The following is a 55,659-nucleotide window of genomic DNA, read 5'->3' on the forward strand; positions in this document are numbered from 1 at the left end:
TTCAACCGTTCTTAGTGTCAACCTAATTCAGGACGGGTCACTGCGTATTCACTCAGCTCTTCAAGGCCAGCACCGGCCGCATGGCCATGGCCTGCAAGCCATGGTGCAGGCTGGCGATCAAGCTCACCAAGAGCAGGCCCAGCAGCGCCAGGGCTTGCGGCCACAAGCCCATGGCTGCCCGGTCAGCAAACTGGCTCAGATAGCTCTGGCCCAGGAACCAGGACAGCGGCAGGGCCAGCAGGGCTGCGATCAGCAGCAGGCCGGCGAACTCGCGCAGCAGCCGGGTCAGGGCCTGGCGCGGCGAGGCGCCGTAGAGCTTGCGCAGCACCAGCTCGCGCGCATGGCGCTGCACCAGATAGGCCGCCAGCGCATAGACGCCGAAGCCCGCCAGGGCCAGGGCCAGCACGCTGCTGGCCGTGACCAGCTCGGCCAGGCGCAGGTCGGCGCGGTAGGGCTCCTGCATGGCCTCTTCCACCGCTTCCAGCTGCAAGGGTTGATCCGGCACATAGCGCTTCCAGATCGGCGCGATGAAGGCCTCGGCCCGCGCCAGGCTGGTGGCTTCACCATCGCGCAGGCGCAGATTGAGCACCCAGGCACCGCGCCCTGTGGCCAGCACCTGCTCGCTGGTCTTGAGTGCGAAGGCATGGGGCTGGCTGGGCTGGCGCGTGCTTTCCAGCAGCTGCTTCGGCACCACGGCGGCGATGCGCCAACTCTGCTGACGCTGGGCCAGGCCGGTGTAGGCGAAGCGCAGTTCCTGCCCCAAGGCCTCAGCGGCCTGGCTCCAGCCCATGGCGCGCAGTGCCGGCTGGTCCAGCACCACGGTGTCCTGCGTGCCCGCACGCAGCTCGCCGCTCAGCAGGGGGATGCGGTAGAGCACAAAGAAGTCGGCATCGACATGGACGATACGCAGCTTGCTGGCTTCTCCGGTTTGCCCATCGCGCAGAAAGCCGCCCTCGCGCTCGATCCGGCCGCTGCCGGGCACGCTGTCGCTCCAGGCAAGGGCCTGCACCTCGGGGCGCTGAGCCAGGGCCTGGCGCAGGTCTTCCGCCAGCGCCGGGCTGGCGCCGTCGGGCATGCGCAGGGCCAGCACGCCATGGGGATCAAAGCCCAGCTCACGCGCCAGCACATGGCGGTTCTGCAAGCTCAGGACCAAGGCCAGGCTGCTGGCCAGCAAGGCCACGCCGAACTGCAGCACCGTCAGCGTGCGGCGCAGCCAGCGGCCCGAGGCGCCTTCGCTGGCCTGCCGGCCCTGCAGGGCGGCGGCCGCATTCTGCCGCCAGGCCAGCCAGGCCGGGTAGAGGCAGACCAGCAAGCCCAGCAGGGCGCAGCCCGCCGCCAGGCCCAGCAGAGGCAAGGCTTGCAGGAGGCTGTCCGGCACCGGCAGCTGCAGCACGCCGGCCAGCCAGGGCACCATCAGCCAGGCCAGCAGCACCGCCAGCGCGGCCGCCAGCGCGATGCTCAGCTGCGCCTCCGCCGCGAACTGCAGCAGCAGGCGCAGCGGGCCCAGGCCCAGACTTTTGCGCACGGCGATCTCGCGCTGGCGCTGCACCGTGCGTACGCTGCTGAGGTTGATGAAATTGAGCAGGGCCAGGCTCAGCAGCAAGGCCGCCACCCCGCCCAGGGCCAGCAAGGCCTGCACGCGCAGGCGGCCCTCGCGGCCCTCGAAGGGCAGGTGGGTGATGGGCAGGGCGCGCATGAAGGCGGCCTTGCGGCCTTCGGCCGTCCAGTCCGGCGGCAGCATCTTCATGATGGGGCTGGCGTCGAGCAGGGCTTGCGCTAGCGTGCCGATCTGCTCGGCGCTGGCGCCTGGTGCCAGGCGGCCGTAGATCCGCCCGGTGATCTGGAACCAGGCGCTGCGCATCTCCTCGTCCAGCTCGGCGGCGGGCGAGTTGAAGCCGACGAAAGCCGGCTCGCGCAGCGTGCTCTGCGAGCCGGCATCGGGCAGCAGGGCGCAGACGCTGAGCGGGTGCTTGCCGGCACGAAGCACGCGGCCCAGGGCACGCTGCTCGCCGAAGAGCTGGCGGGCCAGGCTCTGGCGCAGGGCGATGGTGTCGGGCCGGGCCAGGCAGGCCCGCAGATCGCCCTGCAGGCTGCGCAGGCCGAACAGCTCGACGGCGCTGGCGTCCAGGGCCAGCACGGCGCTGCGCTGCTGGCGCTCGCCCACGCGCAAGGTCAGCCAGTCGCTGCTGCTGCGGCTCAAATGCTGCAGCGGCGCGCCGGATTTCTGCAGCGCCTCGTGCAGCGCAAAAGGCGCGCCCAGAAACCAGTCCTCCTGGCGGCCCGGCATATTGCCGTGGAAATCGAGCATCACGATGCGCTCGGGTTCCTGCAGCGCCGGGTCGGGCCGGAAGCGCTCGCCCAGCATCACCGCCAGCAGATAGCTCGCGGCCAGGGCCAGGGCCAGGCCCAGGATCAGCACCGAGGCATTGAAAGGGTCGGCCCGCAGCTGACGGGCCGCCACACGAAGGTCCAGAAAGCGCATGGTGCGGCGGCCCCCTTCAGTCAGTCAGTCGCGCAAGGCCAGGATGGGCCGCATGGACATGGCCGCCAGGGCATGGCGCAGGCCTGCCAGGCCACTCATCAGCAAGGTGACCAGCAAGGCTGCCAGCAGCGGCCAGCCGCCCATCTGCGCGCGCTCGATGAAGCCGCTCAGGTACTGCTGGGCGATCCACCAGATCAGCGGCAGGCTGATCAGGGCGGCCAGGCCCAGCAGGGGCGCGAACTCCTTGACCAAGAGCGCGGCGATGTGGCGGTGGCCGGCACCGTGCAGCTTGCGGATGACGATCTCCAGCGCCGCGCGTCGCACCGTGTAGGCCGCCAGCGCATAGACGCCGAAAGCGGCCAGCAGCAGGGCCAGCAGGCTGGAGGCCGCGATCAGGCGGCCGATATTGCGGTCCAGGCGGTAGCGCTGGGCGAGTTCATCGGCCACGCCGTTCATGACCAGCACATCGTCCGGCATATAGCGCGGCCAGAGCTCGCTGACGGCCGCGCGCAGGGCCGCCATATCGCTGCCGTTCAGGGTCAGCGTGCTGTGGCCGTTCTGGCGCAAGGCGAACAGCTGCGGCTGGCGCAGATGGCGCGCCGTTTCCTGCTTGACCGGGCCGACGATGGCCACCACCTTGACCGGCTCCCCGTCGTCGAGAAGCACCTGGCCCAGGGCGTCCTGGGTGCGCGCGAAGCCCATGGCCTGAACCGCAGTGCTGTCGATCACCACCGGGTTCACCGCCTTGGGTCCATCAGGTTTCGGCGCTTGCTCCGGAATGCTCACACCTTGCAGCGAACCATGCAGAAGCGGGATCTCATAGGTCGCGAAAAAATGCTCGTCCACGGCATTGAAACGGGTCGCAGCGCGGGTCTCGCCACGGCTCAGCGTGGTCACGCTGCCGATGCCGTTGCGGCCCGGCACGTCCTCGGCCATGCTGGCCGAACGCACCGCCGGATGCTGCTGCAAGGCCTCGAACAGGGCGCGTTTGGCTTCGAGCTTGGCGCTGTCGGGCAGCTCGACGGCGAGCAGGCCGGCGGTCTTGAAGCCCAAGTCCAGGCGGGCCATGAACTCGCTCTGCCAGACCACCACCACGGCCGCGCCCGACAGGGTCAGCGCCGCGCTGAATTGCAGCACCGTCATGGCGCGGCGCAGGCGCCGGCCGGCCGCGCCTTCGCTCTGCTTGCGGCCCTGCAGGGCCGGAGCGCAATGCACGCCCAGGGCCACGCGCGCCGGGTAGAGCCCGGTCAGCGCACCCAGGGCCAGGCAGCCCAACACCAGGCTGAGCAGCTGGGCCGGTGCAAACAGCTTGGAAGCGAACTTGACGTCGAGCAGATCGGCAAAGCTCGGTGCCAGCAACCAGGCCAAGAGCAGGCCCACGCCGCCGGCCAGCAAGGCCACCAGGCTGGACTCCAGCACGAACTGCAGACCCAGGCGTGCCGGGCTGGCGCCCAAGCTCTTGCGCACGGCGATCTCGCGCTGGCGGCGCAGGGTGCGCACGCTGCTGAGGTTGACGTAGTTGATGGCCGCCAGGGCCAGCATGGTCAGGGCCATGACGCTGAGTGCGCTGTACAGCACCAGCCGGGTCTGGCTGCCGCCGCCTTCAAACGGAATGCGGGTCAGGGGCACGGCGCGCACAAAGGCGCTCTTGCGGCCGCCGGCCCGCCACTCGGGCGGCGCCTGGGTCGTGCCCGGGCTGCGGTCGAAGATGGACTGCATCAGGGTGCCGAGCTGGGCCGCGTTGGCACCATCGGCCAGGCGCGCGTAGACATTGCCGTTGATGTAGTACCAGGCGCTGTGTATCCAGGGCAGCAGACCGGCGGCGGGAGACTCGAAACTGGCCAGCACATCGAACTCCAGCTCGCTGTTGGCGGCCTGGCGCGGCAGCACGGCGGCCACGGTCATGTCGTGGCCGCGCATGCGCAGGCGCTGCCCCAGCACATCGCTGCTGCGGCCGAACAGGCGTTCGGCGGCGCTGGTGGTCAGCGCCACCGTGTCCGGCTTGCTGAGAGCTGCCAGCACATCGCCGCTCACGGCCTTGAGGCCGAAGATGGCCACCAGATCAGGGTCGGTGAACATGACGCGGTTCTTGCTGACTTGTTCGCCCACGCGCAGACCCAGATCGCTCTCTGTGGTGCGCGCTGCGTGGCTGATCGGGGCTTTCGCCTCCTGCAAGGCTTTGCGAAAGACATAGGGGATGGAGCTGAACCAGTCGTCGTTGCGCCCGGGGATATTGCCCTTGAATTCCAGGCGCACGACCCGGTCGGGGCGCGGCACGCTGGGATCGGGCAGCCAGCGGTCATTGAGCAGCAGGGCGATCAGGTAGGCGGCGGCGATGGCCACAGCCAGGCCCAGCACCACCACCAGGGAATAGGCGGGTTCGGCGATCAGCTGGCGCCAGCTGACGCGCAGGTCTTTGAGTTTCATGGACGTGCTTTCGGGTTCAGGCCGCCAGAGCGTCCACGAGGACGCGGCCATCGAGCAAGCGCAAGCAGCGCGAGGCTTGAGCGGCATGAGCCGGCGAGTGAGTCACCATCACCAGGGTCGTGCCTTCCTCGTTGAGCTCGCGCAGGATGCGCATCACCTCGTCGCCTTGAGCGCTGTCGAGGTTGCCGGTCGGCTCGTCGGCCAGCAGCAGGGCCGGGCGCGAGACGATGGCGCGCGCAATCGCCACGCGCTGCTGCTGGCCGCCCGAGAGCTGTGAAGGCCGGTGATTGGCGCGGTGGTCAATGCCCAGGCGCTGCATGGCGGCATCCACTCGGCCGGCGTGTTCGCTGCGCGGCACATCGCCGTACTCCAGGGCCAGCTCGATGTTCTCGCGCACGCTCAGGTCGTCGATCAAGTTGAAGCTCTGGAACACAAAGCCGATGCGGCCGCGGCGCAGGGCGCTGAGCTGGCGCTCGTTCCAGCCGGTGACGTTCTGGCCCTCGAACCAGTACTCGCCGCTGCTCGGTGCGTCCAGCAAGCCCAGGATGGACAGCAGGCTCGATTTTCCGCAGCCCGAGGGCCCCGTGATGGCCAGGTATTCGCCGGCCTCGATCTGCAGATCAATCTGGTTCAGGGCGGTGGTTTCGACTTCGCTGTTGCGGTGCAGCTTGCTGAGGTTTTTCAGTTGGATCATGGCGTTCTCTGTCCTCTTGGGGTGTTCTTAGAAACGATGGGGGTCAGGTCTTGAGCTTGAGCAGCGGCGCGTCGCCGTAGGCGCGCACCTTGGAAACGATCACGCGTTCGCCGGGCTGCAGGCCGTCCAGCACCTCGATGCGGCCGGCCGCGCGCCGGCCCAGGCGCACCGGGCGGCGCTCGGCGGCCGTGCCCTCGGCATTCAGCACGTAGACCCAGGCGCCGCCGCTGTCGCCGTAGAAGGCGCCGTCGGCTATCAGGCGGGCGCGGCTGGGCTGGCCCAGCACGATGCGCGCGTCCAGGCTCTGGCCGGCTTGCAGGGCCGGCGGCATGCCCTGGCTGAACTCCAGCTCGACGCCAAAGCGGCCGTCTTTCACCTGCGGCAGGCGCTGGCTGACGGTCAGGGGCCAGGTCTTGCCTGCGGCCTCTAGCGTGGCCTGCAGGCCTTTTTGCACGCGCGCCAGGTAGAACTCATCGACATTGCCGGCCAGCTTGAAGCTGGCGATGTCGTCGATGCGGCCGAGGCGGTCGCCCGGCTTGACGCTGCTGCCCACCTGCAGGCTGAAGCCGCTGAGCTGGCCATCGCGCGGCGCCCGGGCGGAGAGGCCGGCGGCGGCCTGGCGCACCACGGCCAGGCCTTCGCTGAGGCCTTTGACCGCACGCTCCATCTCGGCCACGGCCTGCTCACGGGTGCGGATCTCGGCGGCGCCGTCTTCGCGCGCCTGGGCCAGCAGGCGCTGCTGCTGCTCGCGTTTGAGCTGCGCATCTTCCAGCACCGATTTGGAGACAAAGCCCTGCGCGGCCAGGCTTTGCTGGCGGGCCAGGTCGTTCTCGGCCCGGGTCAGCTCGTGCTGCAGGCTGCTGAGGTCGCGGCGCAGCATGCTCTGCGCATTGGCCAGGGCCGTGCGCTGCATGGCCAAGTTGGCCTGCTGCTGGGCCACCTCGGCCGAGCGCTGCAGCACCTCCTGCTCGCGCTGCGGGTTGGACAGGCGGTAGAGCAGGGCGCCGGCCTTGAGCATGTCGCCGTCGCGCACCAGCACCGCGTCGACGCGGCCGGCGTCGGTCGCATCGAGCAGCACCTGGTGGGCCGGCACGACCTGGGCGCGCAGGGTCAGCTCATCGCGGAACTCGCCGTCGGCCACGGTGGACAGGCTCAGCTCGCTCAGCGGAACCGACAGGCCGCGCGGCACGCTGAGGTAGAGCGCGGAGGCCACCGCCAGCGCGGCCAGGCTGAAACCGGCCCAACGCAGGGCGCGGGCGTACTTCTTCTTCGGCAAGGGGCGGTCCATGGCGGCGCCGGTGACGGGGGGCAGGCGGTGCAAATTCGCATTCATGTCGCCTCTGTACGCAAAGCGCGTGCCAGGCTGTACTGCCTGGTTTTCGGTCGCAATGGCATCGGGCCTGTCCGGGAGCGGACACCCGGCTGACGCTTCGCCTGAACACCTGTCCGGAATCGGACAGCTGGCCGGCCCGGCGCGCTGCTAACCTCGCGCCATGGCGATTTTGATTCTGGACGACGACCCCGATGTGGCCCTGGCGGCGCGCTTGCTGCTGCAGCGCCGCTTTGGCCCGGTGCGTCTGCTTCAGCAGCCCGAGGACCTGGCCCCGGCCCTGGACTCGGGTGATGTGGAACTGCTGCTGCTGGACATGAATTTTCTGCCCGGCCGCACCGATGGAGCTCAGGGTTTGGAACTGCTGCAGCGCGCTCTGGCGCACAGCCCGGAGCTGCCGGTGATCGTGATGACGGCCTACGCCGAAGTGAACCTGGCCGTGGCCGCGCTCAAGGCCGGCGCTTTCGACTTCGTCACCAAGCCCTGGGACAACGCCAAGCTCTGCGCCACCGTGGCCGCGGCCCTGGCCCGGCGTGCGCCGCAGGGTGGAGCCGGCCAGCCTTCGACCCTGCTCGGCGAAGCGCCGGCCATGCGCGAGCTGCGGGCCTTGATCCAGAGCGTGGCGCCGACCGAGGCCAATGTGCTGGTGCTGGGCGAGATGGGCTCGGGCAAGGAGCTGGTGGCACGCGAGATCCATGCCTGGAGCAAACGCAGCGGCGAGACTTTCCTGGCCGTGGATCTGGGCGCCCTGTCCGAGACCACGCTGGAGAGCGAGCTCTTCGGCCACAAGCGCGGCAGCTTCACCGATGCGCGCCAGGAGCGGCCCGGCCGTTTTCAGGCGGCCGCCGGAGGCACCCTGTTCCTCGACGAGGTGGCCAATCTGCCCCTGGCCGGTCAAGCCAAGCTGCTGACCGTGCTGGAGCGGCGCGAGGTGACGCCGCTGGGCGCCGACCGGGCGCTGCCGGTCGATGTGCGCATCGTCAGCGCCACCAATCTCGACGAAGCGGCGCTGTTCGACCCGCAGCGCTTCCGCCCCGATTTGCTTTACCGCCTCAACACCATCGTGCTGCGCGTGCCGCCGCTGCGCGAGCGCCGCGAAGACATCCCGCTGCTCGCCCGTCACTACCTGGCCGCCTATGCCCAGCAGTACGGCAAGCCCCTGCGCGACTGCAGTGCCGCAGCTTGGCAGGCCTTGCAGGCGAACGACTGGCCGGGCAATGTGCGCGCGCTGCGCCATGCCTGCGAGCGGGCCGTGATCCTGGGGCAGGGCGCGCAGCTGGAAGCGGCAGACTTTGGCTTGAGCGCCGCCACCATGCTCGCCCCAGCGGCTGCGGCGACATCGAGCGCCGGCCCGAGCCTCAGCCTGCACGAGCGCGAGCGCGAGGCCCTGGACGAAGCCCTGCGCCAGGCCGAGGGCAATATCAGCCAGGCCGCGCGCCTGCTGGGTCTGAGCCGCGCAGCACTCTACCGGCGCATGGAAAAGCATGGGCTCTGAGCGCGCGTCGCTGTCGCCGGCACAGCTTCAGCAGCAGCGCAGCCAGCGCCTGCGCGGCCGCGTGCTGCTCGCCGCCTTGCTGCTGGCGCTGGGCGCCGCGGGCTTGGTCTGGCAGCAAGGCTCGCCGCGCTGGCAGGTGCTGATCCTGCTGGCCCAGCTGGCCGTGGCGCGTTGGGGCTGGCTGGCTTTGGGGCGTTTGCAGCTGCCCGCGCTCGCCCTCGATCAGCCGCAGGGCAATCCGGCGCTGCAGGCCGATCTGCAGCAAAAGCTGAGCCTGCTGGAGGGCGAGCTCGAGCATGTGCCGGTGGCCTTGCTGCGCATCAGCGGCGAGCAGGTGACGGCGCTCAATGTGCGCGCGCGCCGCCTGCTGGCGCCGGGTGGGGCGCTGGAGCGCGAGGCCTTGCTGGCGCAGTTGCGCGAAGCTCGCGGCGAGGCCGGGCGCGAGCTGCTCAGCATCGCCACCGAGCGCGGCCAGGAGCGCTGGCTGCTGGCCGGCAGCCGCCTGAGCCTGGGCGGTGTCGATGCGCGCCTGCTGGCCTTGCTGCCGCTGGAGTCGGAGCTGGAGGCCGAGACCCTCAAGGCCTGGCGCCAGCTGGTCCATGTGCTGACGCACGAGATCATGAATTCGCTGACCCCCATCGCCTCGCTCTCGCGCACCGCGCGCGAGATGTTGGGCGACCCCGAGGCCGGCCCCGATCTCAACCTGGCCTTGGACACCATCGCCCGCCGTGCAGCCTCCCTGGCAGCCTTCGTCGGCCATTACCGCAGCATCAGCGAGCTGCCCGCGCCCCAGCCCGAGGTGCTGCAGCTGTCCGAGCTGTTTGCGCGTTTGGAACAGCTGGTGGCCGCCGACTGGCGCGCCCGTGGCGGCGAGGCCAGCTTCACCGTCGAGCCCGAGAGCCTGAGTCTGCGCGCCGACCCGGGCCAGTTGGAACAGGCCTTGCTCAACCTGATCAAGAACGCCGCCCAGGCCACCGCCGGCCTGGCCCAGCCGCGCCTGCAGGTGCGCGCCCGCCTGGTGCGCGGCGGCCGCTTGGCCCTGGAGGTGCGCGACAACGGCCCCGGCGTGCCGGCCGGTCTGGAGAACGACATCTTCCTGCCCTTCTTCAGCACCCGCAGCGCCCCCCAGGCTCGCGAAGACGGCAGCCATGGCATCGGCCTGGCCTTGGTGCGCAAGCTGATCCACGGCATGGGCGGCACGGTGCGTTACGTCAAGCCGGTGGCGGGCGGGGCGTGTTTTGTTTTGAGCTTTTGAGTTCGTGTCGCTTGGGCGTCGAGACGGGCAAGCTCAGAGCATCGCCTTGCCGAGTCGCGGGTTCAGCCACCGCTCCATGGCTGGCACCGTGGCACGGCCATCCTCGCCGCCCAGCTGATTGGCTATCACGGCCGCGCTGAGAAGTCCTCGCTTCATGCCCTCCCTGGTTTGAGCGTCGGGCTCGGCGCTTTGGTTTCGTCAATGGTGACGCGGCTTCTCTGTGCCTGTATTTTGAAAATTATGTTGGGAACTTGGGCGCCGTTGGGTGGCAAGGGACTGCCGCGCGGGCGAAGCCTCAGCCGGGTGCGAACCGGTGCACGACGCGGAAGTGCTCGCAAGCCACCAGCAGGTCGTCACTGAAGCTATGGCCGGCACGCGCGCACTCGCGCTGGAAGTAGTCGCGGTGCGCCTGTTGCCAGAAGGCGAGCGAACCGTCGCCTTCACCCTCCGCCGCCGCGAACTCGGCCGTGACCTGATCAAAGGGCAGTAGGTCCACTTGCAGCGTCTCGATGATGCAGAGTGGCCGGTCCTGGGCGTCGGTGACGATGCTGAGCAGGCCGGCCTGCGGCAGGCCCAGGCCCGAGGCTTGATAAGACCAGACCGCGCCGGCCGTCGCGCGCTTGCGGCCGGCCATCACCAAGCCGGCCAGCTCGTCCATCAGCTCGGGCGTGTCGCCGAACTGGCAGACCTCGTAGAAGTGGTCCTCGGACAGGCCGCCGACGCTGTCGGCGTAGGCCTGCCACAGCGGGCGCAGGGCTTCTGGAACTCGCATGGGCGTCTGCCTTGTGAAAGCGCCGGTTCGGTCGCGGCCTCATTGTGGCGGAGGCCCCAGCGCGCCCGACACGCACGGCCGCGGGGGGGGGGCTCACTCGCCTTTGAATGCCATCGGGTAGCGACGCACATACCAATCCCGCACCTGCTCATGATCCAGACGCAGAAAGCCGCGCAGTTCAGGAATGAGCAGCAAACCCAGGCCGTTGCACAGAAATCCGCCGGCCATGATCAGGTAGATCGCCGGCAGCGATGCGTCCAGCAACAGCAGCAAAAAGCCGGCCAGCGCCGGTGCCAGGCTGGCGGCGAGCTGGGCCGTGCCCAGCTGTGCCGCAGCCATGCGGGAGCGGAAGGCGTCGGGCACGGCCAGGGCGCGATGGGTCTGGCCGACCAGCTGGGTGACCGACATGCAAATGCCGATCAACGCGAACAAGAGCAGCAAGCCCGGCGCCTGCTCGCACAGGCCCAAGCCGCCTAGGGCCAGACCACAGAGCGCCACCGCCAAGGCGATCGCTCGCACGCGGTCCAGGCGCAGGATCAGCGCATCGGCCAAGCCGGCAAGGCCGATCAGCAGGCCGGCTGACAGCGCGGCCCCGCAGGCGCCAAACCAGCCGGCGGACAGCCCGAGTGCCTGCAGGCGCAAGGGCAGCAACATGCCGGTGGCGGGCTGGAAGAACACCATCATCAAGGCGCCGCACAGCGTCCACCAGCGGTCCAGCTCGATGCCCCATTTGGCGCGCAGGCCGGCGCGCAGCTCCGCCGACCAGGGCCGCCGTGATCTTGGTGGCAGTGCCCGGCATGGCGTGGCCGAAGCGGACATGCGCCACGCGGCTGCGGCGGCTGCGACGGCCAGCCCGCAGCTCAGCAGCAGGCTGGCGCTGCTGCCCCGGAGGCCGAGCGCCGCGCCGGCCAGTGCCGGGCCCAGCAGGCTGCCCAGCGCCTGTGCCCTGCGCCGCAGCCGTATGGCCTGGGGCAGCTGCGCGGCCGGAACCAGCTCAGGCAGCAGGCTGGCCTGTGCCGGCAGCAAGGCGGCGTTGGCCAGGCAGGAGGCGAGGCCGCAAAGGCAGATCCAGTGGAATGCGTAATGGCCGAAGTGCGCCAGACCGGCCAGCAGCAGGGCTTCCAACACGAGGCCGAGGCGCGCGCCGCAGACCACGCGCGCCTTGCACAGGCGGTCACCCAGGGGCGACAGCAGCGGCATGGCCAGCACACTGCACAAGGCCATGGCACTGCCGTATATCGCCAGGTCGGCGGCGCCACCGTGGCTGGCCATCCACCAACTCAGGCTGGTCTGTGAGGCGCTGCTGGCGAGCAGGCCCAGCCACTCACCGAGCAGCAGGCGGCGCAAGGCCGGCACTGATCGGTCTGCGAGCATCGTTCCATCGTCCTGCATAGGGCGTTCCTTCTTGGGCTGTGGGTAGGCGGCGGATTCTGCTCAGACCCAGTCGCGGCCAACAGGCACAGCTGCAGGTCTGGCGCATGGGTACAGAAGAGGCCGGCGCTGTATCGATGCATCGCGATCGGCTGTGACTCCATGCGGCGCGGTAACAGCCGCTAAGCTGCTCGGCTTTGGCTGCCCTTCGGATCGTGAGTTCTGCCCCTACCTCGCTGTACCGCGCCCTGGCTGCTGAGCTGCGGCTTGCCCTGCAGTCGGGCGCCTTTCCGGCCGGCAGTCGCCTGCCTTCGGTGCGTCAGCTCTGTGCCAGCCATGGCCTGAGCCTGGCCACCGTGACCCATGCGCTGCATGAGCTGGAGGACGCAGGCCTGATCGAAGCGCGTGCGCGGCGTGGCTATTTCGCTTGCGCGCCCGTTGCCAGGCCGGCCCCCGTGCTGTCGGCGGCCACGGCCCTGGCGCTCGATGAACGCCGCCAGCGCCTGATGAGCCTGGCCGCCTCCCAGGCCGGCGTGCTGTCCCTGGGACATCTCGGCCTGGCGCCCTCTTGGCTGCCTTTGGCCGCCCTGCAGCGTCTGCTGGCCCGGCAGCTACGGCGCCATCCGGCACTGCTGGCGCAAGGACTGGTTCACGGATCGCTGGCCTTGCGCGAGCAGCTGGCCCTGCGTGCGTCGCGACTGGCCTGCGATTACAGCGCCGAGGACATCGTGGTCACGCAGGGCGAGGGCGAGTCTTTGCAGCTCTGCCTGCGTTTGCTGAGCCAGCCCGGCGATGCGGTGGTGGTGTCCGGCCCGACCTCCTTGCGTACGCTGGAATTGATCGTCAGCATGGGGCGGCGCGTGCTGGAGTTGCCGCCAGGTTTGACGGGCTCGCAGACGGTCCAGGCACTGGACGAGCTCATGCAGACCCAGGCGCCGGCGGCCTGCATTCTGGAACCGGTGTTGGATCGCGTCACGGGCGCCAGCTGGGCCGATGCCGACAAACAGGCCTTGGCAGCGCTCCTGGCCCACCACCGGCTGCCGCTGCTTGAGTGCGATCTTCTGGGTGATCTGCATCACGGGGCCTACCGGCCGCGCCCGGTCAAGGCCTTCGACCGCGATGACCGGGTGCTGTACTGCGGCAGCTTCGCCTGCAGCACCGGCCCGGGTTTCAATGTCGGCTTCATCGCCAGCCACCGCCACCACCTGAGGCTGCGGGCAGAGCGAGCGGTGCATGGCGAGTTGTTGCCTGCGCTGATGGATCAGGTCTTGGCCGCGTTCCTCGCAGAGGGCGGCTTTGATGCGCATCTGCGCCGGCTGCGCAGACGCCTGAAGCTGGAATTGCAGCGGCTCATCCAGGCGGTGCTCCATCACTTTCCAGTCGGCAGTCGGGTGAGCGGCAGCGAAGGTGGCTATGTGCTCTGGGTGGAACTGCCCGAGGGTCTCGATGCCTGTGCGCTGTTGGAGCAGGCGCGCGCACGCGGCTGCAACTTTCTGCCGGGCGCGGTCTTCAGCCAGGGCCGGCAGTTCGACCACTGCCTGCGCCTGACGGCCAGCCAGCCCTGGGACGCGGAACGCGAAACGGCGGTCCGCATGTTGGGCCAGCTGGCTTGCGCCATGCAACAGGACCGGGCCTGATTCTTCTTCTGCACCCTTGACCTTCAGCCTTGCTTGGGCTTGAGGATCCAGCGGTCCATCCAGTCCGTGGCGCCCGCGCTTCGGCGCTCCAGCCAGCCCTCTTCACGCGGGTTCCGCGGCTGGTTGAGCGCGAGCCGATCGGGCCGTTGGGGCTCGCGCCTGACGGCCAGGATCACCGGCGCGAAAGAATGGAACAGGGTGGAACGTCGCATGTGGAACTCCAGGGTGTTCGGGCCCCTCGGTGTCAGAAGTTGGGGCCACGGAAACGACTGTAGGAAGTTCGCAATCAAGAGGGTGGCAAGCCAGCGGCATCGGCCATCAAGAATCCATCAAGCGCCGCAGTGTGGCTGCCTATGCCACCAGAAAGGGCTCGATATGCCCCAGCGTCCGGGCGACATGCTCATCCTTCTCGCCCACTGGCGCGACATAGTGGATCGCCGCGCGCGCCGCCTCGACACCTTGCAAGCGGGCGATCAACCAAGCGGCCAAATAGCTGGAAGCCAGGCAGCCGCCGGCGGTGGCGACATTGCCGCGAGCGAAGAAGGGCTGGTTCAGCACCTCGACACCGGCTTCCTGCACCCAGGGCTTGGTCGTCAGATCGGTGCAGGCCGGAATGTCGTTCAGCAGGCCCAGCTCCGCCAGGATCAAGGCCCCCGAGCATTGCGCGGCCAGCAACTGGCGCTGTGGGTCCAGGCCCTGCAGTTGCTGCATCAGGGCCTGATCCTGAACCAGCTCGCGGGTGCGGGCGCCACTGCCGATCAGGACCGCGTCGGCCGATAGCGCCTCGTCGAGGCCGCATTGGGCCTCGATGCGCAGGCCACTCCATGAAACCGGGTGGGCCGTGGGGCTGGCGATGCTGACGCGCCAATCGGCCTGTCGTGCCCGTGCCCGCGCCAGGATGCCGTAGGCAATCAGCGAGTCGAGTTCGTTGAATCCGTCGAAGGTGAGGATGGCGATGTGCATAGGGATGGGATGGGGCTGGCAGTTGCGGTCGATCACGATCGGACCGAGGCCCATGCTAGGCCGGAGTCCCAAGACCATCAAGAACCTGTCCTGAGTACATCGCATGGGACTGTCGGGTACCGCAGCCGGCTCTTTGGCAGCTTGCTCAGCTCATCGTTGATCTCGGCCTCGCGCTGCAGCTGAGCTGCCTTGGCGGCTGCAGCCTCAGCTGGCAGCCATGGCTTGGGCCTTCAAAGACCTGGCGAATGTCGGGCCGGCGCTCTTGATTTCGCCAGCGCGCCTGCCCTCACGCGAAGGGCTGCTGCGCTGGGTGACGCTTTTGATTCCCGTTCGCCTGATTCTGTTTGCCCGCAGCGACCGCGCCTATGACATCTCGACGCTGCAAGCCGCCCGTGAGCTGGAGTTGGGCATGCTGATTGCACCTGGCCTGGATGCGGGCGGCCGCTTGCTCGCGCAGCCATCCGTGCGAAGCCGTGGTGGTCTCGCGCACCACGCTGTGGCTGGCGGCTTCGTTGAATTTCCTGACGCGGACCTAAGGCAGTGGCAAGTCACAGCCGAGCGCCGGCGGCCGCAGCTGCAGCAGATCTTGAAACGCCATCTCAGAGGCGAAGGCTGTGGTGAGTCGCTGGCCCCGCCAGCGCTTCAGGGCAACAGGTCCGCCACGTCGTTCCAGGCCTCAGGCGCGATGCGGCCTTCGTAGCGGCGCACCACACGGTTCTGGGCGTCGACCACCAGGGTCAGGGGCAGCTTGGTGGGCGACAGGCCGGCGTCCATGCGCAAGGAGAACAGGCCGGGCACGGGCTTGTGCATGACGTTGCGGATCTGCTCATAGCTGCGCCAGTCCTCGGCCTGCTTGTCGACGTTGACCTGCACCACGGCCACCGGCTTCTTGCGCCATCCTTCGAGGTTGCTGCGCAGCTCGGGCAAGGTGTCGCGGCAGACGGCGCAATTGGTGGACCAATAGAACACCACGGCCACACGGCCTTGGAGCTGGCTTGGGGCGAAGGTGTCGCCGTTCAGGCTGCTGGCCTGCACCTGCCAATTGCTGGGGATGCCCGCGCTGCTGGGGTTGTTCACCAGGACCAGGCCGGGGTCGGTGGCGGCGCTGCTGCTGGCCTTGGCGTGTAGAGCCGCGGCGGGCTTTGGGCTGGCCGGAGCCTGAGCTGGAGTCTGCGTCTGACAAAAAGCGCTCGGGCTCAGGGCAGCGAGGGCGAGTGTGGCGAGGTGAACGGGGCGAAAACCAAGGATAGAGCTCTTGCGGAAAGACAAGGGGCTGGGCTTGCGTGATGACGTCAGTGGCATCGCTGAGTGTCCTGGGCTGTTGGGTAAGGGCCAGCATGCTCAGCTTGGGCCAGGATTTCAACTGCGATTCAGGGGGTGGGTAATATCACCCGGCGGCCACTGTAAACTTATCCAGTGATTGCCCCCGACGCTCCCAGCCTCTCAGCCGCCTCTGCAGCATCTGCTCCGGAGCTGGGCCGTGCCCAGCTGAGCCGCCTGATGAAGATCTGGCGCTCGGGCGGCTGGCCCTGCCGCGACCCGCTGGAGATCGACCTGCTGGCCGGCGGCTGGGTGGAGTTGCATTGTCCGCCCGGCGGCCACGAGACCTTGCAGCTGACGCCGGCCGGTATCGCTGCGCTTGCGGCCTCGCGCCAGCGCGGCCAGCGGGCCTTGAGCCTGCATGACCGCTTGGCCCGGCGCATGAGTGAGCAGCTGATGCAGAAAGACGGCCGCGTTGTCTGGCGCGAGTTGTCGCTGCGGGCGCAAGTTCAGGCCGAGGAGATGGTGCCCACCATGGCGGCTTCGCCCACGCCCTTGTTGTTCGGCGAAGACCTGCTGGACGCGCCGAACGAGGCCCGCCCGAAGCGGCCCTGGCGCATGGCCCGGCCCGATCTTTTTTCGGTGCGCAACACCTCGGTGGCTGCCTATCTGCAGCCGGTGGTGCACGAGGTCAAGGCCAGCCGGGCCGATTTGCAGTCCGATTTGCGCCATGCGGCCAAGCGCGAGTCTTACCAATGGCTGTGCAGCGCCTGCTACTACGTCTTCCCAGCGGGTGTGGCCGAGCCCGAGGAGCTGCCGCCTGAATTCGGCGTTTGGGTGCTGCATGGCGAGGTCGAGACCGGCCGGCTGGAGCTGCTGCGCCCGGCGCGCTACCAGCCCTGCGAGCTGCCCTTTGCCGTTTGGATGGCGCTGGCCAAGGCCACGCCCGATCGGCTGGAGGGCGAGAGCCCGCAAGCCCATCTGGGCGAGCCGGGGGCGCAGCCCGAGGCGGATATGCTCGGCGATCCAGGCAGCACGGTGTGAGCGATCTCGCTGCAGCCGAAGAGCTGGTCGTCGCCGTCCGCGCCCTTTGCGAGTTCAGCGCCAAGGCCGGCGATCTGGATCTGCGCTTCACGCCCGCGCCCACGGCGTTGGAGGGCATGGCCGGCCATGCCCTGGTGGCCGGCCGGCGTGGCAGCGGCTACCAGACCGAGCTGAGCCTCAGCGGCGTTTTCCTGGAGTCAGACAGCGGCACCCGTTTGCGCGTGCGCGGCCGCGCCGATGGCTGGGATGCCGGCCGCCAGCGCCTGGAGGAGATCAAGACCTACAAGGGCAGCCTCGAGGCCCAGCCCGCCAACCACCGTGCTTTGCACTGGGCCCAGCTCAAGGTCTACGGCGCCCTGCTGTGTGAGCAGGAAAATCTGGCCCGGGTCGAGCTGGCCTTGGTGTATTTCGACGTCATGGCGCAGAGCGAGACCGCGTTCGCCGAGACGCACAGCGCCGCCGATCTGCAGGCTTTCTTTGCCGAACAATGCGGGCGTTATGTCGCCTGGGCGCAGCAAGAGCAGGCGCACCGCGAGGCGCGCGATGCGGCCCTGCTGGCTCTGGCGTTTCCGCACGCGGACTTCCGCCGCGGCCAGCGTGCCCTGGCCGAAGGCGTCTACAAAGCCGCAGTCTCCGGCCGGGTGCTGCTGGCCCAAGCACCGACCGGTATCGGCAAGACGGTGGGCACCATCTTTCCCATGCTCAAGGCCATGCCGGGCCAGAAGCTGGACAAGCTGTTCTTCCTGACGGCCAAGAGCTCCGGCCGCAGCCTGGCGCTCGAGGGTGTGGAGAAGCTCAAGACCCCGCCGGGCAACCTGCGTGTGCTGGAGTTGGTGGCGCGCGACAAGGCCTGCGAGCACCCGGACAAAGCCTGCCATGGCGAGAGCTGCCCCCTGGCTCAGGGCTTTTACGACCGCCTGCCGCAGGCCCGCGCCGCCGCCGTTCAAAGCGGTTTGCCTCTGGAGCGCGCCGCCGTGCGCGCCCTGGCCCTGGCCTTCGAGGTCTGCCCCTACTACCTGAGCCAGGAGCTGGTGCGCTGGGCCGATGTGGTGGTCGGTGACTACAACTATTTCTTCGACAGCAGCGCTTTGCTTCACGGGCTGACTCAGCAGAACGGCTGGCGCGTGGGCCTGCTGGCCGACGAGGCGCACAACCTGCTCGAGCGTGGCCGCAAGATGTACTCGGCCGAGCTGGAACAAGACAGCTTGCGTGGTGCCAAGCTGGTGGCGCCGCCTTCGCTGAAGGCGCCGCTCGATCGCCTGCAGCGGGCCTGGACCCAACTGAGCAAAAGCACGGCCGGCGATGACGCGGCCGAACCCTACCAAGTCTTGAAAGAGTTGCCCGAGGCCTGGAAGCAGGCTTTGCAGCAGGCCACTGCGGCCATCAGCGAGCAACAACAGGCCGGCTCGGCCAAGCCGCTGGAGCCGGCGCTGCAGAACTTCTTCTTCGAAGCCCTGGCCTTTGCCCGCCTGGCCGAGCAGCTGGATGCCAATTCGCTCTGCGACTTGACCCTGCGCAACAGCAATGCCCCGGGCTTCGCGAAGAGCCAAGCCAAGCTGCACACCACCCTGGCGATTCGCAACATCGTGCCCGCGCCCTTTTTGCGGCCGCGCCTGCTCGCCGCCCACACGGCCACATTGTTCTCGGCCACGGTGCAGCCGGCCGGCTTTTACGCTGACTTGCTGGGCCTGCCCGAGAACTGGGCCTATCTGGAGGTGGAGTCGCCGTTTGAGGCGGCGCAGCTGGAGGTCAAGGTGGCGCGCCAGATCTCCACCCGCTACGCCGACCGCCAGCGTTCCCTGGCCGCCTTGGTCGCCCAGATCGGCGCGCAGTTCCAGGCCCGGCCCGGCAACTACCTGGCCTTTTTCAGCAGCCACGACTACCTGCAGCAAGCGGCCGAGCTGTTCGCCCGCGAGCATCCGGGCGTGCCGCTCTGGCCGCAGGCGCGGCGCATGAGCGAGGCCGAGCAGCGGGCCTTTCTGCAGCGCTTCAAGCCCGAGAGCCAGGGCATCGGCTTTGTGGTGCTCGGCGGCTCCTTCTCGGAAGGTGTGGACCTGCCAGGCGCGCGCCTGATCGGCGCCTTCATCGCCACCCTGGGCCTGCCCCAGGTCAACCCCGTCAACGAGCAGTTCCGCGCGCGGCTGGAGCAACTCAAGGGTGCGGGCTACGACTACACCTACCTCTACCCGGGCTTGCAAAAAGTGGTGCAAGCCGCCGGCCGCGTGATCCGCACGACCGAAGATCGAGGCGTGATCCATCTGCTGGACGACCGTTTTGCGCGGCGCGAGGTGCGGGCCTTGCTGCCGAGTTGGTGGCGGGTGGAGGGCTGAACCAGATGCCGTGCCGCGATGGGTTTGCGCCTCGCGCCCTGCATTCATGGCGGGACATGAAGCCGCCCACAAACCCAGGTTCGACGGCACGCGCAGCGAATCACAGCCACAAGGCCCCTTTCTCGGCGGGGAGTCCTTGAGTTTCGGTCAGCGTGAATGGCGCGTCAGGGGCGGGCTTGCGAAGCCGGGGCGATGGCCCGATTGCGCAAGGCCTCGATGCGGTCGAGGCTCATCTCGAGCACCACATTGCTGTCTGACGCGATCAGGCTCACGATGGCCTCGCGTGGTCCCTGGCGCCAGGCGGGGCTTGCATAGAACGCAGTCTGGTCGGCCTCAAGGGCGTCCATGTCGCGGAAAGCTCCCATCAGGAAATAGCTGTCTGCGTCATGCAGCGAGGGGCCCAAGTCGACGACGTCGAAGCCCCATTCCCGCATCAGAGGCAAGCTGTGTTGGCTGATCAGCCGATGGAAGCGATCTCGGCTGCCAGGCACCAACTGGTAGCCGCGAATCTCGATCACGGGCATGCGGGTTCTCCTGCGAGGGACTCGGCAGGGCAGAAGTCCATCACCCAGTTGACTTCCCAGCTGACACCTCCATCGGTGGAGAACGCCTGCTCCCAGCGCGGCTGGCCCAGTTCAGAGCGTTGGGTCCACAGGAAGCGAACGCGGATGGCTTGTCCTCTGAGCGTGTCGTCGGCGTAAAAGTAACCTTTGCCGTCCTTGAAGCTGCCTACAACGGGCACATCGAGCTGATCGGGATGGCGCCCATCCAGCCACCAAATCGACCACAAACCCGTCGCTGCGTTGAAGCTGCGAAGCGTCAAGGCCCGGTAGTCGCCATCGGGCAAGTGGATCAGGTTGTCATCGATATTGGCATGGCCCCCGAGCAGCTTCTGCATGCTTGAGCTGCCCTCGAACTGCTCCCATTCCTGGCAGCCCGTCAGCCGCTCCTTGAGCCGGCGGTGCTGTATCTGCCAGGAGCCGACGAAGAAGTCGAAGTCAGTGGCGGCGCCAATGCTGGGGGTGACTGGGATGCTGGTGCTTGGATGTGCCATGCCTGTGTGCTCACGGGGGATGCGGAATGAAGCCGGAAGCCTAATTGCCCGGTCGACCCGGTGTTCGTTCGTTCATGCAAATCAGCCTGTCAAAATTGCAAGCCATCAACGCACTTGCCGTGTTACATCGCCATGACTCAAAGCCTCGCTTCCTGGGACGACTTGCGCGTCTTCTTGCACATTGGTCGTGCGAACTCTCTGACCGCGGCCGCCGAAACGCTGCGGGTCAGCCATGCCACCGTGTTTCGACGCCTGGGTTCCCTGGAAGCCGAACTGGGCGTGCGCTTGTTTGTGCGCAGCCGGGCTGGCTATGCGCTGACAGACGCGGGGCAGGAACTCATGAAGGTGGCCGCTGAAATGGAGACCGGGCTGGCCTCTGCCACGCGGCAACTCGGCAGGCGTGCGGCCTGGCCGGGAGGGGTGGTGAGGCTGACCACCACCGACACCCTCATGCATGCAGCCCTGGCCCCCGTGCTCAGTGCCTACCAGCGCCAGGCCGGTGTGCAGCTCTTGATCAACACCTCGACGGTGCAGCAAGACATCTTGAAGGGCGAGGCTGATGTGGCGATTCGCGCGGGCGGCCGGCCGGCCGACCCGCTGGTGGCACGGCGTTTGTGCCGCATCGAGTCCACGGTGTACCGATCGCGCAAGATCGGTGGTGCAAGCCCCAGCAATCTGGCCGACTTTCCCTGGGTCGCTGGTGACGAAACCTTCGCGCATTTGGACTCCTCCAAATGGCTGCATCAGCAAGGCCTGGACTCCAAGGCCGTGTTGCGCACCAACAGCCACGTCAATGTCTTGAACCTGGTCAAAGCCGGCGCAGGCCTGGCTGTCCTGCCCTGCTATCTCGGCGATCTGGAGCCCGGCATCTGCCGCGTGATCGCGACCCCGCCTAAAGCCTGGCGCAGCGATCTGTGGCTGCTCACCCGCGTGGATCTGCGGCATGTGCCCCGTATCAAACAGCTCTTTGATGCGGTGTTCGAGGGCACACGCGCTATGGTCGAACTGTTTGAGGGGCGGGCGACCCAGCCCTGATTTCGACGCGAGCTTTGTATTGGCCAGTCAGGCGCTGGGCGCTCATGTCTGCCGCCACAGCTCGGGTGGATACTGCCAAAGCGTTCCTGCCCAACAGCATCAGCGGGGCGATTGCGCGGACCAGGTCGGACCTGGGCGTTTTGTCTCCGGCAGGGCGTCCGGGCTTGACTTGAAATTGCGAGCTGCTCCGCCCGCCGGAGCGTGGTGCAAGCCGCCGGCCGCGTGATCCGCACGACTGACGACCGCGGTGTGATCCATCTGCTGGACGACCGTTTTGCGCGACGCGAGGTGCGGGCCTTGCTGCCGAGTTGGTGGCGGGTGGAGGGCTGAGGCCTGGGCTCATGAGCGGCGCTTGGCTCGGCAGCGCTTTTGCCGATGGGTCTCGAGACCTGGTCTTGGGTCCAAGGTCGGATTGCGCAGCGGTCTGCTTGTTCGGACACTGACCCGGCTGAAGTGTTGGTGAGCCTGTGGGGCGAAGCCAGCCCGCCCTGCCCCCCATACCCTTCAACCCGAGAGAAACCGATGCATGCTTTGACCAAAAAGACCTTGAAGACGGTCGCCCTGCTGGGCGCCTTGAGCTGCGCGGGCCTGGCGCAAGCCGGCCCGGTGTCTGGGCAAGGTACCTGGGAAACCACCTTGCTGGGGCGTGATCTCGACGGCAATGCCGCGAATGGCTTTGAAGCCTTCTACGACACGGTCTTCAAGGTCACCTGGCTGCGTGCCGGCAGCAGCAAAGGGATGGTCTGGGCAACAGCCAAGAGTTGGGCCGAGCAGGATCGCTTCGGCCTGAGCGGCTGGCGCTTGCCGACCACAGTGGACAAGGGCAACGACGGATGCAGCTACAGCAACACGGGTGGCACCGATTGTGGCTACAACCCGGACAGCAGCGTCACCACCGGCAGTGAGATGGCGCACCTGTTCTTTCAGGTTCTGGGCAACAAGAGCATACGGGTACCAGGCAGATACGCTCAGCAAGAGGGTTATGGCTTGACGAACTCGGGTGATTTCGAACATCTGGATTCCCGTGGCTACTGGTCCGGTACGGACAACGTGACCAATCCCAAAAGCAGCGCCTGGGGCTTCCACATGCTTTTGGGCTTCCAGGACATCGCCTCCAAGAACACCGCCAGGTACGTGCTGGCTGTGCGCGATGGCGATGTGTTCGCCGCAGTGCCGGAGCCCCAGAGCCTGGCTCTGACGCTGCTCGCCTTGACCGGCGCACTGTGGGCCAGTCGCCGGCGCACATTCTGAGGATTTGACGCATCGAGCTCTTCAGGTCTTGGAGCCAGGCCGCCCCGCATGGGCGGCAGAATTTGCAATCCGCTTGCTGGCCTTCGGCGTGCCAGCCATCCGCTCCAATGCTGGGCGCAGCGCGAGGCGCGGGCCATGCTGCAGCGCTGGTGGCAGATCGGGGATTGAATGGCGCGACCTTGGGTGGCGTGGCCCGGGGCTTGTGCCATGCCTCGGCCGTTCCATTTTTCTTTGATTTGGCGCCGCTATCCTCGGGCGCCATGAAACCGAGTTCTGCCGCACAGCTTGTTCTGACCCTTGGGCTCACCCTGGCGCTGAGTCTGTCGTCGGCTCAGGCCGAGGTTTCGGCGGCCGAACGCCCTCGTTGGCGAACCCTCGGAACGGGGCAGTTCGGTGACCTGAAGGTAGGCATGTTGCAGGAGCGATTGACCGGCTATGTGGCGCCGCAGCTGCTGGCCGGTTGGCCGGCCGCCATCATGCAGCGCTTCAATGCGGCGCGCGCGCAAGAGCTGCGAGCGCAAGTCCGGGAGGATCTGGCCGATCCCACGCTGAGTCTGGAAGACACCGGCCATCGCCGCCTGGAGTGGTTCTCGCGCGACTGGCTGGTCTGGTGGAACTACACGTGGACCGCCTACCGCGACCAGCCGCATCCGGGGGTGTCGGTCAGCAGCCGGGTCTTTGATTTGCGCACAGGCGCGGAGGTCGATGTGCTGACAACCTGGTTTGAGGACTCGCCTGAGCTCGACCGCTTGCTCGTGCATGAGCTGCGCAGTCCCGGTAAGGGGGCGCTGCGAGGCGGCTGCGAGTTCTTCGAACAAAGCCCAGACGCGGCGCTCTACACCCGCAACGAGGCGGGCCGTCAGATCTTGCGTGTCAGCATCCGCGCGGGGTCGTTGCCGACCTCGTCCGATGAGGTGTTGCTGGTGCCCACGCGGCGGGGTCTGGCCTTGCGAACCGACGGTTGGGCCGAGCCCTCGCGCACCTGCCGCGGCGAGGACCTGGCCCTCATCTCATGGGCGCGCTTGCGGCCCTTCATGAAGCCTGAACTCCAGGCCCTGTTTTCAACTCAGGGACGCCGTCTGCGTGAGTCATCCTTGCGGGCTCAGTCCCGCTGATAGGGCGGCAGCACTGCCCCGCAATGGCGGCAGAACTTGGAATCGGCCTGGTGGCCTTCGCTGAGGCAGGCATGGCAGCTGCGTGTGGTGGCCTTGAGTGGAGTGCCCATGCGCAGTGCGCTCATTTCCGCCGTCACGATGCCCGTGGGAACGGCCAGTACGCCCCAGCCCAGCAGCATCATCAGTGAGGCAATCGCCCTGCCCAGATCGGTCTTGGGCGTGATGTCGCCAAAGCCCACCGTGGTCATGGTGGTGATGGCCCAGTAGACGGAGGTCGGGATGCTGCTGAAGCCGTTGGCCGGCCCTTCCACCACATACATCACCGTGCCCATCACCAGCACGATCATCAGCACCGCGGTGATGAAGACCGAGATCTTGCGAGAGCTGGCCCGCAAGGCCTGAGCCAGGCTGGCGTACTCGGCCACATAGGCATTGAGCTTGAGGATGCGAAACACCCGCAGCAGGCGCAGCACGCGCACATCGACCAGGGCGTAGAGCTCCGGCACGAAGAAGGCCAGGTAGGTGGGCAGCACGGCCAGCAGGTCGACGATGCCATAGAAGCTCAGCGCATAGCGCAGCGGCTGGCGTACGCAAGCCAGGCGCAGCAAGTACTCGACCGAGAAGATGGCGGTGAAGAAGATCTCCAGCCCGGTCAGCCAGCGGCCATGCTCGTTGTGAATGCTGGCCACGCTGTCCAGCATCACGGTCAACAGGCTCAGCAGCACCATGGCGATCAGGCCCAGGTCAAAGAGCCGGCCGGCGCGGGTGTCGGCCTCGAAGATGATGGTGTAGCAGCGCAGGCGCCAGCCTTGAAGTGGGCGGCCGAACTCGGGCGGTCGGGCAGAGCTTGGAGACGAAGTCATGCCGGCGATTGTGCCGCTGCTAAGTGGCCTCCCAGGCGGTGTGCCATTGTTCTGCTTCGCCCTGGTCGAGCGCCCGCACCAGGCAGGCCGAGGCCGCACCGGTGCGGCGCGTGGCCGTGACGCGCTCGCTATCGGTGATGCCGCCGATGGCCACCACCGGCCGGCCGGCCATGCGCACCCACCAGGCCAGGTTGTCCAGGCCTTGCGGCCGCCATGGCATGTCCTTGGTGACCGTGGCCCAGACCGGACCGCAGGCGATGTAATGCGGCGCCAGGCTGCGCGCGCGCGCCAGCTCCCAGAGGCTGTGGCTGGACAGGCCCAGCAGAGCCCCGCTGCCCATGATCTGCTGGCGCTGATCGGCCGCCAACGCGGCCCAGTCCTCCTGGCCCAGGTGCAGGGCGCGGGCGCCGGCTGGCAGAGCCAGCTGCCAGTGGTCGTTGATCCACAGCCTTGCGTTCGGGTGGCTGGCAGCAATTTCCACCGCGGACGTGATGGCCTGACGCAGCGCCGCCTCGCTCAGGCCCGGGTGCGACTTGATTCGCAGCTGCAGCTGTGGATAGCCGGCCCTGGCCAAGGCGGGCAGGCGCTGTGGGTCATCGGTGATGGCGTAGAGGCCTAGCGCTGCCGGCGAAACTGCTGTGGGCGCGCTCAGTACCTGACGCCAACGTTGCACGGTGCTGGCATTGAGCGGTTCGGCGCCAAAGCTCAGCACCGGCATGGCGCTGGGGTCGGCGATGAAGCCAGGCGCGGCACGCACCGGCCCGGCGCCCGCGCCCGCCGCGTGACCGTCGCGCAGGGCGCTCCAGGTGGCCATCTTGGCCAGCACCAGGGCATCGGCCAGAGGGAAGCCTCGCGCCAAGGCGGCTGCGGCTGAAGTGGCAAAGCTGCAGCCGGTGCCATGGTGGTGGCGGCTGGGCAGGCGGGGAAGGGCCAGCCAGCCTTGGGCTTGGTGGTCCTGCGCTTGCACATCGATCCAGTCCAGGGCCAGGCCGCGCTGAGTCGGGGCGCCAGACTCATCGCCGCCAGTGACGCAGACGGCGCGTGGGCCCAGCGCGCGCAAGGCCTGCGCCAGGGCCGGCGGATCGTCCGAGCTGCCGGGGCCCAAACCCAAGAGACGCTCGGCCTCGCGCCGGTTGGGCGTCAGCAGGTCGCAGCGCGGCAGCAGCTGCTCGCGGTAGGCCTGCAGCAAGGCCTCGTCGCAAAACGCGGCGCCGCCGGCCGTGGCGCCCAGCACCGGATCGATGACCAGCAGCACCGTTTGATCGCGCCGCAAGGCGTCGATGACCTCGCACAAAGCCTGCACGGCGGCGACCGAAGCCAGCAGGCCGGTCTTGATCACCCGCGGGCTCAGGTCTTGCGCAAGGGCCTTCAACTGGGCGCGGACCTGCTCGGCGGGCAGCGGGAAGACGGCCGCCACGCATTGCGAGTTCTGCGCCGTCACGGCGGCCAGCACCGGGCAGAGATGCACGCCAAAGGCCGCCGCCGCGCGTGTGTCGGCCGAGAGTCCCGCGCCGCCCCCGCTGTCGTGGCCGGCCAGGCTCCAGATCACCGGCGGCGCCGGGTCTTGCAGCCAGTCGGCCAGCGGCGGCTCGGCTGCCCAGTCAGAGGGCAGGCTGGGGTGGGGATAGAGCCTCCTGCCTGGGGCTTGGCTCATGGCGCGCTCCCGAGCAGAAAGGCATGGCCGCTGACGGGGGTCGAAGGCACGGCGAAGTCCTGGGTGGCCATCAGCCCGGCCCGGTAGGCAGCGCGGCCGGCCTCGATGGCGGACTTGAAAGCGCCCGCCATGGCCACCGGGTCGCGCGCCTGCGAGACTGCTGAATTGAGCAGTACGGCATCGAAGCCCAGCTCAAGCGCCTGGGCCGCATGCGAGGGTGCGCCGATGCCGGCGTCGATGATCAAGATGGTGTCGGGCAGGCGCTGGCGTAGGCTGCGCAGACCGGCAATATTGTTCAGGCCTTGGCCCGAGCCTATCGGTGCGCCCCAGGGCATGAGCAGGGGGCAGCCGGCATCGAGCAGGCGGCGGCACAGCACCAGGTCCTCGGTGCAGTAGGGAAACACCTCGAAGCCTTCGCGCACCAGGGTCTGGGCGGCGCTGAGTAGCTCGAAGGGATCGGGCTGCAGGGTGTGCTCGTCGCCGGTCACCTCCAGCTTGATCCAGCGCGTGCCGTAGAGCTCACGCGCCATCTGCGCCAGGTTGATGGCCTCGCGTGCGCTGCGGCAGCCGGCGGTATTGGGCAGCAGGCGTGCGCCCTGGGCTTGCGCCGCTTGCAGGGCACCGGCCACAAAGCCGTTGTCGCCGGCCTGCAGCGTGCGCTTGAGGCCGACCGTCAGCACCTGGGTGCCCGAGGCGGCAATCGCGCGCGCCAGGGTCTGCGGGTCCGGGTAGCCGGCGCTGCCGAGCAGGAAGCGGCTGTTCAGTGCCGCGCCGGGGACTTGGAATAGATCGGTGTGGGTGCTCATGGCGGAGGGGTATTGCAATCGGGCTTAGCCGCCGACGATGGGTTGAAACAAGAGCACTTGATCGCCCGCTTGCAGCGTGGTGCTGGCCCGCGCTTCGCGGCGCAGGAACTGGCCGTTCAAGGCCGTGCCCACGCTCTCGGGCGGGCGCTCCAGCTGCGCCAGCAGATCGGCCACGGTGTGGCCGGCCGGCAGGCTCAGGTCTTGCTCGTCGAGGCGGATGGTGATGTGAGGTGCGGCGTTCATGTCGGGGCGTTGCAAGATTCTTCTTGGGGCGCGAGTGAGGCCAGGCCGCAGTGCAGCAAGCGCTGCTGAACCAGGGCAGGGGCCAGCAACCAGCCGTGGCGGTAGAGGCCGTTCAGGCGCAGCAGTCCGGGCTCAGCCAGGCTCAGCGGGCGGTGGTCGGGCAGGGCGGGGCGCAGATTGACATCGAGCCGTGTGATGCGCGCCTCGGCCAGAGTGGGCATGACGCTGTGGGCGGCGGCCATCAGCTCGACGGCGCTTTGCAGGCTGACGGGCGAGCGGTCCTCGCTCTCGATCTCGCTGGCGCCCAGCACCAGGGTGTCGGGCGTGCGCGGCACGAGGTAGATGCGATGGCGCGGATGCAGCAAGCGCAGCGGCCGCTGCAGGCCATGGCCGTTCAGGCTCAGGTGAACCACCTCGCCGCGCACGCCGCGCAGGCCTGCGACCTGCGGCCGGGCGCCCAGGCCGCGGCAGTCGATGGCCCAGTCGGCGGCGATGCGTGGGCCGCCTTGCAGACGAAGCTCGCCGGCCTGCACTGTCTCCACCGGCGATTGCCAATGCCAACGCACGCCGCGGGCTTGATCGTGCAGCGCGGCCATCAGCCGCGGCGGGTGGATCAAGCCCTCGCCAGGCAGCAGCCAGGCGCGTGGTCCACGCAAGAGGCTGGGCTCCAGGGCCTGCAGCTCGACTTCGCTCAAGGCCTGAGCCCGGCCGAGTTCGGGGTGCTCGCCCAGGCGAGCCAGCACTCGCTCGGCCGCACCCAGGTTCTGGCGGTGCGCGAGCAGCAGGCTGCCCTGGGTCTGCAGACAAGACCTGACCCCCAGCGCTTCGCAGACCTGCGGCCAGAGTTGCAGCGAGCGCCAACCCAGCGCCGCCACCTCGGCTTCGGCCCGGTCCAGCTCGGCCAGGGGGCTGAGCATGCCGGCGGCGGTGAAGGCGGCCGCGCCCTTGCCGTCGAAGCGCGGTTCGGGGCCGGGGCTGGCCTCGAAGACCTCGACCTCATGACCGGCCCGGTTCAGCGCCCAGGCGAACAGGCGCCCGGCCAGGCCGGCGCCCGCGATGGCGATCTGCAAGCCCATCTCAGACCGGCTGGATGGGGATGTAGATCTCGCTGCCCTGGGCTTTGAACTCGGCGCTTTTGGCGGCCATGCCGGCTTCGGCTTCCAATTGGGCCGAGTACTCGCGCACGTCCTGCGTGATCTTCATCGAGCAGAACTTGGGGCCGCACATGGAGCAGAAATGTGCGACCTTGGCGCTGTCCTTGGGCAGGGTCTCGTCGTGGAAATCGCGTGCGGTTTCGGGGTCCAGGCCGAGGTTGAACTGGTCTTGCCAGCGGAACTCGAAGCGGGCCTTGGACAGCGCGTCATCGCGTGCGCGAGCGCCCGGGTGGCCCTTGGCGATGTCGGCGGCGTGAGCGGCGATCTTGTAGGCCATCAGGCCGGCTTTCACATCGTCTCGGTTGGGCAGGCCCAGGTGTTCCTTGGGCGTGACGTAGCAGAGCATGGCGCAGCCGAACCAGCCGATCATGGCCGCGCCGATGCCGCTGGTGATGTGGTCGTAGCCGGGCGCGATGTCGGTGGTCAGCGGGCCGAGTGTGTAGAAGGGCGCTTCGTCGCAGTGCTTGAGCTGCTCGGTCATGTTCGCCTGGATCATGTGCATGGGCACATGGCCGGGGCCCTCTATCATGGTCTGCACATCGTGCTTCCAGGCGATCTTTGTCAGCTCGCCGAGCGTGCGCAGTTCGGCGAACTGGGCCTCGTCGTTGGCGTCCGAGAGGCTGCCGGGGCGCAGGCCGTCGCCCAGCGAGAAGCTGACGTCGTAGGCCTTCATGATCTCGCAGATCTCTTCGAAGTGCGTGTAGAGGAAGTTCTCCTGGTGGTGGGCGATGCACCACTTGGCCAGGATGGAGCCGCCGCGCGAGACGATGCCGGTGCGGCGCTTGACCGTCATCGGGATGAAGGGCAGGCGCACGCCGGCGTGGATGGTGAAGTAGTCGACGCCTTGCTCGGCTTGCTCGATCAGCGTGTCGCGGAACAGCGCCCAGGTCAGGTCTTCGGCCACGCCGCCGACCTTCTCCAGCGCCTGGTAAATCGGCACGGTGCCGATGGGCACGGGGCTGTTGCGGATGATCCAGTCGCGCGTGGTGTGGATGTTGCGGCCGGTGGACAGGTCCATCACCGTGTCGGCGCCCCAGCGGGTGCTCCAGACCAGCTTTTCCACTTCCTCTTCGATGGAGGAGGTGACGGCCGAGTTGCCGATATTGGCGTTGACCTTCACCAGGAAGTTGCGGCCGATGATCATCGGCTCCAGTTCCGTGTGGTTGATATTGGCCGGGATGATGGCGCGGCCTCGCGCCACCTCCTCGCGCACGAACTCGGGCGTGATGATGCGTGGGATGGCTGCACCCATGGGCGCGCCGGCCAGGCGGGCTTCGCGCTCGGCATCCGCCTCGTACTCGCGCATCCATTCATGGCGCTGGTTCTCGCGGATGGCGATGTATTCCATCTCGGGCGTGACGATGCCGCGGCGGGCGTAGTGCAGCTGGGTGACATTGAAGCCAGCCTTGGCGCGGCGCGGCGTGCGGCGCAGGCCGGCGCTCAGGGCCAGCAAGGCCTCTTGCTGCGCACTCTCGCGCAGGCCGTCGTCCATCAGCTGGATGGCACGGCCGGCGTAGGGCTCGGTGTCTTGGCGCGCTTCGACCCAGGCGGCGCGCGGGGTGGGCAAGCCACGCTTCACATCGATGGCTGCGGCTGCATCGGTGTAAGGGCCGGAAGCGTCGTAAACGCTGACCACCTCGCCGTTGCTGAGCGCGATGGCGCGCATGGGCACGCGCAGCTCGGGGTGTTGCTGGCCGGCGAGATAGATCTTGCTGGAGCCGGGCAGGGGCGTGCGGGTCAGCTCAAGGCTGGTGTTAAGGCTGTCGCTGGCGCTGGCGGTTTGCAGGCCGGGGTCGGTGATGCTGTTCATGGGATGCATTCCTCGCTGTGCTGGTGGGGCTGCGAGGGCTGGCATCGACATGGTTGCGCTACGGCACAAGGGCGGGCACGACCGGGCAGCGGCGAGGCTGCTTCAACAGGACTGGGGAATGCGGGGCCCAGGACGGGCACGGTGCCGGGGTGTCACAGCGGCGGTGAGGGCGGACCGGGTGCCACCTTTGAGGTGTGGTCTCGTTCGCGTTCACTGCGGCTGGCCCTGGTGCGATGCATGTCCAGGGCCCGCACCCCAGGCGGGGGTCGGGCTCTTCTTACGCCGGTATCAACCGGATCAAGTTCAGCGGGTCCGTGGCTTCCACCACATCTCAGCCCGGTGCATCGTGAACGATTGCACAACAGGGCCCCCCGGAGCGAGGCCGCAGTATATCCACATTAGGTGCAGCACTCTGTACTGCGGGCAAACCCGAGCAAGCGCAAGGCCCGGCCTTCCCTAAACTTCGGTTCGCCGCAGTCTGCGGCCGCGCGCATTCCCCCATTTTCAAGGAGCACAGCATGTGTCGAAGCAAGCGCCGGGCCCCGAGTCTGGTGGGTCTGGCCGTGGCCCTGGTTACCAGTCTGGCCGCCGTACCGGCCGCCCAGGCGCAAGCCGGATCGGACGCCAGCAAGGCCAAAACGGAGTTGAGCCCCACCGAGCGGGCCCAGCGTGACGCCGACAAGGTGTTCCAGTGGATACGCTTTCACGCCGACAAGCCGGGCGCCAAGCCCGCCATCATCTTGCCGGGGCAGAGCGCTGCGGCGCCCGCTCCAGCGCCCGCCGCGGTGGCCGCCAAGCCCAACAACAACCGGGCCCCTGAGCGCAATGCCGATGCGGCCGGTGCGCGGCGCAATGTTGCCGCGGGCAACCCTGACCGGCGTGGCATCACCGAAACGGTCGCCGATGTGGCGGTCGAGGCGGGCCGCGCCGAATCGACCGCGGCCCTGAGCCCTGAAGCCACCCAGCTGGCTGCGGCCAGCTTGAGCGCGACAAATGTGCCAGCCGTGCTGCCCGAGACCTTGGCGCCGACGGCCGCGCCGGCTGCAGCCGCTGTCTTTGCCGAACCGCCACCGGTGGTGGAAACCCCGCTCAAGGCCATCAAGATGGTGGAGCCGGAGTTCCCCCGTCAGCTGCAATCGACCTTGCGTTCGGGCACGGTGCAGGTGCGCTTCACGGTCATGCCTGATGGCTCGGTCGGCCGCGCCGAGGCCATCCAGACCACGCATCGCCGGCTCAACCCGGCTGCCCTCGATGCCGTCAATCAGTGGCGCTTCGAGCCGATTGCCAAGGCCCGCGAGGCCACGGTCGAGCTGGTCTTCCGGGTCGAGTGAAGGCAGCCGCGCGAGCGGCCCTTCTCAATTGCCGCGGCGCACGCCCAGCCGCGCCAGCAGGCTTTCCATCAGACACCATTTCGTCACGCCGCTCTGCAGCAGATTGAGGCCGACGAAGGCGGTGAAGGCCAGCCACCAGCTGGAGACAAACAGCGGGCTGGACGGCAGGCCCAGGGCCAGCGAAATCAGGATGAAGCTGCCGGCGGCGATGCGCACGATTTGCCAGGTGCTCAGAGTGTTCATGTGAAGTTCCTTTCGGCTTGGGTGGTAGAGACGGGTGGCTGTCGATAGGCCATGAAATACAGCAGCGGAATCACCACCAGCGTCAGCGCGGTGGAGACGGCGATGCCGAAGATCAGCGAAATGGCCAGGCCATTGAAGATCGGGTCGTCGAGGATGAAGAAGGCACCCAACATGGCCGCCAGGCCGGTCAGCAGAATCGGCTGAGCACGGGTGATGGCGGCGCTGACGACGGCGCGTTCCAGGCTCATGCCGCTGCGCAACTGCACTTCGATGAAATCGACCAGCAGGATGCTGTTGCGCACGATGATGCCGGCCAGGGCGATCATGCCGATCATGCTGGTGGCGGTGTACTGGGCATGGAGCAAGGCGTGTCCGGGCATCACGCCGACCAGGGTCAGCGGGATGGGCGCCATGATGATCAGCGGCGTCAGGTAGGAGCCGAACTGGGCCACCACCAGCAAGTAAATCAGCACCAGGCCCACGGCATAGGCCAGGCCCATGTCCCGGAAGGTCTCGTAGGTGATCTGCCATTCGCCGTCCCACTTGACCGCATAGTCCCGCTGGGCTTCCTTGGGCGGCCGGACGAAGTACTCGAGCAGCGGCCCGCCACCGGGCACTTGGATGTCTTTGAGTTCACCGCGCAGGCTGAACAGGCCGTAGAGCGGGCTGTCGATGCGCCCGGCCATGTCGGCGTAGACGAAGTGGACCGGCAGCAAGTCCTTGTGAAAGATGGGCTGTTCGCGTGTGCTGTCGCTGATCTGGACCAATTCGCGCAGCGGCACGGCCTGCCCGGCACTGCCGCGCACGGTCAAAGCCAGCAAGGTCGCGATATCCCCTTGCGTGCTGTCGGGCAGTTGCAGCCATGCCGGCATGGGCAGCTTGCTCTGGTCGTGCAGATAGATAGCCGCCTCGCCGCCCAGGCCGGCGGCCAGGGTGCTAACGATGGCGCTCTGCGGCACACCGAGGAGGGCGGCCTTGCGGCGATCGACCTGCAGCAGCTGGCGCTGGGCGCTGGCGATGCCCGAGTCGTCGATGTCGACCAGGCCCGGTGTGCGCTCGAACAAGGCGCGCAGTTGCTGGGCCACTTGCCGGCGTCCGGCGGCGTCTGGGCCGTAAACCTCGGCAACGATGGGCGACAGCACCGGTGGGCCTGGCGGCACTTCCACCACTTTCAGCGTCGCGCCGTGGCGTCGGGCAATCTCCTGCAGCAGCGGCCGCAGGCGGGTGGCGATGGCATGGCTTTGCTCGCTGCGCTGGTGGCGGTCGAGCAGATTGACTTGGATGTCGGCCTGCTCCGGCGCGCTGCGCAAGCCGTACTGGCGCACCAGGCCATTGAAGTTGATGGGCGAGGCCGTGCCGGCATAGGCTTGGTAGTTCAGGACCTCGGGCTGGCGGGCGAGCAGGGCACCGAGCTCGCGCAGCACGCCGGCGCTGCGCTCCATCGGCGTGCCCACGGGCAGGTCGACGATCAGCTGGAACTCCGACTTGTTGTCAAAGGGCAGCATCTTGAGCAAGACCAGGCCCGTGGCCGGCAAGGCCAGTGAAACAGCGATCAGGGCGGCGACGGCCAGGCCCAGCAGGCCGCGCATGCGCCGGCCGCTGCGGGCGTCCAGCAGGGGGCGGAAGATGCGCTTGAACAGGGGCGCGAGCCGGGCGCTGAAGCCGTGCAAGGCATGGGCGTCTGCGGGTGTGCCTGTGCCTGGTGCAGCCGGCAGCGAGGGCTTCATCCACAGCCGGGCCAGCCAGGGCGTGAGCACAAAGGCGATGGCCAGTGACAGCAGCATGCCCATGCTGGCGTTGATGGGAATGGGGCTCATATACGGGCCCATCAGGCCGCTGACAAACGCCATCGGCAGCAGAGCGGCGATGACGGTCAGCGTGGCCAGGATGGTGGGCCCACCGACCTCGTCCACCGCGCCGGGAATCAGCGCCACCAGAGGCTTGCCAGGAAAGAGCTGTTGGTGGCGGTGGATGTTTTCGACCACCACGATGGCATCGTCCACCAGGATGCCGATCGAGAAGATCAGCGCAAACAGCGACACCCGGTTCAAGGTGAAGCCCCAGGCCCAGCTGGCAAACAGGGTCAGCATCAGCGTCAGGATGACGGCGGTGCCGACGATGGCGGCCTCACGCCGGCCCAGGGCGAAGAAGACCAGGGCCACGACGGCCGCCGTGGCGAACAGCAGTTTCTGGATCAGCTTCTGCGCCTTGTCATTGGCTGTGGCGCCGTAGTTGCGGGTCTCGGCAACCTCGATGTCGGCCGGGATCAAGCTGTTGCGCAGGCTCTCCATGCGCTCGCGCAGGGCCAGGGCCACGTCGATGGCGTTTTCGCCGGCGTTCTTGCTGATCGACAGGGTCACAGCCGGGTACTCCTGGCCGCCGGCTTCGCCGTGCCAGACCGACTGGCTTGCGCGCATCGGCCCTTCGCTGATCGTCGCCACCTCGCTGAGGAAGACGGGCTTGCCCGCATGCACGCCGACCACCAGCTGCTGCACCTCTTCGGCCGTGCCCAGCCAGGCGCCGGCTGCCAGGGCCAGGGCCTGGTTGTTGATCAGCAGCGAGCCCAGCTCGGCCGAGCCGTGCGCGCCCTGCAGGGCTTGGCGCAAATCGGCCACGGTCAGGTCCATGCTGGCCAGGCGCGCCGGGTCCATCGCTATGCGCAGGGCCCGGCCCGGGCCACCGATGGTCTTGACCTCGCGCGTGCCGGGCACGCGCTTGAGCTCGATCTCCAGGCTGCGCGCCACCCGCTCCAGCTCATAGGCGCCGATCTCGGGTTTGCGGCTGAACAGGGTGAAGCTCATCATCGGCACATCGGCGATGCCCATGGGCTTGATCAGCGGCGGTTGAACGCCGAGGCCGCGCGGCAGCCAGTCGGCATGGCCGCCTACCGCTTCTTGCAGGCGCACCAGCGCCTCGCTGCGCGGCACGCCGACCTTGAATTGCACGGTCAGCAGGGCCATGCCGGGGCGGGACAGCGACATCACATGCTCGACGCCCGTCATCTGCGACAGGATTTGCTCGCCCGGTGTAGCCACCATCTGCTCGACGTCGCCGACGCCCGCGCCCGGAAAAGCGACCATCACCTGGGCCATGGTCACATCGATCTGTGGCTCCTCCTCGCGCGGCGTCACCAGCACAGCGAAGACGCCCAGGAGCAGGGCCAGCAAGGCCAGCAGCGGCGTGATCTGTGCCGACTGGAAGTAGGCCGCGATGCGGCCTGACACGCCCAGCTTGTGCTCGGGCGTCTCTTGAACAGGGGTCGGAGTCATGGCTTTTGTCCTCCTTGTGCCAGCGGTGGAACCGGTTGGCGGGCGGCGACGGCCGGTTCGGTGGCAATGCGTTCGCCGGCGCTGAGGCCGCTGAGTACTTCGACCTGATCACCTCGCTTCGCGCCCAGGCGCAGCTGGCGCAGCAGGGCCTGGCCGGTCTGCGGCACGATCACATAAACCAGGTTCAGTTCGGCACGGCGCAGCACGGCACTGCGTGGGATCAGCAGTGGCCGGCCGGCTTGCGCGGCAGGCGCCGGACTGGCGTCGTCCAGCCAGACGCGGGCGAACATGCCCGGGCTCAGGGCGGGTTGAGCTGCCGTTCCTGCCGCCGTTTCTGCAGGCGTTTGTGGCAGATCCAGGCGCAGCTGCTGGCTGTGCGTGGCCGCATCGACGGTGGGCATCCACTGGCGGCGCAGCGGCAGCAGGCGTGCGGTCTGGCCCGGGATCTCGATCTCGATCAGGCCCTCGGTGGTCTGTGCACCGGCCTGGCTTTGGGGCACATGGGCTGTCACGCGCAGGGCTTTTGGGTCGTAGACCGTCAGCAGGGGGCGGCCGGGCATGGCCATATCGCCCAGGGACACCGGGATCTCGGCCACCACCGCGTCGTAGGGGCTGCGCAGCAGATGCTGGCCGCTTTGCGTGCGCGCTACGCCCAGCTGGGCCAGCTGAGCGTCCAGCTGTGCGCGTGTGGCCTGGTATTGGTTCAGGGCCTGGTCCAGCGCCGCTTGGCTGATGTAGTGCTGCTTGAACAGCTGCTGTTGGCGCTCCAGCTCGCGCTGGGCCAGCTGCAAGCCGGCGCGTGCGGCCTGGCCTTGCGCTTCGCTGGCGCTGGCCGCTTGTTCGGCGGCACGTGCGTCCAGGCGCATCAGCACTTGGCCGGCGCGCACCCGGTCGCCCGGCCGCACGGCAATTTCGACGATGGCGCCGGCCACTTGGGCCGCCAGCACCGTCTGGCGCTGGGCCTCGACCACGCCGTCAACACTTTGCCTGCGTGTGGTGCCGCTCGCCTGCACCACCAGGCTTTGCAAGCTGGGCGCAGAAGCTGTGCTTGCTGCTGGTGCTGCGGTCGCGGCAGCGCTGAGCAGCAGCAGGCCGGCCGTGCCTTGCCGCAGCAGGGCGCGTACCGGCATCACCGCTGCGGCAGCAGCGCGCAAGGTCATGAAAGCGTGGGGCAGATTCATGGTCGGCAGACCAGCGCAGGGCTGGGCGAAAGATGAATGATGATTCATTATTTGCGCAATCACGCAAATAGTCAATCAAGTGAGCACGCAAGGAACCCATAGAATGACAAGCCTGCCAGCCTCCTGCCGAATCCTGCACACCATGGAAGACCTGCCTCTTGCCGCGCTGACCCAGGTGGCGGCCTATTTCCAGGCCTTGTCCGAGCCGACCCGCTTGCAGATCCTCAATCTGCTGCGCCAGCGTGAACGCAAGGTGGGCGAGTTGGCCGAACTTTGCGGCTGCAGCGTGGCGAATGTCTCCCGGCACCTCGGCGTGCTGCAGCAGCAAGGCCTGGTTGAGCGCGAGAGTCGCGGCACCAGTGCCTTTTTCCGGATCGCTGATCCGGCGGTCTACCAGCTCTGCGATCTGGTCTGCGGCAGCATCGCCGGGAACAATGCGCGTGCCGCCGAGGCCGGCGCGGCCTTTCTCAAGGCCCGCTGACATATCCCGTTACAAAAACGGTGGCCATTCAAGGGTGAATCCCTGGCCGGGCGCATTGACGCGCCCGACGCTTTGGCGGAACCTTGCCGGCTTTCGCCTGCCCGTCCACTCGCCCGTGTGCGCAGGCGCCTCAAGCGGGAGCTCCTATGAAGATGGTATTGAACGCGGCCAATTGGGCCTTGCTGGCCGTGCTGGCTGTGAGCACAGTGCAGGCGCGCGCGCAGGCCTCGGCGACGGGCCTGCTGCCGACATCGGGCTACGCCGGTCTGGTCGTGTTCGGCGACAGCCTGGCCGACAGTGGCAACAACGCCCGCCTGGTCGGCACTGACCCGACACAGCAGATCACGGGTGACGGCTACTTCGCCAGCCTGCCCTTTGCCACCGGCCGCTACAGCAACGGCCCGGTGTGGGTCGAACATCTGGCCGAGCGGCTGGGCCTGAGCGCCTCGGCTTCGCAGCTGGGCGGCAGCAATTTCGCCTATGGCGGTGCCGCCACCGGCAGCGATGGCACGGGCACGCCCATCCCCGGTTTCCCCTTCAGCATGCGCAGCCAGCTCGGCCAGTACCTGGCCACCGTGCCCATGGCCGGAACGCCGGCACCGGCGCAGAGCTTGTTTGTGCTGTCGGGCGGCTCGGTCAATGTCAGCGCGGCCATGGAGGCCGCAGCCCTGCATCCCGAGCAGGCCTTTGGCATCCTGTCGGTCGCGGCCCAGGCCTATGCCTTCGACATCGCCGCCATGGTCGACGGCCTGCAGGCCGCCGGTGCCGAGCACATCCTGGTGCTCAATGTGCCGAACTTCGGCCTGACGCCGCGCGCGCAGAGCTATGGGCCCCAGGTCGCCGCGCTGGGCTCGCTGGCCGCCGGCCTGATGAACGATGCCCTGGGCCTGGCCCTGAACACCGAGCCCGGCGTGCGCGTGTTTGACCTCTACGGCAGCCTGAACCAGGTGGTGGCCCATGGCTCGGACTATGGGCTCGGCAATGTCAGCCAGGCCTGCGGCGCCCTGATCAACGCCTGTGATCCCGCCACGGCCTTGTTCTACGACGGCCAGCACCCCACGGCCTATGGCCACCGGCTGATCGCCGACCTGGTTTTCAGCTCCGCCGTGCCGGAGCCAAGCAGCGCTGTCTTGTTGCTGCTGGGTGGCGTTTGTGTGCTGGTGCGTCGGCGCCGCCAGGCCGAGCCAGCCTGAACCGCCTCAACGTGCCGGCTGGCCCGGGCAACTGGCCAGGGTCGCCGCGGCGGCTTCCAGAAACACCCGGGTGCGCAGTGGCATCAAACGGCGCTCGGGGAACACGGCCCAGCAGCTGACGGTCGGCAGACACCAGTCCGGCAGCACGCGCCGCAACTGACCGCCGGTGACCCAGGGACCTGCGAAGTGCTCACCCACGGCGGTGATGCCGACACCGGCGCAGGCCAGACGCAGCAGCATGTCGGGGGCGTTGACCAGGCTGCGGCGGGCGGGCGTCCCGCTCCAGCTTTGTGTTGAACCATCGGCAGCGCTGCGCTGCAGCTGCCAGGGCGGCGCGTCGCCGGCGCGGTTGAGGATCATCAGGCCATGCTGGTCCAGCAGGTCTTCGGGATCCTGCGGCTCGCCATGGGCTTGCAGGTACGCGGGCGAAGCGTAGAGGCCGTTGTTGAAGACGGCCAGGCGGCGCGCAGCCAGCTGGCTGTCGCTCGGCAGATCACCGACACGCACCGCCAGGTCAAAGCCCTCGGCGATCAGGTCGACACGGCGCGGCGACAGGTCCAGCATCAAGGTGATGTCAGGGTGGCGGCGCGTGAACTCCGCCAGCATGTCCCCAAAAGCATGGTGGGCCAGATCGGCTGGCATGGACACCCGCAGGCGGCCACTGGGCCGCAGCTGGCGCTCTGAGGCCAGGGCCAGGGCGCTCTCGACCTCGGCCGTCAGTGCCCGCGCATGCTCAAGCACGCCGGCACCGAACTCGGTCAAGGCCAGGCGCCGGGTGCTGCGCTGGAGCAGCTTTTCGCCCAGACGCTGCTCCAGCGCGGCAATGCGCCGCGACACGCTCGATTTGGGCAGCTGCACCCGTTCGGCAGCGCGGCTGAAGCTGCCGCTGTCCATCACACGTGCAAAGAGCAGCAGGTCGTCGGCATCGGGGCTCATGGTGGCGTGGTTCCTTTGAATGACGCTTTGATTGATGCTTTGGTGGAACAATCTTATCCAGATTGATGGCTTCTGTATCTCAAGAGTTCTCAATACAGTGAGCCCATCGCCGCTTCAAGGGATGCGGCAATGACCCACAGCGAAGGAAAACCCCATGAGCCGCATTCTGCAAATCAACTCCAGCGCCCGCCGTGTCGTCGACGGCCAAGGCTCCGTGTCCACCCGCCTGGCCCAGGAGCTGGTGGCCCGATTGCAAACCCAGCACCCGGGCAGTGAACTGACGGTCCGCGACCTAGCCCTGCAGCCCCATCCGGTGCTGGACGAGGCGGCCTTGCAGGCCTTGTTCACGCCCGCCGAGCAACGCAGCATCGAGCAGGCCGCCCGTGTCGCCCTGGATGACGCCTTGATCGCCGAGGTGCAGGCCGCCGATGTGCTGGTGATCGGCTCGCCCATGATCAATTTCGGCGTCAGCGCCCAGCTGAAGAACTGGATTGATGCGATCTCGCGGGCCCGTGTGACCTTCCAGTACACGGCGAACGGCCCGGAAGGCCTGCTCAAGAACAAGAAGGTCTATGTGCTGCTGGCGCGCGGCGGCATCTACCGCGACCAACCCAGCGACACGGTCGTGCCCTATTTGCGCACGGTGCTGGGTTTCCTGGGCATGAGCGATGTGCAGTTCATCTACGCCGAAGGTCTGGCCATGGGCCCCGATGCAGAAGCGGCCGCCTGGGAAGCCGCGCGTGAGCAGATCAGCGGCGCGCTCGCTACCATCGCCTGAGCCGATTCTTGCCACTGAAGCCAACGAGAACGAAGAAAGGTCACACCCGATGAGCAGCAGCAAGCCCCAAGCCTCTGTGCAAGCCCCCGTGCGCACGCCCCGTGCGGTGGAGCGCTTGGTTGCCGGCCAAGCCACCAGCGACGGCGCCGGCGTCAAGCTGACCCGCGTGCTGACCCAGGACCTGCAGCGCCGCCTCGACCCCTTTCTGATGCTCGACGCCTTTGGCTCGGACAAGGCCGATGACTACATCGCCGGTTTCCCCAGCCACCCGCATCGCGGCTTCGAGACCGTCACCTACATGCTCGAAGGCCGCATGCGCCACCGCGATTCCGCCGGCAACGAAGGTCTGCTTGGCAATGGTGGGGTGCAGTGGATGACGGCCGGCCGCGGCGTCATCCACAGCGAGCTGCCCGAGCAGGAAGAGGGCCGCATGGAGGGCTTCCAGCTCTGGCTCAACCTGCCCAGCCACGACAAGATGCGCCCGCCCTGGTACCGCGACATCCCCTCCGGCGAGATTCCTGAGTTCCAGACCGAGGCCGGCGTCACCGTGCGCGTGATCGCAGGCCACAGCCACGGCGTGGCCGGCGCGGTGCAGCGCGAGCACACCGAGCCGCTGTATCTGGACCTGCATCTGCCGGCCGGTGCTCGCCTCGAGCAGGCACTGCCCGAGGGGCATAACGCCTTCGTCTATGTGTACCGCGGCGCGTTGGAATTCCCGAGCGGCTGCCGCGTGCCGGCTCAGCGCATGGCCATCTTGGCCAACACCCCGGGCAGCGACGGCCTGGTGCTGCAGGCCGCGGCGGACACGGTGGAAACGGCGACCCGCGCCATCCTGATCGCCGGCCGACCGCTGCGCGAGCCGATCGCCCAGCATGGCCCCTTCGTGATGAACACGCATGAGGAGCTGGTGCAGGCGGTACGCGACTATCAGGCCGGCGTGCTGGCCTGATGGCAGTTCAAGGCTGGCTGTTGCTGGCCTCCTTGGCCAGGGGTGCGACCAGGGCTGCGTCAATGTCGGTGGCGATCGCGTCCAGCTCACTTTCGCTGTAGCCGCGGTACAGGCGGACGATGCGTCCGTCGCGGCCGATGATCAGCATATGCGGGATGCCCTGCACCCCGAAGGCTTGCTGAGCCTGCTTGTCGGGGTCGTAAATCATCTGCAGCTTGTAGTCCTTCAACGTGCGTTTGGCCCTGCGGAAGACATCGCGCGCCTCGGTGTTGACGGCGATCACTTCCAGGCGCTCGCGGCCGATCAGGTTCTGGATCTTCTCCAGCACCGGCAATTCCTTCAGGCAATAGCCACACCAAGTGGCCCAGAAGGTCAGCACCACGGCGCGCCCAGGGTACTGGCTCAGCAGAATGGTGTCGCCATCAAGGTTCTTGCCCACGGCGTCGGGTGGCAGGTCGCCGGCGCCCGGCACTCCGGGCTTGGCTTGGGCCAGCGGTGCTGCAAGCAGGGCCAGGCTCAGAGCCGCCTGGCTCGCCTGACGCGCAAGTGCGCGGCTCCGGATGGCGAATGCGCCGAATTCGAGTCCTGTTGCCATTCAACGGCCCTGGATGAAGCGCTGGAAAGCGGGAATGCGGAAATCTCTGGGGTACTCATCGCGCGTGTGCAGGGCGAAGCGCGCTGAAACTTCACCTTCGACCGGGCGGTTGTTGATGCGCTGGGCTTCAAAGACCCAGCCGTCGAACGAGGCTTTGGCGAAGCGGCGTACCGACTCCGGCATGCCCGGCAGCATCTGCACATCGATCTTCTGACACAAGCCTTCTGGGCTGACATGGCAGGTGGCCTTCACGCCGCCCTCCCAGCCCGGTTGATGGCTGACATCTTTCGGGTAGCTGGCCAGGTAGCGCTTGACTGGCAGGGGCGCCACCGCCAAGCCGAGGAACTGCACCTGGCTGTTTTCTTCAGGATTGCTGGCCGGCAGCAAGCGGTAGTCCATTCGCACGCCGGTGCGAAAGGTGGCCGGCGAGCCGTCGCTGTCTTGCACCGATGGGATGCGAGCCGACTGGAGTTGACGCTTGACCAGATCGGCAAAGGCCGTGGGCAGGTCTGCTTCGTCTGGCAGATGGAAAGCCAGATTGCGCCCGTCGGGGCCAAACAACACATCAGCCCAGACTTCGTAACTCGAGCCCTTGCTGGTGCTGGTTTGGGCTGTGGCCTCGGCGGATTCCTGGGCGCGGGTGGCGCCGGCCGCCATCAGCAGATGGGCGCACATCAAGGCCGACAAGCCGTGGCGCGAGAAAGTGTGGGTGCAGTGTGAAAACATGGCGGGTATGGATGCTTGCTGCGGGCATCGGAGTCAGCGCATATTCTGCGTCAGCTTGTGCTTGGATCTACAGCGGACTGTGGTGCGACCGGCCGCCAGCGCCGCAGCAACAAGGCATTGCTGACCACCGACACGCTCGAAAACGCCATGGCCGCACCGGCCAGCACCGGGTTCAGCAGACCGAAGGCCGCAAGCGGAATGCCGACCGCGTTGTAGGCAAAGGCCCAGAACAGGTTCTGGCGGATCTTGGCGTAGGTCCGGCGCGAGATGGCAATGGCATCGGCGACCAGGGCCGGGTCGCCGCGCATCAGGGTGATGCCGGCGGCGGCCATGGCGACCTCGGTGCCGCTGGACATGGCCAGGCCCACATCGGCTGCGGCCAGGGCCGGCGCGTCGTTGATGCCATCGCCGACCATGGCCACGCTGCGGGTCTGCCCATCCGGGCCGCGCTTGAGCTGGCTGACGATGTCGGCCTTGTCTTTCGGCAGCACCTCGGCATGGACCTCATCGATACCCAGCTGCCGGGCCACCGTGCCGGCACTGCCGCGGTTGTCGCCGCTGATCAGGGCCGTTTGCACGCCCATGGCGTGCAAGCGCAAGATCGCCTGCGCGGCGCTGGGCTTGAGCCGGTCGCCAAAGGCCAGCAAGCCGAGCAGCTGCGGCGCTTCCTGTTCGTTGCGGCCCAGTGCCGCCAGCCAGGACAGGCTGCGCCCTTCGTCCTGCAAGGCGGTGGCGCGCGCCTGCAGCGGCGCCAGGTCCAGCTTCAGTTCGCTCATATAGCGGCTGCTGCCCAGGCGCAGCTCGCGGGCTTCGCCCTGCCAGTCGACCTGGGCGGCGACGCCGCGGCCGGCCACGGCGCGCATCTCGCGCGCGGCCGGGATGTGCAGCCCCGCATGCTCGGCCGCTGCTTCGCGCACGGCGCGGGCCAGCGGGTGTTCGCTGCCGGCCTGCACGGCGGCGGCCAGGGCGAGCAGATCGGCATGGCCCTCGTGCGCCAGCAAACGCGGCCGGCCCTCGGTCAGGGTGCCGGTCTTGTCGAAAGCCACCAGCTTGAGACTGTGGGCCAGCTCCAGGGCTTGGGCATCCTTGATCAGGATGCCATAACGCGCCGCCACGCCGGTGCCGGCCATGATGGCGGTGGGCGTGGCCAGGCCCAGGGCACAGGGGCAGGCGATCACCAGCACCGAGACCGCATGCAGCAAGGCCGGCTCCCACAGCCCGGTGCCCAGACCCCAGCCCAGCAAGGTCAGCAGGGCCAGCAGCAGGACCACGGGCACGAACACCGCGCTGACCCGGTCGACCAGGCGCTGGATCGGCGCCTTGTGGCCTTGGGCGTCTTCCACCATGCGGGCGATGCGGGCCAGGGTCGATTCCGCGCCCAGGGCGGTGCAACGCAGGCGCAGCAGGCCTTCGCCATTGACGGCGCCGCCGGTCAGGTGTTCGCCGGCCTGCTTGGCCACCGGCAGGCTCTCGCCGGTGATCAGCGATTCGTCGACCTGGCTGCGGCCCTCCAGCACCAGGCCGTCGACCGGGATCCGTTCGCCCGGCCGCACCAGCACTTCGTCACCGAGCCGCAGCTGTTCCAGCGGCAGCTCCTGTTCCCGGCTCTCGCGCAGCACGCGTGCGCTCTGCGGCTGCAGGGCCTGCAGGGCGCGGATGGCCTCGGTGGTCTGGCGCTTGGCCCGCGCTTCCAGCCATTTGCCCAGCAGCACCAGGCAGATGACCACGGCCGCCGATTCGAAATACAAAGCCATGCTCATCGGCCCATGGGCCCAGAGCTCGTACAGCGACAAACCAAAGGCCGCGCTGGTGCCCAGGGCCACAAGCAAGTCCATATTGCCGCTGCCAGCGCGCAGGGCGGCCCAGCCGGCTTTGTAAAAGCGTGCGCCCAGCCAGAACTGCACCGGTGCCGCCAGAGCCAGCTGCCAGTAGCCGTTCAGCATCCAGTGCTGGCCGACCAGCATGCCCAGCATGGGCAGCACCAGGGGCGCGCACAGCAGGGCGGCGATCGCCACCGGCCAGACGCTGGCGGACCAGGGCGGGCCGCTCGCGCCGGCATCCTGGGTGTCCAGCAGGCTGGCCTCGTAACCGGCTTTGCCGACGGCGGCCGTCAGCGTCGCCGCCGTGATGCCTTCCAGCACCTGCACATTGGCGCTTTCGATGGCCAGGTTCACTTCGGCCGTCAGCACCCCCGGCAGCTTCAGCAGCGCCCGCTCGACCCGGCCGACGCAGGAGGCGCAAGTCATGCCCTGGATGCGCAAGCGCCAGGTTTTCAGCTTGAGCGGATAGCCGGCCTGCGCCAGTGCGGCTGCCAGGCTGGGCAAATCCGGCGAACCCGTCAGTACGGCGGTTTCGGTGGCCAGATTGACCTCGGCCGAGAGGACCCCGGTTTGTTTGCGCAGCAAGGTCTCGACGCGGGCGACGCAAGAAGCGCAGCTCATGCCCGAGAGCGGCAGGCGCAGGCTGGCGGAGGACTCAGGGCGTGCAGGGGTTGCATTCATATGCGGCTAGTGTCGCGCCAAGCTGCCCGAGCTGCCCTAGACTGGCATCCAGTGCCTTTTTTGCGCCGGGAACCCCATGAGCGAATTCACCCTCCCCGATATGAGCTGCGGCCATTGCGTGGCCGCCATCACTGCGGCCCTGACCGCGCTGGACCCGCAAGCGAAGCTGAGCTTCGATCTGCCTGCCCATCGCCTGCAGGTCGAGGGCGGGGTGCAGAGCGAGGCCGCGCTGGCCCAGGCGCTGAGCGAAGCGGGCTACCCGCCGGCCTGAGCGGCGCTGGCGCTTCTTCCCCTGCAGCTCACCCCGCCTTGCCCATGCTGGAAGCCATCAAGCGCGCCGCGGCCGAGGATGACGGTTCGGTCAACCCGCATTACCTCGACCATCTGGTCGCCACCGCTGAGCAACGCGAGATCGAGGCCACGGAAGACATCGTCAGCGGCAGCGGCGTCAAGCTGCTGGCGCGTGGCAGCAAGATCAGCGCCAGCCAACGCGAGCGCCTGCTGCAGCACAAGCTGCAAAAACCGCTCGAGCATTGCCTGGGCCTGAGCGAGGGCATCGCGCCGCAGCGCTTGAGCGCGCTGGCGCAGGAGCTGCTGCAACGCCATCCACTGCTGCAGCAGCTGTGCCAGCACGAGCGCGCCCGGCCGGCGGCCGAATCGCTGGGGAACTTGCCCTTGTCGGTACCTTTGCAGGCCTTGCTGACTGTCTATGCCCAGCGCGGCCCCGACCGGCTGGAACATGCGGTCGGTGTGGCCCTGGCCGCACTGGGCCTGGCGCGCCGCCTGCTGCCCGGCGACATCGAGGGCCACCGCTTGCTGGCCCGTGCCGGCCTCTTGCACGATGTCGGTGAGCTCTATCTGCAACCCGAGTTTCTGCGCCGCGATCTGCCTTTGCATGCCGAGCAGTGGCGCCATCTGGTCAGTCATTCCATCATCAGCCACCGGGTCCTGAGCGGCATTGCCGGTGGTGGCCCGGCCCTGGCCGAATTGGTGATCAGCCACCATGAGCGCCTGGACGGCTTTGGCTACCCGCAAGGCCTGCGCGGCGAGGCCCAGCTGGGTCTGCCGGCGCAGATCCTGGCCGCCGCCGAGTGGCTGGTCGGCCTGATGGAGAGTGGCGCCAGCGCCGTCGTGCACGCCAGCATCGCCACCAAGCTGATCCCGGGCGAGTTCGGCAGCGGTTTGCTGGAGGAGTTGCGCCGGGTTTCGCTGGCCTGCGCTGGGCCCAATGCCCTGCCCGACGAGGCGGCCAGCCTGGCCGATGCTTTGCCCAAAGCGGTGCGGGTCGCGGCCGTGCTGCGCAGCTTCCGCGCCTCGCGCGAGCTCATCGACGCGCGCATGGCCGACGCCAGCCCGGCCTTGCGGCGCATGCTGGAGCTGCTGCTCCATCGCATGCAGCAGCTGCAGACGTCCTTCAGCAGCGCCGGCCTGGACACTGGCGCGCCCGCGACCGTGTTCGGTGAGCTGGTCGCGGAGGCCGGCCAGGTCAAGGTCGAGACGGTCTCCCTGGTGCGCGAATTCAGCTGGCGCATGCGCGAGCTGGAGCGCGAGTCGCTGATGCGCGCCAGCCAGTTCAGCGTCGAAGATCAGGCCCTGTTGCAGGGCCTGATCGACACGCTCAAGGCCGACCTCAGCCCTTCTTGATCAGCAGGGCCGGGTCGATCGGCAGCTGGCGCAGGCGCACGCTGGTGGCGGCAAAGATGGCGTTCGCCACTGCCGGCGCCAGGGGTGGCGTGCCGGGCTCGCCGATACCGCCGGGCGCTTCTTGGCTGGCCACCAGATGCACCTCCACCTTGGGCATTTCGCTCATGCGAACGACCGGGTAGTCGTGGAAATTGCTCTGCTCGACGCGTCCGTCCTTGTGCGTGATCTTGCCGTAGAGCGCAGCCGAGAGGCCGTAGCAGATGGCGCTCTCGACCTGGTGCTGGATGGTCAGCGGGTTGACCGTCTGACCGCAGTCCACGGCCGCCACCACGCGGTGCACCTTGGGCGCGCCGTCCTTGCCCACCGAGACCTCGGCCACCTCGGCGACAAAGCTGCCAAAGCTCTCGGCCACGGCGATGCCGCGGAACACGCCCTTGGGCAGTTTCTTGCCCCAGCCGGCCTTGGCCGCAGCCAGGCGCAGCACCGCCTGCAAACGCGGCTGCTTGCCCAAGGCGGCGAGGCGGAACTGCAGCGGGTCGGCGCCGGCGGCGTGGGCCATTTCGTCGATGAAGCTTTCCAGGAAAAAGGCGTTCTGTGAATGCCCCACCGAGCGCCAGAACCAGACTTGCGGGCCGGGCTCGGCGCGGCCATAGGCGATGCGCAGATTGGCGATGTCGTAGGGCTGGTCGGCCAGGCCCTCGACAGCCATGGAGTCCACACCGTTCTCGGGGATCTTCATAAAGCCCGAGGCCGCCATGATGGAGGGCGAGCCCACATCGGCGCGCAGCATGGTCGGCCGGCCCTGGGCGTCCAGCGCGCCTTCGAACTGCACCACCGAGGCGGGGCGGTAGAAGCCGGCGGCCATGTCGTCGGCACGGTCGTAAATCAGCTTGACCGGCCGCCCGCTGATCTTGGACAGCAGGGTCGCGGCAATGGTCACATCATGCGCAAAGCGGCGCCCGAAGCCACCGCCCAGCAAGCTGGTGTTGACCTTGACATTGGCTTGCGGCATGCCGGCCACCTGGGCCACCACCATTTGTGTGGGCCCTGAGCCTTGGGTGCCGGTCCAGACCTCGGCCCGGTCGGCCTGTACCCAGGCCAAGCAGTTGAGTGGCTCCATGCAGGCATGGGCCAAATAGGGCACCTCGTAGCGCGCGCTCAGGGTCTTGACGGCCACGGCGGATGCATCCTTGAGATTGCCCTGGTCCACCGCCACGGCCGAGGCCTGTTCGGCACCTTGCAGCAGCAGGGTGCTGACCTGGGCCGGGGACAGCGTCGCTTGCTCGGGCTTGGCGCTCAGGTCCCATTCCAGCTTGAGGGCCTGGCGGCCTTGTTGTGCGGCCCAGTAGCCTTGGGCCAGCACCGCCACGCCGAAGGGCAGGGTGATGACCTGCACCACGCCTTTGACGGCGCGTGCTGCCGCTTCGTCCATCTGCTTGGGTTTTGCGCCTTCGAAGGGCGCGCGCGACAGCACGGCGATCACCATGCCCTCGACCTGGGCGTCGATGCCGTATCGGGCCGTGCCATTGGTCTTGGCCGGTGTGTCCAGGCGTCGGGTGGGGCGGCCCAGAATCTTGAAGTCGGCCGAGGCCTTGAGCTTGGGCGCGCTGGGCACGGGCAGCTGCGAGGCCGCGGCGACCAGGGCGCCGTAGGCCACTTTCTGTCCGGCCGGGCCCAGCACATGGCCGCGCTCGGTGCGTAGCTGGGCGGCGGGCAGCTGCCACTGGGTCGCTGCGGCCGCCACCAGCATCTCGCGAGCCGCGGCACCGGCCTGGCGCAGCGGTGTCCAGTGGGCGCGCACCGTGGTGCTGCCGCCGGTGGCCTGCATGCCGAACATGGGGTTGTTGTAGCGGCCATCGGCCGGCGCCTGCTCGACGCCGACCTGGCGCCAGTCGGCGTCCAGCTCTTCGGCCAGCAGCATGGGGATGGCGGTCAGCACGCCCTGGCCCATTTCCGAGCTGCCGCAGAGCACGGTGACGCGGTTGTCTGGCGTCAGGCGCAGCCAGGCATTGGGGGCGAAGGTGTTGCTGGCGGCTTGCGCCTGGGCGCGGCGCGCGGCCAGCGGCAGGGCGAAACCGATGCTCAGGGCGGCGGCGCCGCTGGCGCCGGCCTGCAGCAGCTGGCGGCGGTTCAAGGTGGCGGCCTTAGGGCTTTGGGCGTTGTGCATCTCAAGCTCCCTTCTGGCTGAGCGTGGCCGAGGCGTCGTGGATGGCGACCCGGATCTGCTGGTAGGTGCCGCAGCGGCAGATATTGCCGCTCATGGCCTGGTCGATGTCGGCGTCACTGGGCTTTTTCTTGGCCGCCAGCAGGGCGCAGGCGCTCATGATCTGGCCGCTCTGGCAGTAGCCGCACTGCGGCACATCGAGCTTGACCCAGGAGGCCTGCACGGCACGCCCGGTCTTGCTGGCGCTCACGCCTTCGATGGTGGTGATCTTCTTGCCTGCGGCGGCCGACAAGGGCGTGGAACAGGCGCGCACGGGCTGGCCGTCCAGGTGCACGGTGCAGGCCCCGCACAAGGCCATGCCGCAGCCGAACTTGGTGCCGGTCAATTGAAGGTCTTCGCGCAGCGCCCACAGCAAGGGCATGTCGGGGTCGGCGTCGAGGGTGGCGGCCTGGCCGTTCACGGTCAGCTGGATGCTCATGGGCGTCTCCTGGGGTGGGGAGGATGGCGAAAAATGTGGCGAGGGTCGGGGGCGAATGCAGCCGGTCGGCGGCAGCCGAGCGGCTGCGTCGCGCCGCCCGCAGCTTACACAGACTGGACTGTTTCTGCATGGCCTGGTGTTTTCGCCGGGGCGCTGCGTGTTCGCCTTGGGACGAAACCCCGAGCTGCTGCCGCCAAGCCCTTTTGGGCGCGCTTGCCCATCCCCTACAGTTGCGCGCTCGGGTGCAAGCTTTTATCTCGCTGTGCCACGGCTTCGCCCGCCCTTCGAATCTCTCCGATGCCATCACCATTGCTGCCTTCTCTGCCCCTGCCTCAAGCAGAGGGCGAGACAAGCCCTATCAGGCCAGAGACGCACTGGGTGCAATCCTTGTTCTGGTCTCTGCTGGCCTGGTTGGCGGTCGGCCTCTTGATGACGGCCACCCTGTACGCCGATGCCGCCCGCCGTGGAGGCGGAGGCAGCTCCGCCTGGGTGGGTCTGCAGGACTCGCTGGGTGCTCTGAGCTTCTTGGCGCTCTACACCTGGTTGCTACATCTGTGCATCGAGCGCTGGCCGCAGCGCTGGACCCAGGCCCGGCAACTGGCTGGGCTCTATGTCCTAAGCGTGAGTGTGGTGGTGCCCCTGGCCATCACGGCCAAGGTGGTAGCCGTGATGTGGCGGTTGGATCGGCCCTGGCATCGGCTCTTGGCCAACCTCGGGCGCCAGGAGGGTGTGCTCTGGTGGTTTGAGTTCATGGTGGTCACGGGTACTTTTGCGGCCGTGGTCGGCCTGAGTGCCTGGCAGCGCAGTCGCCGCCGTGAGCGCGATTGGGCAATCGCCCAGAGCGACAACATGCGCTTGCGCCTGACCCTGCTGCAAGGACAGCTGGAACCACATTTCCTGTTCAACACCCTGAACGGCATCTCCTCCTTGGTGCGCGCCGGCGAGCGCGGCCAGGCGCTGTCGGCCCTGACCCGGGTCAGCGAATTGCTGCGTTATGCCTTGCGCGTCAGCAAGCGGGATTGGGTGACGGTGCAGGACGAGCTGGATTTTGTGCGCGAGTACCTGGCACTGCAGAGCTTGCGCTTTGGCGACGATTTGCAGCTCGATTGGCAGATTGCAGCGGCCGACTGGCAGCAGGCAGCCTGCCCGCCCTTGTTGTTCCAGCCTCTGGTTGAGAACGCCATTCGCCATGGTTTGGAGGCGGGCGCCGGCTTGGGGCGGGTGTCGATCTCTCTGTGTGCCGAGGACGACGGGGGGCCTCGAATTGGGCTGCGCATCGAGAATTCGCTCGGTGACAGCCCCAGCAGCCAGCGCGGTCATGGCGTTGGCCTGAGCGCCACGCGCGAACGCCTGGCCATGCTTTACGGCGCCGCAGCCGGGCTGCAAACCCATCAGGATCAGGGCCTTTTTGTCCTCGAATTGAGCCTGCCATGGCGGGAAGTGAATGATGAAGATGTGGAACGCACTGATCGTTGACGACGAGGCGCTGGCGCGTAGCAATCTGCAGCTGGCCTTGGCCGAGCATCCGCAGTGGCGCTGCGTGGGTGCATGCGCCAGCGCCGCCGAAGCGCGCGTGGCCCTGGCGCAGCGCGAGGTCGATCTGCTCTTGCTGGACATTCAGATGCCGCGCCAGAACGGTCTGGCCTTCGCGGCCGAGCTGGCTCAGCAGCCCTCATCGCAGACGCCCTTGGTGGTTTTCGTCACCGCTTACGACGAGCATGCGCTGAGCGCCTTCGATGTGTTCGCGCTCGACTACCTGCTCAAGCCCTTCGACGACCAACGCTTTGCCGCCATGCTGGGCCGGGCCGAGCAGTGGCTCAGCCTCCAGCAGGGTGCGGCCCTGCAAGCCGAGGCCGTGCAGGCTTTTGTGCGCGAACAGCAAAGCCGCGCCGCCGGCGAGGGCATGCCGGAGCTGCCCTTCCTCAGCGTGCGTTCGGTGGGTCGAGTTGAGCGCATCGCCGTGGCCGACATCGAGTGGATTTCCGCGGCCGGCAATTATGTGGAACTGCATCTGGCGCCGACCGCGTCTGCGGCGGCGCGTGTGGTCCTGCATCGCTCCACACTGGCCGCGCTGGAGGAGAGGCTCCCGCGTGGGCAGTTCCAGCGCGTGCACCGAACGGCTCTGGTGCGACCCGAGACCTTTGCCAGCCTGGCCGTCACTGGCGATAGCACGTACGCGCTGAGCCTGCGTTCGGGCGAGGTGGTGCCGGTCAGCGAGCGCTTTGTCAAAGAGGTGCGGGCGCGCTTCGGCTGAGGCAGGCGTCCTGTGGGGCTCAAGGCCTTCCTTCGGTCCCACCTCAGCCTGGGCGCAGGCAGGCGCTCAGGCCTTCGACAGGCGTCGGACAGGCCGCAGGGCCTGTCCTCGGTCCTATCTTAGCCCGGGCTCTGGCAGGCGCCCGGTCCTTCCGTGGGCGTCAGGAAGGCCTCAAGGCCTTCCTTCGGACCCACGTCAGCCTGGGTGCAGGCAGGCGCCCAGTCCTTCCGTGGGCGTCAGGAAGGCCTCAAGGCCTTCCTTCGGACCCACGTCAGCCTGGGTGCAGGCAGGCGCCCAGTCCTTCCGTGGGCGTCAGGAAGGCCTCAAGGCCTTCCTTCGGACCCACGTCAGAACTTCACGTCGTAGGAGACGGTGAGTTTGACGGCGCGGGCGGCGGCGGTGGCGAGGGTGCCGTTGGCCACGGCGTCCACGGCCACCGAGTTGGGCACATTGCGGTCTTCACGCACGGTGATGGCTTGCTGGCGGTTCAGCACATTGAACACATCGACCTTCAAACCCAAGCCCTTGAGTGCGCGCGGCTGGTAGCTGAAGTTCAGATCCAGACGCTGCTCCATGGGCAGATTGCCGATGGCGCCGCGCGGCGAGAGCTGGCCTTCGCAGTAATGGAAACGGTAGGACGGTGAGCCCGCACCCTGCCCCGGGGCCGTCGTGAAGTTGTTCAGGCAGCTGATCGGCCGACCCGACGACAAGATCGCAGCGCCACCCACGGTCCACTCGTCGTTGAGTTGGTAGAAGCCGTAGGCCTTGAGCTGATGGGTCCGGTGGTTGGCCAGCGGGCCGTAGGCGCCGATCATCACGTCGCCGTTGTCCCAGGTCTGGGTGGCCGACACATCGGTCTGCGCCACATCCGACAACGTCTGCCCTTCGGTGTTGCCGTAGTTGCGCGACCAGGTGTAGTTGACCTTGCCGTACCAGCCATTGCGCAGCGCGTGCTCCAGGAACAAGTCCAGGGCCAGATAGCTGCGCTTGGCTTTGGGCAGGCCCATGTCCTCCGGCGACAGGCTCACGCGGTGGTACTTCTTGCCGTCGCCGGCGAAGTCCACATCGAGTTCGACCTTCTCGCCCGGGTTGACCGAGGCGCAGTTGAAGCCGGGGTAGTTCGAGTTGTCCACGCCATTGGCCACGGCCCAGGCGTCGATCGGCGTCTGGTCGCAGTAGTCGTCGATGGTCGAGCGCAGCTTGCGGTAGGTCAGGCGGGCTCCGAAGGCCAGGTCCTTCTGCAGCGCCTTCTCAAAGCCGAGGACGATTTCGTCCTGGTAGGTCGGCTTCAGATTCGTGGCGGTGATCTGGCGTACGTCCTTGCGTTGACCCAGCTCGTTATTGGCCGAGCGGGGTTCGGACACCTGGTTCAGGCCGGTGGGCGCGCCGGTCGTCGGGTCAATGCCGGTGTAGCCAAAGATCTGGTCGGTGCCGGTCGATGGGCTGGCGCCGCGCACCGCGAGGTGTGTCGGGATCTGGATGAAATAGCGGCCAGCCGAACCGAAGAGCTTGAGCGAGCCGTCACCGTTCACGTCAAAGGCGGCCGCCAGGCGCGGGGCGATCTGGTTTTTCTGGTCGACGAATTTTTCGTTGAAGTGGTTGCGGTTGTTGTAGTCCTCCTTGCGGATGCCGGCCGTCAGCAGCAGCTGCTTGTTGACCTGCCAGCGGTCCTCCAGATAGAGCGCGGACTGGTCCGAGTAGGCATCGGTCAGGTCGTCGAACAGAGAGCGCAAGACGTAGAAGCCTTGTTTTTGCAGCACGGTCGGCGCGGCACCGCCGGTCTGCAAGTCGAAGGTCTTGCCGGCCAAGCGCACGGCGTTGGGGTTGGGAGCCTTGCGGTAGCGCCAGGTGCCGCCGCCGGCGGTGAAGTCACCTGCGGCCACCGAGCTCAGCTTGTTGTCGTCGATACCAGCACGCAGGGAGTGGCTGCCCAGCTGGTATTCGACGTCGATACGCTTGCTCTTGATGGTGTCGTGTGCGTCCTTGCCGCTCATCGATGAGCCCACCAGGGGGTTCGGGTTGAAATAGCTCAGGCCGGGTGCCTGGGTGCCGGCCGGGAACTGGACGCCGAACAAGGCCTTGGCCGGGTCGTAGATGTCGGCGCCTGCGATGCCGTTGACGTGTTTGACGCGGCTTTCACCGGCCAGGGCCGTGACGGTCAAGTCCGGCGTGAGGTAGCCGGTGTACTTCAGGATGTTGACATCGCCGCCATCGGGGGTCTGACCGGCAATGTTCTTGTAGTTCAGGGTGACGGGCGAGCCTGCCACGCGGCTGAACTTGCTGTAGTCGTAGCCCGAATAAGTGCTGTCACGGGTGGAGTTGTCGCGGATGGCGCTCAGCTCCAGGCGGTGTTCGTCGCTCAGGTTCCAGTCCAGCTTGGAGAACAGGCGTTGGCTGCGATCTTTGTCCTCGGTCCAGCCCCACTTGAGCACCGAGGCGTTGTCGGTCGACAGATTGTCCGAGCGCACGCGGCTGTTCTTGTTGTCGTTCTGCTGGGCAGCAACGAAGAGGAAGAGCTTGTCCTTGATCAGCGGGCCGCCGACATAGGCGCCCACTTCGGTCTTGCTCAGGCGATCATCGGCGCGGAAGCGGCGCAGCTGGCCGTCGGTCTTGGCATTCACGGCCGCGCCCGTCGTCGGGTAGTTCAGGTTCACGCTCTTGCCGCGCAGCGCTGAGGGCTCCACGCTCATCATCACGCCGCCCTCCCATTGGTTGCTGCCGCTCTTGGTGATGATGTTCACCACGCCGCCCACCGATCGGCCGAACTCTGCGCCCATGCCACCGGTCAGCACCTGCAGTTCCTGGATGGCACCGAAGGGCAGCTCGCTGGCGCCCAGCTGGGTCAGGGGGTTGGTGACCGGGAAGCCGTTGATGTAAGAGGCGTTCTCCGAGGCCGCGCCGCCGCCGAAGCTGGAGCCGCCCGAGTAGCGGCTGTCGGCTGCGGTGGTGTTGGGGGCCAGCAGCACGACCGAGGTCACGTTCTTGGCAATCGGCAGGGCCGCCAGCTTCTCGGCCGAGAAGCTCGTGCTGCTGCTGGTCTTGGTCACATCGATGACCTTGCGCGTGCCGGTCACCAGCACCGCTTCCAGGGTGTTGCCGGCGTTGGCAAAGCTGATTTCCTGGTTCTGGCTGGCGGACAGTTCGATGTCGTCGCGGGTCTCGACGACCTTGCCATCGCGCAAGAGCTGCAGGCGGTAGCTGCCCGGCGGCACCGAGGCGAAGTTGAAGCGGCCGCTGGCATCGCCGGTCACGCTGCGCTTGGCGCCGGTGGCCTTGTTCTCGAGCTGGATCATGGTGCCGGGGGCGGCGCTGACCGTGCCGTAAATGGAGCCGGCCGTGTTGGACTGGGCCAGCACGGGCGCGGGCATGCTGAGCATCAGCACCGCGCTGCCGAAGGCCAGCGCGAGTGAGCGGGCCAGGCTTGTTTTCTTGTACATGGGGAATGTCTCCGAGGGCTAGAAGCTGGTGGAAGGTTTTGGGAGCTCCACACCCGGCCGCAATGCGCTCGGCCTGCAGGGGTGGGATGGCGCGACTCTAGAAATCGCTGCGCTCCCTGCTGTTTGGCAGTGACGAAGGTCCGCCCTGCTGACGCCGGCCCGTCAGCGCCGTTGCCAAAGGGAACAAACGCCGACGTTCAGGGAGCAAACCCGGCCCACGGTGGAGCGAACCCGGGGCGGCCCGGCTTCGTCACTCCGCGCTTGAGGCGCCAGGCCGCGCCTTCCATAGTGCGAGTCGATCCGCCACCGGCCCGGTCGGCGCATCCCCCTGCCGTCAAGGAGACCGCCATGCCCGAGAAACGACCCCGCTGGAACCGCCTGAGTGCCGCCGAGCTGGAGCGCGAACGCGCCCAGGTTCGCGCCAAAGAGCGGCAGTTGCGCCAGCGTCTGGCCCGCCAGGAACAGGCCGCGGCCGGCCGCCGGATCGGGCCGCAGCACGCCCACAGCCTGGACCAGCTGCGCCAACAGGTGTCCGGCATGCAGGACACGGCCCTGGCCTTGCAAGCACGGGCGCAGCAGCGCTGACCCGTTGTATTCCGGTGGACCTGGCGGCCACTCAGGCGCCCCATGGCCCCGCGGTTCGTGATGAACTTGGCACTCTTTACAGCGCCTTACCCCTTGTTGCAGCCTTGCTCGAGTCGGCGCGGCACCATGAAGACGCTCAAAAAAGATAGATAGAAAAGAGTGGGGCCTGTTCAGGGACAGTGCCCTTCACGGCGTCGATGGGGGTACATCATGAGATTCGAAGGCAAGCTGAGCACTTGGACCGCCTTGCGCGGCTACGGCAGCATCGCCCCGCTGGACGGCGGGCAAGAGTTGTTCGTTCACATTTCCGCATTTCCGCCCGATGGCGAGCAGCCGGTGCTGGGTGAGGTCTTGAGCTTCGAGGTGGTCAGCGGGCGGGACGGCCGCAAGCAGGCGCAGCGGGTCATGCGCTCCACACGCAAGCTCGTCGACCAGCCGCCACCCATGCCAGCCGGCGGGCGCCTTCAGGGCGCCGCCTACCACCAGCGCCGGCAGCTGCAGCGCCGCCTGCGTTGGGCCACGGCCTGCGCGGCCTTGCTGCTGGCGCTTGGCACGGTGGTGTGGCTGGACTTGAGTCGCGCCGATGCCGGCCCGGTCTTGATGCAGCATCTGGCCCATGGCCCCAGCCGCTGAGTTTGGCCACTTGTTGCCGGCGCGGGCGCCCGGCCTCAGTCCTTGACCCAGGACACGCCGCCGCCGCCACTGCCTTTGCGTTCCGCGTTTTTGCGCGTGCGCAGCACTGCTTCGAAGGCTTGCTGGGCGCCGTTGCTGATGGCCACCAGCAAACCGCTCATGTCCTCGCTGCTCAGGGTGTCGGTGTCGCGACGGAACTGCTTGATCGCCGGCGCCAGCATCTCCTTGGCCACGGC

The 55,659-nt window shown here is 67.8% G+C and carries 48 protein-coding genes, 1 pseudogene and 1 riboswitch (1 of these 50 only partly in view); of the genes and pseudogenes, 20 read left to right on the forward strand and 29 right to left on the reverse strand.

Going from position 1 to position 55,659, the window contains the following annotated elements:
* Nucleotides 1-52: 52 nt before the first annotated feature.
* From LNV23_RS18030 to LNV23_RS18045, 4 genes are read right to left on the reverse strand one after another with little or no spacing between them, the layout of a single operon-like run.
* Complete coding sequence (locus LNV23_RS18030; RefSeq protein ID WP_263564250.1) at nt 53-2,482, reverse strand: FtsX-like permease family protein; 2,430 nt, start codon at nt 2,480-2,482, stop codon at nt 53-55.
* 24 nt (nt 2,483-2,506) lie between these two features.
* On the reverse strand, nt 2,507-4,909 hold the full coding sequence (locus LNV23_RS18035; RefSeq protein WP_263564251.1) for an FtsX-like permease family protein: 2,403 nt from the start codon (nt 4,907-4,909) through the stop codon (nt 2,507-2,509).
* Nucleotides 4,910-4,925: 16 nt separating this feature from the next.
* Complete coding sequence (locus LNV23_RS18040) at nt 4,926-5,603, reverse strand: ABC transporter ATP-binding protein (protein WP_263564252.1); 678 nt, start codon at nt 5,601-5,603, stop codon at nt 4,926-4,928.
* A gap of 43 nt (nt 5,604-5,646) precedes the next feature.
* Entirely contained in the window at nt 5,647-6,936 is a 1,290-nt protein-coding gene (locus tag LNV23_RS18045) for an efflux RND transporter periplasmic adaptor subunit (protein ID WP_263564253.1), read from the reverse strand.
* 160 nt (nt 6,937-7,096) lie between these two features.
* Between LNV23_RS18045 and LNV23_RS18050 the strand changes: the two genes are divergently transcribed.
* Together LNV23_RS18050 and LNV23_RS18055 are read left to right on the forward strand one after the other, a co-directional pair.
* On the forward strand, nt 7,097-8,428 hold the full coding sequence (locus LNV23_RS18050) for a sigma-54-dependent transcriptional regulator (RefSeq protein ID WP_263564254.1): 1,332 nt from the start codon (nt 7,097-7,099) through the stop codon (nt 8,426-8,428).
* Entirely contained in the window at nt 8,418-9,683 is a 1,266-nt protein-coding gene (locus LNV23_RS18055; protein ID WP_263564255.1) for a sensor histidine kinase, read from the forward strand. Before LNV23_RS18050 ends, LNV23_RS18055 begins: the two co-directional genes overlap by 11 nt.
* Nucleotides 9,684-9,716: 33 nt before the next feature.
* Here the strand turns inward: LNV23_RS18055 and LNV23_RS18060 are convergent, their stop codons facing one another.
* The 3 genes from LNV23_RS18060 to LNV23_RS18070 all read right to left on the reverse strand — a co-directional run bounded on the left by LNV23_RS18060 (nt 9,717) and on the right by LNV23_RS18070 (nt 11,829).
* On the reverse strand, nt 9,717-9,839 hold the full coding sequence (locus LNV23_RS18060) for a hypothetical protein (RefSeq protein ID WP_263564256.1): 123 nt from the start codon (nt 9,837-9,839) through the stop codon (nt 9,717-9,719).
* 139 nt (nt 9,840-9,978) lie between these two features.
* A complete protein-coding gene (locus LNV23_RS18065; RefSeq protein WP_263564257.1) occupies nt 9,979-10,455 on the reverse strand; it encodes an ASCH domain-containing protein in 477 nt (158 codons plus the stop codon).
* Nucleotides 10,456-10,548: 93 nt separating this feature from the next.
* Nucleotides 10,549-11,829 (reverse strand): MFS transporter, encoded by a 1,281-nt coding sequence (locus LNV23_RS18070; protein ID WP_263564258.1) that lies wholly within the window; start codon nt 11,827-11,829, stop codon nt 10,549-10,551.
* Between the two features lie 212 nt (nt 11,830-12,041).
* Between LNV23_RS18070 and LNV23_RS18075 the strand changes: the two genes are divergently transcribed.
* Nucleotides 12,042-13,463, forward strand: a complete 1,422-nt coding sequence (locus tag LNV23_RS18075; RefSeq protein ID WP_263564259.1) for an aminotransferase-like domain-containing protein — start codon at nt 12,042-12,044, stop codon at nt 13,461-13,463.
* Nucleotides 13,464-13,486: 23 nt separating this feature from the next.
* On the opposite strand, the gene LNV23_RS18080 is transcribed toward LNV23_RS18075, so the two are convergent.
* From LNV23_RS18080 to LNV23_RS18090, 3 genes are all read right to left on the reverse strand, one after another.
* The gene (locus LNV23_RS18080; RefSeq protein ID WP_263564260.1) at nt 13,487-13,675 is read right to left on the reverse strand and encodes a hypothetical protein; all 189 of its coding nucleotides are present in this window, start codon (nt 13,673-13,675) and stop codon (nt 13,487-13,489) included.
* A gap of 139 nt (nt 13,676-13,814) precedes the next feature.
* A complete protein-coding gene (locus LNV23_RS18085; RefSeq protein WP_263564377.1) occupies nt 13,815-14,426 on the reverse strand; it encodes a DJ-1/PfpI family protein in 612 nt (203 codons plus the stop codon).
* A gap of 642 nt (nt 14,427-15,068) precedes the next feature.
* The gene (locus LNV23_RS18090; protein WP_263564261.1) at nt 15,069-15,728 is read right to left on the reverse strand and encodes a TlpA family protein disulfide reductase; all 660 of its coding nucleotides are present in this window, start codon (nt 15,726-15,728) and stop codon (nt 15,069-15,071) included.
* A gap of 198 nt (nt 15,729-15,926) precedes the next feature.
* Between LNV23_RS18090 and LNV23_RS18095 the strand changes: the two genes are divergently transcribed.
* Both LNV23_RS18095 and LNV23_RS18100 read left to right on the forward strand, forming a co-directional pair.
* Nucleotides 15,927-16,730, forward strand: a complete 804-nt coding sequence (locus tag LNV23_RS18095) for a hypothetical protein (protein WP_263564262.1) — start codon at nt 15,927-15,929, stop codon at nt 16,728-16,730.
* A complete protein-coding gene (locus LNV23_RS18100; RefSeq protein ID WP_263564263.1) occupies nt 16,727-19,060 on the forward strand; it encodes an ATP-dependent DNA helicase in 2,334 nt (777 codons plus the stop codon). The genes LNV23_RS18095 and LNV23_RS18100 overlap by 4 nt, the downstream gene beginning before the upstream one ends.
* Before the next feature lie 164 nt (nt 19,061-19,224).
* Here LNV23_RS18100 and LNV23_RS18105 read toward each other — a convergent pair whose 3' ends face one another.
* Entirely contained in the window at nt 19,225-19,584 is a 360-nt protein-coding gene (locus LNV23_RS18105; protein ID WP_263564264.1) for an NIPSNAP family protein, read from the reverse strand.
* Nucleotides 19,575-20,114, reverse strand: a complete 540-nt coding sequence (locus LNV23_RS18110; RefSeq protein WP_263564265.1) for a DUF1579 domain-containing protein — start codon at nt 20,112-20,114, stop codon at nt 19,575-19,577. The genes LNV23_RS18105 and LNV23_RS18110 overlap by 10 nt, the downstream gene beginning before the upstream one ends.
* 132 nt (nt 20,115-20,246) lie before the next feature.
* Here LNV23_RS18110 and LNV23_RS18115 point away from each other — a divergent pair, with 132 nt between their 5' ends.
* From LNV23_RS18115 to LNV23_RS18130, 4 genes and pseudogenes are all read left to right on the forward strand, one after another.
* Nucleotides 20,247-21,149: a LysR family transcriptional regulator gene (locus tag LNV23_RS18115; protein WP_263564266.1), complete on the forward strand. Its 903-nt coding sequence runs from the start codon at nt 20,247-20,249 to the stop codon at nt 21,147-21,149.
* Nucleotides 21,150-21,344: 195 nt separating this feature from the next.
* A pseudogene (locus LNV23_RS18120) lies at nt 21,345-21,479 on the forward strand (helicase C-terminal domain-containing protein); the annotation flags it as partial.
* 192 nt (nt 21,480-21,671) lie between these two features.
* Nucleotides 21,672-22,400: a PEP-CTERM sorting domain-containing protein gene (locus LNV23_RS18125; protein WP_263564267.1), complete on the forward strand. Its 729-nt coding sequence runs from the start codon at nt 21,672-21,674 to the stop codon at nt 22,398-22,400.
* A 260-nt stretch (nt 22,401-22,660) separates the two neighbouring features.
* A complete protein-coding gene (locus LNV23_RS18130; RefSeq protein ID WP_263564268.1) occupies nt 22,661-23,515 on the forward strand; it encodes a hypothetical protein in 855 nt (284 codons plus the stop codon).
* Here LNV23_RS18130 and LNV23_RS18135 read toward each other — a convergent pair.
* Genes LNV23_RS18135 through thiC form a run of 6 tightly spaced genes read right to left on the reverse strand, consistent with a single transcriptional unit; the run spans nt 23,503 to nt 30,045 of the window.
* Nucleotides 23,503-24,378, reverse strand: coding sequence for an ion transporter (locus LNV23_RS18135; RefSeq protein ID WP_263519082.1), 876 nt, complete (start codon nt 24,376-24,378; stop codon nt 23,503-23,505). The two genes, LNV23_RS18130 and LNV23_RS18135, sit on opposite strands and share 13 nt — an antisense overlap.
* A 19-nt stretch (nt 24,379-24,397) precedes the next feature.
* Entirely contained in the window at nt 24,398-26,032 is a 1,635-nt protein-coding gene (locus LNV23_RS18140) for a bifunctional hydroxymethylpyrimidine kinase/phosphomethylpyrimidine kinase (RefSeq protein WP_263564269.1), read from the reverse strand.
* Nucleotides 26,029-26,838, reverse strand: coding sequence for a thiazole synthase (locus tag LNV23_RS18145; RefSeq protein ID WP_263564270.1), 810 nt, complete (start codon nt 26,836-26,838; stop codon nt 26,029-26,031). Before LNV23_RS18145 ends, LNV23_RS18140 begins: the two co-directional genes overlap by 4 nt.
* Nucleotides 26,839-26,862: 24 nt before the next feature.
* Entirely contained in the window at nt 26,863-27,081 is a 219-nt protein-coding gene (gene thiS, locus LNV23_RS18150; RefSeq protein ID WP_263564271.1) for a sulfur carrier protein ThiS, read from the reverse strand.
* Nucleotides 27,078-28,157: an FAD-dependent oxidoreductase gene (locus tag LNV23_RS18155; protein WP_263564272.1), complete on the reverse strand. Its 1,080-nt coding sequence runs from the start codon at nt 28,155-28,157 to the stop codon at nt 27,078-27,080. The genes thiS and LNV23_RS18155 overlap by 4 nt, the downstream gene beginning before the upstream one ends.
* A gap of 1 nt (nt 28,158) precedes the next feature.
* Complete coding sequence (gene thiC, locus LNV23_RS18160; protein WP_263564273.1) at nt 28,159-30,045, reverse strand: phosphomethylpyrimidine synthase ThiC; 1,887 nt, start codon at nt 30,043-30,045, stop codon at nt 28,159-28,161.
* Nucleotides 30,046-30,302: 257 nt separating this feature from the next.
* Nucleotides 30,303-30,429, reverse strand: a riboswitch (TPP riboswitch).
* A gap of 134 nt (nt 30,430-30,563) precedes the next feature.
* On the opposite strand from thiC, the gene LNV23_RS18165 reads away from it, so the two are divergent.
* On the forward strand, nt 30,564-31,376 hold the full coding sequence (locus tag LNV23_RS18165; protein ID WP_263564274.1) for a TonB family protein: 813 nt from the start codon (nt 30,564-30,566) through the stop codon (nt 31,374-31,376).
* Between the two features lie 24 nt (nt 31,377-31,400).
* Here LNV23_RS18165 and LNV23_RS18170 read toward each other — a convergent pair whose 3' ends face one another.
* From LNV23_RS18170 to LNV23_RS18180, 3 genes are read right to left on the reverse strand one after another with little or no spacing between them, the layout of a single operon-like run.
* Nucleotides 31,401-31,610, reverse strand: a complete 210-nt coding sequence (locus tag LNV23_RS18170) for a YgaP family membrane protein (protein ID WP_263519176.1) — start codon at nt 31,608-31,610, stop codon at nt 31,401-31,403.
* Between the two features lie 5 nt (nt 31,611-31,615).
* The gene (locus tag LNV23_RS18175) at nt 31,616-34,888 is read right to left on the reverse strand and encodes an efflux RND transporter permease subunit (RefSeq protein ID WP_263564275.1); all 3,273 of its coding nucleotides are present in this window, start codon (nt 34,886-34,888) and stop codon (nt 31,616-31,618) included.
* Entirely contained in the window at nt 34,885-36,069 is a 1,185-nt protein-coding gene (locus tag LNV23_RS18180; RefSeq protein ID WP_263564276.1) for an efflux RND transporter periplasmic adaptor subunit, read from the reverse strand. Before LNV23_RS18180 ends, LNV23_RS18175 begins: the two co-directional genes overlap by 4 nt.
* Before the next feature lie 142 nt (nt 36,070-36,211).
* On the opposite strand from LNV23_RS18180, the gene LNV23_RS18185 reads away from it, so the two are divergent.
* Entirely contained in the window at nt 36,212-36,550 is a 339-nt protein-coding gene (locus tag LNV23_RS18185) for an ArsR/SmtB family transcription factor (protein ID WP_263564378.1), read from the forward strand.
* 146 nt (nt 36,551-36,696) lie between these two features.
* Complete coding sequence (locus LNV23_RS18190) at nt 36,697-37,743, forward strand: SGNH/GDSL hydrolase family protein (RefSeq protein WP_263564277.1); 1,047 nt, start codon at nt 36,697-36,699, stop codon at nt 37,741-37,743.
* A gap of 6 nt (nt 37,744-37,749) precedes the next feature.
* Here LNV23_RS18190 and LNV23_RS18195 read toward each other — a convergent pair whose 3' ends face one another.
* Complete coding sequence (locus LNV23_RS18195; RefSeq protein ID WP_263564278.1) at nt 37,750-38,679, reverse strand: LysR family transcriptional regulator; 930 nt, start codon at nt 38,677-38,679, stop codon at nt 37,750-37,752.
* A 154-nt stretch (nt 38,680-38,833) separates the two neighbouring features.
* Between LNV23_RS18195 and LNV23_RS18200 the strand changes: the two genes are divergently transcribed.
* Together LNV23_RS18200 and LNV23_RS18205 are read left to right on the forward strand one after the other, a co-directional pair.
* Nucleotides 38,834-39,457 (forward strand): FMN-dependent NADH-azoreductase, encoded by a 624-nt coding sequence (locus LNV23_RS18200; protein WP_263564279.1) that lies wholly within the window; start codon nt 38,834-38,836, stop codon nt 39,455-39,457.
* A 49-nt stretch (nt 39,458-39,506) separates the two neighbouring features.
* Complete coding sequence (locus LNV23_RS18205) at nt 39,507-40,406, forward strand: pirin family protein (protein WP_263564280.1); 900 nt, start codon at nt 39,507-39,509, stop codon at nt 40,404-40,406.
* Between the two features lie 7 nt (nt 40,407-40,413).
* Here LNV23_RS18205 and LNV23_RS18210 read toward each other — a convergent pair whose 3' ends face one another.
* Genes LNV23_RS18210 through LNV23_RS18220 form a run of 3 tightly spaced genes read right to left on the reverse strand, consistent with a single transcriptional unit; the run spans nt 40,414 to nt 44,228 of the window.
* Nucleotides 40,414-41,001 carry a TlpA disulfide reductase family protein gene (locus LNV23_RS18210; RefSeq protein WP_263564281.1) on the reverse strand — a complete coding sequence of 196 codons (588 nt, stop codon included), beginning with the start codon at nt 40,999-41,001 and terminating at the stop codon, nt 40,414-40,416.
* Nucleotides 41,002-41,727 carry a hypothetical protein gene (locus tag LNV23_RS18215; protein ID WP_263564282.1) on the reverse strand — a complete coding sequence of 242 codons (726 nt, stop codon included), beginning with the start codon at nt 41,725-41,727 and terminating at the stop codon, nt 41,002-41,004.
* A 50-nt stretch (nt 41,728-41,777) separates the two neighbouring features.
* The gene (locus LNV23_RS18220) at nt 41,778-44,228 is read right to left on the reverse strand and encodes a heavy metal translocating P-type ATPase (RefSeq protein ID WP_263564283.1); all 2,451 of its coding nucleotides are present in this window, start codon (nt 44,226-44,228) and stop codon (nt 41,778-41,780) included.
* Between the two features lie 76 nt (nt 44,229-44,304).
* Here LNV23_RS18220 and LNV23_RS18225 point away from each other — a divergent pair, with 76 nt between their 5' ends.
* Entirely contained in the window at nt 44,305-44,499 is a 195-nt protein-coding gene (locus LNV23_RS18225) for a heavy-metal-associated domain-containing protein (RefSeq protein ID WP_263564284.1), read from the forward strand.
* A 44-nt stretch (nt 44,500-44,543) separates the two neighbouring features.
* Nucleotides 44,544-45,872: an HD-GYP domain-containing protein gene (locus tag LNV23_RS18230; RefSeq protein WP_263564285.1), complete on the forward strand. Its 1,329-nt coding sequence runs from the start codon at nt 44,544-44,546 to the stop codon at nt 45,870-45,872.
* On the opposite strand, the gene LNV23_RS18235 is transcribed toward LNV23_RS18230, so the two are convergent.
* The gene (locus LNV23_RS18235; RefSeq protein WP_263564286.1) at nt 45,859-48,039 is read right to left on the reverse strand and encodes a xanthine dehydrogenase family protein molybdopterin-binding subunit; all 2,181 of its coding nucleotides are present in this window, start codon (nt 48,037-48,039) and stop codon (nt 45,859-45,861) included. The two genes, LNV23_RS18230 and LNV23_RS18235, sit on opposite strands and share 14 nt — an antisense overlap.
* A gap of 1 nt (nt 48,040) precedes the next feature.
* Nucleotides 48,041-48,514 (reverse strand): (2Fe-2S)-binding protein, encoded by a 474-nt coding sequence (locus LNV23_RS18240; protein WP_263564287.1) that lies wholly within the window; start codon nt 48,512-48,514, stop codon nt 48,041-48,043.
* Between the two features lie 378 nt (nt 48,515-48,892).
* Between LNV23_RS18240 and LNV23_RS18245 the strand changes: the two genes are divergently transcribed.
* Together LNV23_RS18245 and LNV23_RS18250 are read left to right on the forward strand one after the other, a co-directional pair.
* Nucleotides 48,893-49,990 (forward strand): sensor histidine kinase, encoded by a 1,098-nt coding sequence (locus LNV23_RS18245; RefSeq protein WP_263564288.1) that lies wholly within the window; start codon nt 48,893-48,895, stop codon nt 49,988-49,990.
* The gene (locus tag LNV23_RS18250; RefSeq protein ID WP_263564289.1) at nt 49,968-50,768 is read left to right on the forward strand and encodes a LytR/AlgR family response regulator transcription factor; all 801 of its coding nucleotides are present in this window, start codon (nt 49,968-49,970) and stop codon (nt 50,766-50,768) included. The genes LNV23_RS18245 and LNV23_RS18250 overlap by 23 nt, the downstream gene beginning before the upstream one ends.
* Nucleotides 50,769-51,115: 347 nt before the next feature.
* On the opposite strand, the gene LNV23_RS18255 is transcribed toward LNV23_RS18250, so the two are convergent.
* Nucleotides 51,116-54,205 carry a TonB-dependent receptor gene (locus LNV23_RS18255; RefSeq protein WP_263564290.1) on the reverse strand — a complete coding sequence of 1,030 codons (3,090 nt, stop codon included), beginning with the start codon at nt 54,203-54,205 and terminating at the stop codon, nt 51,116-51,118.
* Between the two features lie 348 nt (nt 54,206-54,553).
* Here LNV23_RS18255 and LNV23_RS18260 point away from each other — a divergent pair, with 348 nt between their 5' ends.
* Both LNV23_RS18260 and LNV23_RS18265 read left to right on the forward strand, forming a co-directional pair.
* Nucleotides 54,554-54,790: a hypothetical protein gene (locus tag LNV23_RS18260; protein WP_263564291.1), complete on the forward strand. Its 237-nt coding sequence runs from the start codon at nt 54,554-54,556 to the stop codon at nt 54,788-54,790.
* Nucleotides 54,791-55,000: 210 nt separating this feature from the next.
* On the forward strand, nt 55,001-55,423 hold the full coding sequence (locus LNV23_RS18265) for a cold shock domain-containing protein (protein WP_263564292.1): 423 nt from the start codon (nt 55,001-55,003) through the stop codon (nt 55,421-55,423).
* A gap of 35 nt (nt 55,424-55,458) precedes the next feature.
* Here the strand turns inward: LNV23_RS18265 and LNV23_RS18270 are convergent, their stop codons facing one another.
* Nucleotides 55,459-55,659, reverse strand: the final stretch of a protein-coding gene (locus tag LNV23_RS18270; protein WP_263564293.1) for a hypothetical protein. 312 nt of this gene lie beyond the right edge of the window; the window shows 201 of its 513 coding nt (coding positions 313-513); the start codon falls outside the window, past its right edge; the stop codon is at nt 55,459-55,461.

It is taken from the genome of Kinneretia sp. DJ1R-11, from assembly GCF_025717595.1.
In the GTDB taxonomy this organism is placed as follows: domain Bacteria; phylum Pseudomonadota; class Gammaproteobacteria; order Burkholderiales; family Burkholderiaceae_C; genus Paucibacter_A.

Bases quoted from the DNA above. Each gene is read 5' to 3' on its own strand.
- LNV23_RS18030 (WP_263564250.1), bottom strand. From the start codon at position 2,482: ATGCGCTTTCTGGACCTTCGTGTGGCGGCCCGTCAGCTGCGGGCCGAC.
- LNV23_RS18035 (WP_263564251.1), bottom strand. From the start codon at position 4,909: ATGAAACTCAAAGACCTGCGCGTCAGCTGGCGCCAGCTGATCGCCGAA.
- LNV23_RS18040 (WP_263564252.1), bottom strand. From the start codon at position 5,603: ATGATCCAACTGAAAAACCTCAGCAAGCTGCACCGCAACAGCGAAGTC.
- LNV23_RS18045 (WP_263564253.1), bottom strand. From the start codon at position 6,936: ATGAATGCGAATTTGCACCGCCTGCCCCCCGTCACCGGCGCCGCCATG.
- LNV23_RS18050 (WP_263564254.1), top strand. From the start codon at position 7,097: ATGGCGATTTTGATTCTGGACGACGACCCCGATGTGGCCCTGGCGGCG.
- LNV23_RS18055 (WP_263564255.1), top strand. From the start codon at position 8,418: ATGGGCTCTGAGCGCGCGTCGCTGTCGCCGGCACAGCTTCAGCAGCAG.
- LNV23_RS18060 (WP_263564256.1), bottom strand. From the start codon at position 9,839: ATGAAGCGAGGACTTCTCAGCGCGGCCGTGATAGCCAATCAGCTGGGC.
- LNV23_RS18065 (WP_263564257.1), bottom strand. From the start codon at position 10,455: ATGCGAGTTCCAGAAGCCCTGCGCCCGCTGTGGCAGGCCTACGCCGAC.
- LNV23_RS18070 (WP_263564258.1), bottom strand. From the start codon at position 11,829: ATGCTCGCAGACCGATCAGTGCCGGCCTTGCGCCGCCTGCTGCTCGGT.
- LNV23_RS18080 (WP_263564260.1), bottom strand. From the start codon at position 13,675: ATGCGACGTTCCACCCTGTTCCATTCTTTCGCGCCGGTGATCCTGGCC.
- LNV23_RS18085 (WP_263564377.1), bottom strand. From the start codon at position 14,426: ATGCACATCGCCATCCTCACCTTCGACGGATTCAACGAACTCGACTCG.
- LNV23_RS18090 (WP_263564261.1), bottom strand. From the start codon at position 15,728: ATGCCACTGACGTCATCACGCAAGCCCAGCCCCTTGTCTTTCCGCAAG.
- LNV23_RS18095 (WP_263564262.1), top strand. From the start codon at position 15,927: ATGAAGATCTGGCGCTCGGGCGGCTGGCCCTGCCGCGACCCGCTGGAG.
- LNV23_RS18105 (WP_263564264.1), bottom strand. From the start codon at position 19,584: ATGCCCGTGATCGAGATTCGCGGCTACCAGTTGGTGCCTGGCAGCCGA.
- LNV23_RS18110 (WP_263564265.1), bottom strand. From the start codon at position 20,114: ATGGCACATCCAAGCACCAGCATCCCAGTCACCCCCAGCATTGGCGCC.
- LNV23_RS18115 (WP_263564266.1), top strand. From the start codon at position 20,247: ATGACTCAAAGCCTCGCTTCCTGGGACGACTTGCGCGTCTTCTTGCAC.
- LNV23_RS18125 (WP_263564267.1), top strand. From the start codon at position 21,672: ATGCATGCTTTGACCAAAAAGACCTTGAAGACGGTCGCCCTGCTGGGC.
- LNV23_RS18130 (WP_263564268.1), top strand. From the start codon at position 22,661: ATGAAACCGAGTTCTGCCGCACAGCTTGTTCTGACCCTTGGGCTCACC.
- LNV23_RS18135 (WP_263519082.1), bottom strand. From the start codon at position 24,378: ATGACTTCGTCTCCAAGCTCTGCCCGACCGCCCGAGTTCGGCCGCCCA.
- LNV23_RS18140 (WP_263564269.1), bottom strand. From the start codon at position 26,032: ATGAGCCAAGCCCCAGGCAGGAGGCTCTATCCCCACCCCAGCCTGCCC.
- LNV23_RS18145 (WP_263564270.1), bottom strand. From the start codon at position 26,838: ATGAGCACCCACACCGATCTATTCCAAGTCCCCGGCGCGGCACTGAAC.
- thiS (WP_263564271.1), bottom strand. From the start codon at position 27,081: ATGAACGCCGCACCTCACATCACCATCCGCCTCGACGAGCAAGACCTG.
- LNV23_RS18155 (WP_263564272.1), bottom strand. From the start codon at position 28,157: ATGGGCTTGCAGATCGCCATCGCGGGCGCCGGCCTGGCCGGGCGCCTG.
- thiC (WP_263564273.1), bottom strand. From the start codon at position 30,045: ATGAACAGCATCACCGACCCCGGCCTGCAAACCGCCAGCGCCAGCGAC.
- LNV23_RS18165 (WP_263564274.1), top strand. From the start codon at position 30,564: ATGTGTCGAAGCAAGCGCCGGGCCCCGAGTCTGGTGGGTCTGGCCGTG.
- LNV23_RS18175 (WP_263564275.1), bottom strand. From the start codon at position 34,888: ATGACTCCGACCCCTGTTCAAGAGACGCCCGAGCACAAGCTGGGCGTG.
- LNV23_RS18180 (WP_263564276.1), bottom strand. From the start codon at position 36,069: ATGAATCTGCCCCACGCTTTCATGACCTTGCGCGCTGCTGCCGCAGCG.
- LNV23_RS18185 (WP_263564378.1), top strand. From the start codon at position 36,212: ATGGAAGACCTGCCTCTTGCCGCGCTGACCCAGGTGGCGGCCTATTTC.
- LNV23_RS18190 (WP_263564277.1), top strand. From the start codon at position 36,697: ATGAAGATGGTATTGAACGCGGCCAATTGGGCCTTGCTGGCCGTGCTG.
- LNV23_RS18195 (WP_263564278.1), bottom strand. From the start codon at position 38,679: ATGAGCCCCGATGCCGACGACCTGCTGCTCTTTGCACGTGTGATGGAC.
- LNV23_RS18200 (WP_263564279.1), top strand. From the start codon at position 38,834: ATGAGCCGCATTCTGCAAATCAACTCCAGCGCCCGCCGTGTCGTCGAC.
- LNV23_RS18205 (WP_263564280.1), top strand. From the start codon at position 39,507: ATGAGCAGCAGCAAGCCCCAAGCCTCTGTGCAAGCCCCCGTGCGCACG.
- LNV23_RS18210 (WP_263564281.1), bottom strand. From the start codon at position 41,001: ATGGCAACAGGACTCGAATTCGGCGCATTCGCCATCCGGAGCCGCGCA.
- LNV23_RS18215 (WP_263564282.1), bottom strand. From the start codon at position 41,727: ATGTTTTCACACTGCACCCACACTTTCTCGCGCCACGGCTTGTCGGCC.
- LNV23_RS18220 (WP_263564283.1), bottom strand. From the start codon at position 44,228: ATGAATGCAACCCCTGCACGCCCTGAGTCCTCCGCCAGCCTGCGCCTG.
- LNV23_RS18225 (WP_263564284.1), top strand. From the start codon at position 44,305: ATGAGCGAATTCACCCTCCCCGATATGAGCTGCGGCCATTGCGTGGCC.
- LNV23_RS18230 (WP_263564285.1), top strand. From the start codon at position 44,544: ATGCTGGAAGCCATCAAGCGCGCCGCGGCCGAGGATGACGGTTCGGTC.
- LNV23_RS18235 (WP_263564286.1), bottom strand. From the start codon at position 48,039: ATGCACAACGCCCAAAGCCCTAAGGCCGCCACCTTGAACCGCCGCCAG.
- LNV23_RS18240 (WP_263564287.1), bottom strand. From the start codon at position 48,514: ATGAGCATCCAGCTGACCGTGAACGGCCAGGCCGCCACCCTCGACGCC.
- LNV23_RS18250 (WP_263564289.1), top strand. From the start codon at position 49,968: ATGTGGAACGCACTGATCGTTGACGACGAGGCGCTGGCGCGTAGCAAT.
- LNV23_RS18255 (WP_263564290.1), bottom strand. From the start codon at position 54,205: ATGTACAAGAAAACAAGCCTGGCCCGCTCACTCGCGCTGGCCTTCGGC.
- LNV23_RS18260 (WP_263564291.1), top strand. From the start codon at position 54,554: ATGCCCGAGAAACGACCCCGCTGGAACCGCCTGAGTGCCGCCGAGCTG.
- LNV23_RS18265 (WP_263564292.1), top strand. From the start codon at position 55,001: ATGAGATTCGAAGGCAAGCTGAGCACTTGGACCGCCTTGCGCGGCTAC.